Source organism: Leucobacter chromiireducens subsp. chromiireducens, from assembly GCF_016758255.1.
GTDB lineage: Bacteria > Actinomycetota > Actinomycetes > Actinomycetales > Microbacteriaceae > Leucobacter > Leucobacter chromiireducens.
Map to the genome: position 1 here is coordinate 572,843 of NZ_QYAD01000002.1, position 51,118 is coordinate 623,960.

Annotated in this window: 49 protein-coding genes and 4 tRNA genes (1 of these 53 only partly in view); 43 read left to right on the forward strand and 10 right to left on the reverse strand. The window is 67.0% G+C overall.

Annotation, left to right across the window (positions count from 1 at the left end; translation table 11 throughout):
* The 4 genes from D3226_RS08575 to D3226_RS08590 all read left to right on the forward strand — a co-directional run.
* A protein-coding gene (locus D3226_RS08575) for an amino acid permease (RefSeq protein WP_237462585.1) crosses the window boundary here: on the forward strand, positions 1-164 show its 3' portion. Its footprint begins 1,366 nt before the window's first position; 164 of the gene's 1,530 nt are visible here — the last part of the coding sequence; the start codon falls outside the window, past its left edge; its stop codon occupies positions 162-164.
* Entirely contained in the window at positions 161-1,099 is a 939-nt protein-coding gene (locus tag D3226_RS08580; RefSeq protein WP_202382100.1) for a universal stress protein, read from the forward strand. The genes D3226_RS08575 and D3226_RS08580 overlap by 4 nt, the downstream gene beginning before the upstream one ends.
* Before the next feature lie 127 nt (positions 1,100-1,226).
* Positions 1,227-1,301: transfer RNA gene (locus tag D3226_RS08585), tRNA-Gln, on the forward strand.
* Between the two features lie 96 nt (positions 1,302-1,397).
* Positions 1,398-2,300 carry an SDR family NAD(P)-dependent oxidoreductase gene (locus D3226_RS08590; protein ID WP_202382101.1) on the forward strand — a complete coding sequence of 301 codons (903 nt, stop codon included), beginning with the start codon at positions 1,398-1,400 and terminating at the stop codon, positions 2,298-2,300.
* Here the strand turns inward: D3226_RS08590 and D3226_RS08595 are convergent.
* Positions 2,297-2,749, reverse strand: coding sequence for a MarR family winged helix-turn-helix transcriptional regulator (locus D3226_RS08595; protein ID WP_202382102.1), 453 nt, complete (start codon positions 2,747-2,749; stop codon positions 2,297-2,299). The two genes, D3226_RS08590 and D3226_RS08595, sit on opposite strands and share 4 nt — an antisense overlap.
* Before the next feature lie 52 nt (positions 2,750-2,801).
* Here D3226_RS08595 and D3226_RS08600 point away from each other — a divergent pair, with 52 nt between their 5' ends.
* Positions 2,802-3,170, forward strand: a complete 369-nt coding sequence (locus D3226_RS08600) for a hypothetical protein (RefSeq protein ID WP_237462587.1) — start codon at positions 2,802-2,804, stop codon at positions 3,168-3,170.
* A gap of 149 nt (positions 3,171-3,319) precedes the next feature.
* The gene (locus tag D3226_RS08605; RefSeq protein WP_202382103.1) at positions 3,320-4,252 is read left to right on the forward strand and encodes a diacylglycerol kinase family protein; all 933 of its coding nucleotides are present in this window, start codon (positions 3,320-3,322) and stop codon (positions 4,250-4,252) included.
* 29 nt (positions 4,253-4,281) lie between these two features.
* Here D3226_RS08605 and D3226_RS15050 read toward each other — a convergent pair whose 3' ends face one another.
* A complete protein-coding gene (locus D3226_RS15050) occupies positions 4,282-5,040 on the reverse strand; it encodes a UTRA domain-containing protein (protein WP_202382104.1) in 759 nt (252 codons plus the stop codon).
* 154 nt (positions 5,041-5,194) lie between these two features.
* On the opposite strand from D3226_RS15050, the gene D3226_RS08615 reads away from it, so the two are divergent.
* The 5 genes from D3226_RS08615 (at position 5,195) to D3226_RS08635 (ending at position 10,031) form a co-directional block, all read left to right on the forward strand.
* A complete protein-coding gene (locus D3226_RS08615; RefSeq protein ID WP_202382105.1) occupies positions 5,195-5,911 on the forward strand; it encodes an HAD-IA family hydrolase in 717 nt (238 codons plus the stop codon).
* 90 nt (positions 5,912-6,001) lie between these two features.
* Positions 6,002-6,955 carry a phosphate/phosphite/phosphonate ABC transporter substrate-binding protein gene (locus D3226_RS08620; protein ID WP_202382106.1) on the forward strand — a complete coding sequence of 318 codons (954 nt, stop codon included), beginning with the start codon at positions 6,002-6,004 and terminating at the stop codon, positions 6,953-6,955.
* Positions 6,956-7,058: 103 nt separating this feature from the next.
* On the forward strand, positions 7,059-7,898 hold the full coding sequence (phnC, locus tag D3226_RS08625) for a phosphonate ABC transporter ATP-binding protein (RefSeq protein ID WP_202382107.1): 840 nt from the start codon (positions 7,059-7,061) through the stop codon (positions 7,896-7,898).
* Positions 7,895-9,646 carry a phosphonate ABC transporter, permease protein PhnE gene (gene phnE, locus D3226_RS15055; RefSeq protein ID WP_202382108.1) on the forward strand — a complete coding sequence of 584 codons (1,752 nt, stop codon included), beginning with the start codon at positions 7,895-7,897 and terminating at the stop codon, positions 9,644-9,646. Before phnC ends, phnE begins: the two co-directional genes overlap by 4 nt.
* A gap of 67 nt (positions 9,647-9,713) precedes the next feature.
* On the forward strand, positions 9,714-10,031 hold the full coding sequence (locus D3226_RS08635; protein ID WP_237462589.1) for a DUF7882 family protein: 318 nt from the start codon (positions 9,714-9,716) through the stop codon (positions 10,029-10,031).
* Positions 10,032-10,133: 102 nt separating this feature from the next.
* Here D3226_RS08635 and D3226_RS08640 read toward each other — a convergent pair whose 3' ends face one another.
* Together D3226_RS08640 and D3226_RS08645 are read right to left on the reverse strand one after the other, a co-directional pair.
* Positions 10,134-10,403 carry a GlsB/YeaQ/YmgE family stress response membrane protein gene (locus tag D3226_RS08640; RefSeq protein ID WP_202382110.1) on the reverse strand — a complete coding sequence of 90 codons (270 nt, stop codon included), beginning with the start codon at positions 10,401-10,403 and terminating at the stop codon, positions 10,134-10,136.
* Positions 10,404-10,544: 141 nt separating this feature from the next.
* Positions 10,545-11,324 carry a YggS family pyridoxal phosphate-dependent enzyme gene (locus D3226_RS08645; protein WP_202382111.1) on the reverse strand — a complete coding sequence of 260 codons (780 nt, stop codon included), beginning with the start codon at positions 11,322-11,324 and terminating at the stop codon, positions 10,545-10,547.
* Between the two features lie 88 nt (positions 11,325-11,412).
* On the opposite strand from D3226_RS08645, the gene D3226_RS08650 reads away from it, so the two are divergent.
* From D3226_RS08650 to D3226_RS08670, 5 genes are all read left to right on the forward strand, one after another.
* A complete protein-coding gene (locus D3226_RS08650; RefSeq protein ID WP_202382112.1) occupies positions 11,413-12,777 on the forward strand; it encodes an aminotransferase class I/II-fold pyridoxal phosphate-dependent enzyme in 1,365 nt (454 codons plus the stop codon).
* A 16-nt stretch (positions 12,778-12,793) separates the two neighbouring features.
* Positions 12,794-12,867 (forward strand) — tRNA-Cys (locus tag D3226_RS08655).
* A gap of 57 nt (positions 12,868-12,924) precedes the next feature.
* Positions 12,925-13,569 carry a TetR/AcrR family transcriptional regulator gene (locus D3226_RS08660; RefSeq protein WP_202382113.1) on the forward strand — a complete coding sequence of 215 codons (645 nt, stop codon included), beginning with the start codon at positions 12,925-12,927 and terminating at the stop codon, positions 13,567-13,569.
* A 203-nt stretch (positions 13,570-13,772) separates the two neighbouring features.
* Positions 13,773-14,723 (forward strand): alpha/beta fold hydrolase, encoded by a 951-nt coding sequence (locus tag D3226_RS08665; protein ID WP_337248942.1) that lies wholly within the window; start codon positions 13,773-13,775, stop codon positions 14,721-14,723.
* Complete coding sequence (locus tag D3226_RS08670; protein WP_202382114.1) at positions 14,720-15,343, forward strand: HEAT repeat domain-containing protein; 624 nt, start codon at positions 14,720-14,722, stop codon at positions 15,341-15,343. The genes D3226_RS08665 and D3226_RS08670 overlap by 4 nt, the downstream gene beginning before the upstream one ends.
* A gap of 16 nt (positions 15,344-15,359) precedes the next feature.
* On the opposite strand, the gene D3226_RS08675 is transcribed toward D3226_RS08670, so the two are convergent.
* Complete coding sequence (locus D3226_RS08675; protein ID WP_202382115.1) at positions 15,360-15,815, reverse strand: VOC family protein; 456 nt, start codon at positions 15,813-15,815, stop codon at positions 15,360-15,362.
* 145 nt (positions 15,816-15,960) lie between these two features.
* On the opposite strand from D3226_RS08675, the gene D3226_RS08680 reads away from it, so the two are divergent.
* Positions 15,961-16,320 (forward strand): META domain-containing protein, encoded by a 360-nt coding sequence (locus tag D3226_RS08680; RefSeq protein ID WP_202382116.1) that lies wholly within the window; start codon positions 15,961-15,963, stop codon positions 16,318-16,320.
* Between the two features lie 100 nt (positions 16,321-16,420).
* On the opposite strand, the gene D3226_RS08685 is transcribed toward D3226_RS08680, so the two are convergent.
* Positions 16,421-18,211, reverse strand: a complete 1,791-nt coding sequence (locus D3226_RS08685; protein ID WP_202382117.1) for a 2-isopropylmalate synthase — start codon at positions 18,209-18,211, stop codon at positions 16,421-16,423.
* 165 nt (positions 18,212-18,376) lie between these two features.
* Here D3226_RS08685 and D3226_RS08690 point away from each other — a divergent pair, with 165 nt between their 5' ends.
* Positions 18,377-19,084, forward strand: a complete 708-nt coding sequence (locus D3226_RS08690; RefSeq protein WP_202382118.1) for a FadR/GntR family transcriptional regulator — start codon at positions 18,377-18,379, stop codon at positions 19,082-19,084.
* Positions 19,081-19,890 carry an ABC transporter ATP-binding protein gene (locus tag D3226_RS08695; protein WP_202382119.1) on the forward strand — a complete coding sequence of 270 codons (810 nt, stop codon included), beginning with the start codon at positions 19,081-19,083 and terminating at the stop codon, positions 19,888-19,890. Before D3226_RS08690 ends, D3226_RS08695 begins: the two co-directional genes overlap by 4 nt.
* Here D3226_RS08695 and D3226_RS08700 read toward each other — a convergent pair.
* The gene (locus tag D3226_RS08700; protein ID WP_202382120.1) at positions 19,868-20,338 is read right to left on the reverse strand and encodes a YdeI/OmpD-associated family protein; all 471 of its coding nucleotides are present in this window, start codon (positions 20,336-20,338) and stop codon (positions 19,868-19,870) included. The genes D3226_RS08695 and D3226_RS08700 overlap by 23 nt on opposite strands.
* A 56-nt stretch (positions 20,339-20,394) precedes the next feature.
* Between D3226_RS08700 and D3226_RS08705 the strand changes: the two genes are divergently transcribed.
* Positions 20,395-21,027 carry an SOS response-associated peptidase family protein gene (locus tag D3226_RS08705; RefSeq protein ID WP_202382121.1) on the forward strand — a complete coding sequence of 211 codons (633 nt, stop codon included), beginning with the start codon at positions 20,395-20,397 and terminating at the stop codon, positions 21,025-21,027.
* A 104-nt stretch (positions 21,028-21,131) separates the two neighbouring features.
* The gene (locus D3226_RS08710) at positions 21,132-22,538 is read left to right on the forward strand and encodes a dipeptidase (RefSeq protein ID WP_202382122.1); all 1,407 of its coding nucleotides are present in this window, start codon (positions 21,132-21,134) and stop codon (positions 22,536-22,538) included.
* 163 nt (positions 22,539-22,701) lie between these two features.
* On the opposite strand, the gene mscL is transcribed toward D3226_RS08710, so the two are convergent.
* Positions 22,702-23,151 carry a large conductance mechanosensitive channel protein MscL gene (mscL, locus tag D3226_RS08715; protein WP_202382123.1) on the reverse strand — a complete coding sequence of 150 codons (450 nt, stop codon included), beginning with the start codon at positions 23,149-23,151 and terminating at the stop codon, positions 22,702-22,704.
* Between the two features lie 117 nt (positions 23,152-23,268).
* Positions 23,269-24,159: a DUF4190 domain-containing protein gene (locus D3226_RS08720; protein ID WP_202382124.1), complete on the reverse strand. Its 891-nt coding sequence runs from the start codon at positions 24,157-24,159 to the stop codon at positions 23,269-23,271.
* A 217-nt stretch (positions 24,160-24,376) separates the two neighbouring features.
* On the opposite strand from D3226_RS08720, the gene thrC reads away from it, so the two are divergent.
* The 22 genes from thrC to D3226_RS08830 all read left to right on the forward strand — a co-directional run bounded on the left by thrC (position 24,377) and on the right by D3226_RS08830 (position 49,285).
* Positions 24,377-25,807, forward strand: a complete 1,431-nt coding sequence (gene thrC, locus D3226_RS08725) for a threonine synthase (RefSeq protein ID WP_202382125.1) — start codon at positions 24,377-24,379, stop codon at positions 25,805-25,807.
* 35 nt (positions 25,808-25,842) lie between these two features.
* Positions 25,843-27,036: an AI-2E family transporter gene (locus D3226_RS08730; RefSeq protein WP_202382126.1), complete on the forward strand. Its 1,194-nt coding sequence runs from the start codon at positions 25,843-25,845 to the stop codon at positions 27,034-27,036.
* A gap of 55 nt (positions 27,037-27,091) precedes the next feature.
* Positions 27,092-27,499, forward strand: coding sequence for a phage holin family protein (locus D3226_RS08735; RefSeq protein ID WP_202382127.1), 408 nt, complete (start codon positions 27,092-27,094; stop codon positions 27,497-27,499).
* Positions 27,500-27,522: 23 nt separating this feature from the next.
* Positions 27,523-28,236 carry an ABC transporter ATP-binding protein gene (locus D3226_RS08740; protein ID WP_337248943.1) on the forward strand — a complete coding sequence of 238 codons (714 nt, stop codon included), beginning with the start codon at positions 27,523-27,525 and terminating at the stop codon, positions 28,234-28,236.
* Positions 28,233-29,864 carry a hypothetical protein gene (locus D3226_RS08745; protein ID WP_202382128.1) on the forward strand — a complete coding sequence of 544 codons (1,632 nt, stop codon included), beginning with the start codon at positions 28,233-28,235 and terminating at the stop codon, positions 29,862-29,864. The genes D3226_RS08740 and D3226_RS08745 overlap by 4 nt, the downstream gene beginning before the upstream one ends.
* 141 nt (positions 29,865-30,005) lie before the next feature.
* Positions 30,006-30,078, forward strand: a tRNA-Glu gene (locus D3226_RS08750).
* 226 nt (positions 30,079-30,304) lie between these two features.
* Positions 30,305-32,275 carry an HNH endonuclease signature motif containing protein gene (locus D3226_RS08755; protein ID WP_202382129.1) on the forward strand — a complete coding sequence of 657 codons (1,971 nt, stop codon included), beginning with the start codon at positions 30,305-30,307 and terminating at the stop codon, positions 32,273-32,275.
* 171 nt (positions 32,276-32,446) lie between these two features.
* Positions 32,447-32,519, forward strand: a tRNA-Glu gene (locus D3226_RS08760).
* A gap of 103 nt (positions 32,520-32,622) precedes the next feature.
* Positions 32,623-33,681, forward strand: coding sequence for a 3-isopropylmalate dehydrogenase (locus D3226_RS08765; protein ID WP_202382130.1), 1,059 nt, complete (start codon positions 32,623-32,625; stop codon positions 33,679-33,681).
* Between the two features lie 54 nt (positions 33,682-33,735).
* Positions 33,736-34,836: a branched-chain amino acid aminotransferase gene (locus tag D3226_RS08770; protein ID WP_202382131.1), complete on the forward strand. Its 1,101-nt coding sequence runs from the start codon at positions 33,736-33,738 to the stop codon at positions 34,834-34,836.
* Positions 34,833-35,639 carry a fumarylacetoacetate hydrolase family protein gene (locus D3226_RS08775; protein WP_202382132.1) on the forward strand — a complete coding sequence of 269 codons (807 nt, stop codon included), beginning with the start codon at positions 34,833-34,835 and terminating at the stop codon, positions 35,637-35,639. Before D3226_RS08770 ends, D3226_RS08775 begins: the two co-directional genes overlap by 4 nt.
* Before the next feature lie 8 nt (positions 35,640-35,647).
* Positions 35,648-37,546, forward strand: coding sequence for a hypothetical protein (locus D3226_RS08780; RefSeq protein WP_202382133.1), 1,899 nt, complete (start codon positions 35,648-35,650; stop codon positions 37,544-37,546).
* Between the two features lie 68 nt (positions 37,547-37,614).
* Complete coding sequence (locus D3226_RS08785) at positions 37,615-39,054, forward strand: helix-turn-helix domain-containing protein (protein ID WP_202382134.1); 1,440 nt, start codon at positions 37,615-37,617, stop codon at positions 39,052-39,054.
* 136 nt (positions 39,055-39,190) lie between these two features.
* The gene (gene exaC / locus D3226_RS08790) at positions 39,191-40,714 is read left to right on the forward strand and encodes an acetaldehyde dehydrogenase ExaC (RefSeq protein ID WP_202382135.1); all 1,524 of its coding nucleotides are present in this window, start codon (positions 39,191-39,193) and stop codon (positions 40,712-40,714) included.
* 79 nt (positions 40,715-40,793) lie between these two features.
* Positions 40,794-41,813, forward strand: coding sequence for an alcohol dehydrogenase AdhP (gene adhP / locus D3226_RS08795; RefSeq protein ID WP_202382186.1), 1,020 nt, complete (start codon positions 40,794-40,796; stop codon positions 41,811-41,813).
* A 76-nt stretch (positions 41,814-41,889) separates the two neighbouring features.
* A complete protein-coding gene (locus D3226_RS08800; RefSeq protein WP_202382136.1) occupies positions 41,890-42,303 on the forward strand; it encodes a DUF779 domain-containing protein in 414 nt (137 codons plus the stop codon).
* 42 nt (positions 42,304-42,345) lie between these two features.
* On the forward strand, positions 42,346-43,650 hold the full coding sequence (gene rlmN, locus D3226_RS08805) for a dual-specificity RNA methyltransferase RlmN (RefSeq protein WP_202382137.1): 1,305 nt from the start codon (positions 42,346-42,348) through the stop codon (positions 43,648-43,650).
* 101 nt (positions 43,651-43,751) lie between these two features.
* The gene (locus tag D3226_RS08810) at positions 43,752-44,702 is read left to right on the forward strand and encodes a LysR family transcriptional regulator (RefSeq protein WP_202382138.1); all 951 of its coding nucleotides are present in this window, start codon (positions 43,752-43,754) and stop codon (positions 44,700-44,702) included.
* Entirely contained in the window at positions 44,699-45,976 is a 1,278-nt protein-coding gene (locus tag D3226_RS08815) for an MFS transporter (RefSeq protein WP_337248944.1), read from the forward strand. The genes D3226_RS08810 and D3226_RS08815 overlap by 4 nt, the downstream gene beginning before the upstream one ends.
* 10 nt (positions 45,977-45,986) lie before the next feature.
* Positions 45,987-47,519, forward strand: a complete 1,533-nt coding sequence (gene gltX / locus D3226_RS08820; protein WP_202382139.1) for a glutamate--tRNA ligase — start codon at positions 45,987-45,989, stop codon at positions 47,517-47,519.
* Between the two features lie 10 nt (positions 47,520-47,529).
* The gene (locus tag D3226_RS08825; protein ID WP_337248945.1) at positions 47,530-48,522 is read left to right on the forward strand and encodes an NAD(P)/FAD-dependent oxidoreductase; all 993 of its coding nucleotides are present in this window, start codon (positions 47,530-47,532) and stop codon (positions 48,520-48,522) included.
* Positions 48,515-49,285: a queuosine precursor transporter gene (locus tag D3226_RS08830; protein WP_202382140.1), complete on the forward strand. Its 771-nt coding sequence runs from the start codon at positions 48,515-48,517 to the stop codon at positions 49,283-49,285. Before D3226_RS08825 ends, D3226_RS08830 begins: the two co-directional genes overlap by 8 nt.
* 62 nt (positions 49,286-49,347) lie before the next feature.
* On the opposite strand, the gene tgt is transcribed toward D3226_RS08830, so the two are convergent.
* Positions 49,348-50,685: a tRNA guanosine(34) transglycosylase Tgt gene (gene tgt / locus D3226_RS08835; protein ID WP_337248946.1), complete on the reverse strand. Its 1,338-nt coding sequence runs from the start codon at positions 50,683-50,685 to the stop codon at positions 49,348-49,350.
* Positions 50,686-51,118 lie beyond the last annotated feature (433 nt).

Below are 51,118 nucleotides of genomic sequence, written 5' to 3' on the forward strand. Positions count from 1 at the left end.
CCGGCCGCAAGAACTCAGTGCTCGGCCACCGTATCGACACGGGCATGATCGTGCTCACCGGCCCCGGGAAGTACCGCTACGCGGATTCCAGTGCGGATGAGCTCGCGGACGAGGACTTCGATCTCGAGAACGCACCCCTCGATCGGGATCGGGGCGAGCGATGACCGTTGTCGTCGGAATCGCCCCGGGGCACCCGTCCGTGGCCGCCGTGCACCTGGGTGCGCTGCTCGCTCGCTCGTATGCTCAGCCCCTCGTGCTTGCCGCGGTCACCCCTGCGGGCTGGACCCCGGGCGGTGGCGGTGTGGACGGAGAGTACCTGCGCTACCTCGAAGCCGCCGCGGCCGAGGCGATTGCGGGAGTGCGCGAGGAGTGCGCGAGCGCGCTCGACGACCTCGAAGTGCGCAGCGTCATCCGTTCTGCGTCCAGCGCCCGCCGTGGGCTCCTCGAAGTGTGCGAGGACGCGCGAGCCGTTCGCCTGGTGCTCGGCGAGGCGGGCGAGCCGGGCGACGGTGCTGACGATGGCATCGTGCTGGGATCTGTCGGGATCGGACTGCTCCAGAGCGCTGAGCTGCCGGTCGCAATCGCCCCGCACGGGTATGTGGCGGAGCCCGGGGCTCGCCTCGAGCGCATCACCGCCGCGTACAACGGATCCGACACCTCAGGGGAGCTCGTGCTCGCAGCGGCGGCCGTCGCCGCGGAAGCGGGGGCGAGCGTTCGCATCGCCTCGTTCCACCCCCGCCCACGGGGCCTCCTCGGTGCCGCGATCGGCTTTGCTGCGGAAGACGCGGTGATCGCTGAGTGGGAGTCCCTCATTCGAGAACGTGCGGCGACTCTTGAGTGCGAGATCGACGGGCGTGCCCCGCGGCCGAGCGCCGTGGAGCTGGTCGTCGGTGCTGGGAAGGACTGGCGTGCGGCGCTTCGCGCGATCCCGTGGGGTCCCGCAGAGGTGCTGCTGCTCGGCTCGAGTAGCGCGGGCGCGCTCGCACGGATCTCCCTCGGCTCGCACGCGGCAAAGATCGTGCGGCACGCGCCTGCCCCCGTGGTCTTTGTGCCGCGGCGTGCTGCCGACGGGTACGTCGAGCAGGGGAGCGGAAGCTAACCGCGGGATCCCGGGCCGCATGGCGCGCCCGGGATCCCGTTCCCGCGGGCCGGTTTGGTGTTCGGGGCCACGAGCGGGTAAAGTTAACTCTCGGTGCGGCGCTCCTCCGGAGAGCAGTTTCCAACATTGGGATATGGTGTAATTGGCAACACAACGGTTTCTGGTACCGTCATTCTAGGTTCGAGTCCTGGTATCCCAGCCACCAAAGCCCCTGACTTTCTGCGGAAAGCCAGGGGCTTTTTGTTTCCGCGGAACGGGAACTGTGCTCGGCAGGTGTTGCCGGGACTACGCTGGCCGCATGGCGAAGAAGCAAGCGGAACAGTCTGTAGTGCGTGGCGCAACGGTGCTCATCACGGGTGCTGCGCGGGGCATGGGGGAGCTCTATGCGCGTCGGGCCGCGCGGGAGGGCGCTGCCGCAATCGCCCTCTGGGACGTTGACCGGGATCGTGCCGAGGCGCTTGCCGCGGAACTCATGCGGGCAGCTGGGCGAGGGGCGCGATCCCAATCCGACGTTTCCACACTCACCGTTCGCGCGTATGCGATCGACATTGCGGATCGCGATGCGGTGTCTCGCGGGATGGCGCGGGTCCGCGAGGAGCTCGGTGCTCCCGATGTGCTGATCAACAATGCGGGGATCGTGCGGGGCGCGCTGTTCTGGGAGCACGACGCCGAACGCGACATCGAACTCACTATGCGCGTCAATGCGATTGCCCCGATGTGGTTGAGCCGGGAGGTGCTGCCCGCCATGCTCGATGATCGCTCGCGCCCCAAGCGAATCCTCAACATCGCGTCAGCCGCGGGCACGCTGCCGAACCCGCGCATGAGCGTGTATGCCGCGTCGAAGTGGGCAATGATCGGGTGGAGTGAGTCGCTGCGACTGGAGCTGGAGCGCACCGGCCACGCCCACGTCGCGGTCACCACGTTCTGCCCGAGCTACATCTCAACAGGAATGTTTGCGGGCGCGCGCGGGCCCCTCCTGACGCCGATCATGACACCGAAGCGGGCCGTCGCGGCAGCCTGGCGGGGCATGCTGCGGGGCACGCCGGTCGTGACGAAGCCGTGGACGGTGAAGCTTGCACTGGCGTTTCGCGGCGTGCTGCCGACGCGGGCCTGGGACTTCGTAGCGGGGCGCGTCTTCAAGGTCTACTCTTCGATGGATGAGTTCACCGGCCGGGGCGACAGCGGCCCCAACGAGAGTTAGGCGCCCGCGTCGACCGCCGCGATGATCGTAGTGAGTTCGTCGCGCAGCGCCTCGAGTCGTTCGATCGGCAGCCCGAGGCGGCTGATCACGGCGGGCGGAACGTCGAGGGCCTGCTCGCGAAGGGCTGCCCCCTCGGGGGTCGGCGCGAGGGCGAAGGTGCGATCATCGTCTGCGACCGGTTGGCGCGCGATCAGCCCGAGGCTTTCCAGTCGTTTCACGAGCGGTGAGAGCGTCGCGGGATCCAGGCGGAGCGAGTCCGCGAGGTCCCTGAAGCGCATCGGTGCGTTCTCCCAGAGCGCCAGCATGACGAGGTACTGCGGGTGGGTGAGGCCGAGTGGCTCAAGAATGGGGCGGTACACGCCGATGACGCTGCGGCTCGCCACGGCGAGGGCGAAGCACACCTGGCGATCCAGCTTCAGCAGATCCTCGGGAGTTGACTCGGTTGCCATGCTCAGATTCTAACTCATTTGTGCACAAACGTTCTGTGGTAACATTTTGTTTGTGCGCAAACAAAAACGAGAAAAGTACCATCTCTGGCACAAGACTCCCTACGACGGGGTGCCGGGGTTCTATGCTGCCGTGCAGCGCCTCTTCTACCAGTTCGAAGGGCCGGCGCAGCTCGGCGATCGTGGCGAGCCCGCGTACGTTCAGCCGGCAGATCCGAAGTGCCCGGTGTGCGGGCACTCGATGAAGCTGCATCGCATCGACCGCGGTGGCCCAGGAAAACCGACGCATCTGCGGTGCCCGAAGGAGCCCGTTGCTGAGGGCGACGGGGCCGACGAAAACGTAGCCGAGGAAGACGTAGCCGAGTCGAGCGAGGTGGACGCCCAGGCACCCGCCGCTGCGTCGGGGGAGTCGCCCTCACGCTGATCCCCAGCCGCGGGTGCTGCCCCGCCCCGCTGAACTGCCACCGATTGCTCAGCCTGACAGTCGAGCACGCCCTCTAGGCTCGAAGTAAGACGGGTGCCATCGCAGCGGACCCTCGCGCGGTGGGCCCGCCACTGTCGGAGGGATGAGCTGTGAACGCTGCGCGCGTAGGGATTGTGTGGAATCCGTCGAAGACGAGTCGGGAGGATCTCGAACAGGCGATCCCCTCCGACCGTTCGGATGACCTGAGCTGGCACGAAACGAGCCCGGACGATCCAGGGCGAGCAGCCACTCGAGCGGCGCTCGACGCCGGCGCCACCCTGGTGCTTGCCGCAGGCGGCGATGGCACGGTGCGCGTAGTGGCAGAGGAGCTTGCGGGCTCAGCGGAGGCCGATCTCGGGATCATTCCGCTCGGCACCGGCAACCTGCTTGCCCGAAACCTGGGGGTGCCGCTCAGCGACCCCGCCGCTGCGTGTGATCGGGCGTTTTCTGAGGAAGGCACCGAGATTGATCTGGGTTGGGTGGAGCTCACACGTGCCGACGGTGGGACGGAGCGCCACGCATTCGCGGTGATGGCCGGCTTCGGGATCGATGCGCACATGATCACGGAGACCGACGAAGATTTGAAGGCGCGTGCGGGCTGGCTTGCCTACGTCGAATCGCTCGGCCGCGCGGTCGCCGCGAGTGAAGTCATCGACCTGCAGCTCGCACGGGATGGGGGAGCCGCCATCGACGAGCACGCGCACACGCTGATCGTGGGAAACTGCGGCATGCTCCAGGGCGGCATCACGCTGCTGCCCGACGCAGACCCGAGCGACGGCAAGCTCGATCTCCTGCTCCTGCGTGCCGACGGCGTCGCCGGGTGGGCGGACACCCTGCGCAACATGGTCTGGGACAACGGGGTGAAGCGCATGCTCACCGGGGGTGACTCCGCGGAGAGCAGCGCGAGTGCCGCGCACGAGCGCTTCACCGCGCTCACCGTGGACCTCGCCGAACCGCGGGTGTTCGAGGTGGATGGCGACGAGCTGGGTGAGGTGAGCCGCATCGAGATCTCGGTGCAGCCGGGCGCGCTGCGCGTGCGTTGAGACCTCGGCACACATGGTGCGACCGCAGCTTACGCGTCAGAGAACTCGCTGCGGGTGAGCGTGTTGCTGACGCTTGACGCCTGCACCTGGAAGGTGACCGTGTCCGGGAGGTAGCGGTCCTCGCCGTACTCGATGGCCTGCCCGCTGGCCGTGTAGCTCGTGCGGCGTACACGAAGCAGAGGACTCGAGCGGCGCACTCCGAGGAGTGCCGAATCCGCGCTCGACGCCGGCACCGCATCGATCGCATGGTCCGCGTGCGCCGTGGTCACCCCAAACTGCGACTGCATCACGTCAACAACCGACGCCTCATCCGCGGGGATCGTCGCAATGCGCTCGGCAATCCACCCGGGGTATGTCGTGCGCTCCAACATCACGACCCGGCCGCCCAGGGTGCGCGTGCGCGTAACGCGCAGCACCGCGCTTCGCGACGCGACGCGCAGCTTGCGTGCCTCCGCCGAGCTTGCGTTCCCGCGCTCGGTCGCGTGCACGAGCCCACCAGGCGTCATCCCTTTGCTGCGCGCCCACTGCGCGAACGAACGCAGCTCAACAAAGCTCTGCGTGTGGAGCGTCGACTGCACGATCCAGCCCGCACCCTGCACGGGGGACACCATGCCCCGGTCCTCCAAACCCGCGAGCGCATTGCGCACCGTGCCGCGGGCAACGCCGTAGCGCTCGGCAAGCCGGGTCTCCGAGGGAAGCGCCGTGCCAGCGACGAACTCGCCGTCGACAATACGAGCGAGGAGGTCGCGGAGAACATCGCGGTGAGACGTGGGACGCGGGGAAGTCACGGGGCCAGGTTAGCGCCCGTCATCTCCCCAGGCGGCGAGGTTTTGAACAGCCGTGCGCAGTTGTCCGCGCCACCACAGGGGACGTCCGAAAACGTTCAGATCCCGTTCATCGCACGGTTCTCAACTGCTCATCCGCACGCGCCGTAATGAACGGGTGAACAGCATTCCCGCCTCCGAAGCACTTGTGCCGAGCGACACCACCTCGCTCGCCCCCTGTGTTGTGCTCTGCGACCTTGACGGCACCCTCCTCGACACCGAGCGCACCTGGCTCGAAACTGTTTGCGCGGTCGTCGCAGACCTGGGCGGGATCGCATCGGCGGAACTCATCTCCCGCCTCGAAGGCGCCACCGTTGCACAGGCGGGCGAGCTCATCCGCGCTGAGCTGCGCAGCCCGCTCAGCGAGCGCACGATCGGCGAGCTCCTTGAGGAAGCCTCGCTCACCGCGCTCGAGGGCACGATCGAGTGGTGCCCTGGCGCCGAAGAGATGCTCGCGGGGCTGCGCGCGGCCGGGATCCCGATGGCCCTCGTGACTAGCTCCTCCCGCCGCTGGCTCGAAACCGCCGCACGCCACGTCGACCTCAGCGCCTTCTCCTACTTCGTGACCGCAGACGACGTGCCCGCCACGAAGCCCGATCCCGCCCCCTACCGGATCGCTGCCAGCCTGCTGGGGCGGGAGAGCGCCGAGTGCGTGGTGTTTGAGGACTCCGAGGTGGGGCTTCGCGCCGCGCTCGCCGCAGGATGCACCGCAGTGCTCGTCCGAGCTGAAGACACCTCGTGGGCAGAGCACGCCGACGCCGTCGTCCCGGACCTTCGTGGCGCGACCCCCGTCTGGGTGCGCGCACTGGCTGCGCGGCGGCCCGCACGGCGCTGAGCCGATCACCTCGCCGCCCGCGAAACCTTCCAAACTTCACCTGAATCACCCACCCGCAGTACCCCACTCACAACCGAAAGGTCACACCCCGTGAACGCATCACTCCGCCGCGGACTCGCTCTCGTCGCCGGGCTCTCCCTCGTCGGCACGCTCGCCGCCTGCGCGCCCGCCGCTGAGCAGGCCGCTGACGGCGCCGAGACTTCGAACTCCGCCGAGGGCTTCGCGAAGGACGAGAACACGCTGGTCATGGGCATGGTCCCGGACCAGCAGTCGGTCGACAGCAACTTCCAGCCGCTCGTCGACTACATTGCGGCGAAGACCGGCAAAGAGGTCGAGCTCGTCCAGTCCACCGACTACGCCGCGCTCGTCGAGGCCTCGATCGCCGGCCGCATCGACATTGGCAACTTCTCCGGCTTCACCTACGTCGCGGCCACCAACGGCGGCGCCAAGCTCACCCCCCTCGGCGTGACCGTGACGACCGAGGGTGAGGAGCCCGGATACGAGTCGCTCACCGTCGTTCCGAAGGGGTCGGACATCACGAAGATTGAGGATCTGAAGGGCAAGAAGGTCTGCTTCGTCGATCCCGGCTCGACATCCGGATACCTCTACCCGAGCGCCGAGCTGCTCGCGGTTGGCCTCGAACCCGAGAAGGATGTCACCCCCGTGTTCGCAGGCGGGCACGACGCGTCGGCGCAGAAGACCGCGCAGGGCGTCGAGTGCGATGCAGGCTTCGCTGAGGACGCGGTCGTCGAGACCACCGGCATCGCGGATGGCCTCTTCGCCGAGGGCGATCTCACCGTGATCAACCGGGTGACCGTGCCCGGTGCGCCGCTCGTCATGTCGACGAACCTGCCGAGAGACGTGCAGCAGAGCCTCTCCGACGCGCTGCAGAACATCACGCTCGACGAGATCGCGGCTGAGGGGATCGAAGTGACCGACGCGTTCAAGGCGTTCTTCTACGAGCTCGTGCCGGTCGAGGACTCCTACTACGACAGCGTGCGCAAGGTCTGCGAGGAGACCGGCGCCGCGCAGTGCCAGCCGTAATCACGGCGTCCACCGGTTCTGGGGCTCGGCGCGTTGCGTCGGGCCCCGTGCCCGGATCTTCCCTCCCACACACTTCCGCCTCCCGCCCGAAGGAGCCCCGCACATGCCACCCACCCCGGTGATCCAGCTCGCAGACGTCAGCAAGCAATTCGGCCCCACGACCGCACTTGATGCCGTCTCCCTCAACGTCGCTGCCGGCGAGGTTGTGGTGCTGCTCGGCCTTTCAGGCTCGGGCAAGTCCACCCTGCTGCGCCATCTGAACGGCCTTGAGACCGCGTCCTCCGGTGAGGTGCGTGTGCTCGGCTCCGAGGTGTCGGCCCTGCGCGGTCGGTCACTCCGCGAGCTGCGCAGCCGCGTCGGCTTCATCTTTCAGCAGTTTGAGCTGGTCGGCCCGGTCACCGTGCTCGAGAACGTGCTCACGGGAGCACTCGCCACGCTCCGGGGTCCGCGCCTCGGCTTGCTGAGCTACCCCCGCGCGCTCCGGGTGCGCGCACTCGACCTGCTCGCCGAGGTAGGGCTTGAAGCGCACGCCTTCCAGCGCGCGGACACGCTTTCGGGCGGGCAGCAGCAGCGCGTCGCAATCGCTCGGGCGCTCATGCAAGATCCCGAGATCCTCCTTGCAGATGAGCCCGTCGCCTCCCTCGACCCGGAGTCGTCCCAGCAGGTCATGCGCCTCATCCGCGAGATCGCGGTGCGGCGCGAACTGACCGTCTTGTGCACGCTCCACCAGGTGGATCTCGCCCTGTCGTGGGCAGACCGCATCGTCGGGCTGCGGCACGGGGCCACCGTGCTCGATACCCCGGCCGCCGGGCTCGACCGTGAGACCGTCATGCGCGTGTATCGCCAGGTTGCGCCCGCGAACGTCGCCGAGCTTCCGCTCTCGGATTTCGATCGGGATCCCGAAGCTCACCCCGTCCCCGCGCTCTCCGGGGTGACGGCGTGAGCGGCAGCACGACCCTCGAGCGCACTCCCCAGCGCACTCCACAGCGCACTCCGCGCGGCTCGGGCAACGCGCGCCGCGTCACGCTCCCGGCGCCGAGCCGGAACGGCGTCATCGCAACGACACTCCTCCTCGCGCTGCTCGCTGCGGCGCTGTGGTCGTTCCGTGGCGTCGGCCTCTCGTTCGAGCAGATGGTGCGCGGCACCGAGTACGCGGGGTCGTTCCTCGCGCGCACCGTGCCGTTTGTCTGGCCAACCGTGGGCGAAACCCTTTGGCTGTGCGCCCTCACACTCGCGATCGTCTTTTGCGGCACCGCCCTTGCGGCAGCCATTTCGATCCCCGTTGCGTACCTTGCGGCGCGCAACACCGCGCCGAGCCGTGCGAGTGGTGTGCTCGGCCGCTTCCTCGGGGTGACGACTCGTGCCGCACCCGACGCGATCATGGCGATGATCTTCGCGCTGATCATTGGTCAGGGCGCACTCGCGGGCGTGCTTGCGCTCGGTATTCACTCAATCGGCATGATCAGCAAGCTCACGGCTGACGCGATCGAGCAGATCGATGACGGGCCCGTGCGGGCGCTTCGCGCGACGGGGGCCGGCAAGTCGCAGCAGTTCTGGGGCGCCGTCTGGCCGCAGATCCTCCCCGCGTACATTGCAATCGTGCTGCATCGCGCGGATATCAACCTGCGTGTCTCAGTGATCCTCGGCTTCGTGGGGGTGGCCGGGCTGGGCCAGGAGCTGAGCATCGCCATGCAGACGCTCAACTATCGCGCGGCGATGCCGTTCGCGATCATCATCTTTGTGCTGTGCGTGGCCTTCGAGATCGCGTCCGCGCTGATTCGCCGCTCCCTGCTCGGGGCGCAGCCCGCGGGTCGGAGCATCGCGCATCGCTTGGTGCGCCGGTGGACCCCGGATCCCGCGTATCGTGCTGCTGACTCGCGTCGTGCCGATGCACAGCTCCGGCTGGGCCGCGCGGGTCGCGTGCCGTGGACGCCAGATCGGGTGCGACTGGCGGCGCTGATCTGGGGCGCAGCCGCGGTCCTTGCCGCCTCGATCGTTATCGCGGGCACACAGGGGAGCAGCTTCGCCAACTTCTGGCAGAACCTCGGCATCGCGGTGGGGCGGCTCTGGCCACCCGCGCTCGCGCAGGAGAAGTGGGGCGAGGTGGCCGTCGCGCTGCTCGAAACCGTGCAGATCGCGTTTGCGGCAACGCTCTTCGCAGTGGTGTTCTCGCTGCTCATTGGCACGCTCGCGGCACGAAATGTGGCCCCGAACCCCGCCGTGCGCGGTACCGCGCGGTTCCTGCTCGTCGTGATCCGAGGTCTGCCCGAACTACTCCTGGCGCTCTTCTTCATCATCCTCACCGGGCTGGGCCCTGGCGCCGCGGTACTGGCACTCGGCATCGGCGGGGTGGGGCTGCTCGGCAAGCTCGTGGCCGACTCGCTCGAGGAGGTGAACCCGGGCCCGGAGCGCGCGCTCACGGCGGTGGGGGCAGGCCGCACGCAGGTCTTCGCCGGCGCTACATTCCCGCAGGCGGTGCCCGCGTTCATTGGGCACACGCTCTACCTGCTTGACACGAACATCCGCTCTGCAACAGTGCTCGGTATCGTCGGCGGCGGAGGCATCGGCTACATGCTCTCGGCGGCCGCACGCATCAACCAGCACGAGCTGCTGTTCCTGCTCCTGTGCGTGCTCGTGATCGTCTTCGCGGTTGAGGGGCTTTCTTCCTGGCTGCGCCGCCTGCTCTCGTAAGCGGAAGGCATGCGAAAGCTACCCGAACAGGGAAAAGGCATGCAAAGATCAGCTCATGGGCTATCTGATGCACGGAACGCATGAGTACGAGTTTGACGATCGCCTGCTCGCGCATCTGAAGGTCGTGATCGGCCAGAAGCTGCGCACGCAGGAGAGCTGCTACCTGAGCTGGAGCAAGACTCCGGAGCAGGGGAGCGGTCGCGTGTCGCTGTGGCTGTCGCCACACGTCGCGCTCGGCTTCCGCTTTGCGGGGAGCCGCGCACCCGAGCTGAATCCGGTGTGGCTGCGCGTGCTCACCGCCCGCTCACACACCGCGCAGGGTCTCGTCGTGGTGAGCGAGGAAGAAGCGGAAACGTTCGCGCGCCAGCACCCGGAGCTGAGCTAGCCGCTCCAGCCAAACGACGCGCTCGCACGCGCGGGCGGGGCGCCGGGGACATGCAGCCCCGGCGCCCCGTGAACCACCGCGGGTATGTGCGGTGCCCGCGTGCTAGTGCGCGCCCTCCTTCCTGCCTGCGAAGAGGCCGAAGAGCAGCAGCACGACAATCGAGCCGCCGATTGCGAGGAGCCAGGACTGCAGCGACCAGAAGGCACCCATGTCCGCGCCAAAGATCAACCCGCCCAGCCAGCCGCCGAGCATGGCGCCCACCACGCCGAGGATCAGTGTTGTGAACCAGCCTCCGCCGTGTTCACCTGGCATGATCGCTTTCGCTATTGCTCCGGCGATCAAGCCGAGGATCAGAAAAGCCAGGAAACTCATGATTTCAGCCCCTTTCCGGCCAAGCGAGTCTCGCTCGGTACGGGGCCGAAGCTACCCCGTGTCGAGGTGAGAAGACAGGGGCTTGCGTTCTCCGCGTGAGAGGAGTATCTGTGTCACTCCGGTCACACCGGTCGTGGCGGCCTAGAGCCCCGGCCAGTAGTGGCTGTCTGGCACCTGGCGCGCCCCGAAGATTGCCTGACCGACGCGCACGCAGGTCGCGCCCTCTTCAATCGCGATCTCATAGTCGCCCGACATGCCCATGGATAAGCCGGCGTCCCCCAGCAGATCGGGATCGCTGTCGCGCAGACGGTCGCGCAGTGTGCGGAGCCGGCTGAAGCAGGCGCGCACGCGCTCGGTGTCCGAACTGAACACGGCGAGCGTCATGAGGCCGCGCACGCGGAGCGCCGAATAGTGGGGAAGCGTCTTGAGGAACGCCGCGACGTCTTCCGGTGGCAAGCCGTACTTTTGCGGCTCCGCGGAGGTGTTCACCTGTACGAATACATCGAGCGACCGGCCTGCGGCCTGAAGCCTGCGATCGAGCGCCGCTGCAGCGCGTTCGCTGTCGAGGGCCTGGAACTCGCTCGCAAACGCGGCCACATCGCGGGCCTTGTTTGTCTGGAGGTGTCCGATCACCGACCACCGGACGTCGAGATCAGCGAGCGCCGCGGACTTTCGCGCAGCCTCCTGCACCTTGTTCTCTCCGAGCTCGCGGCAGCCCGCCTGGACCGCAAGGCGAATGCGGTCTTCGGGTACCGTCTTGCTGACGGGGAGCAGGCGCACCTCCCGCGGCTCACGCCCCACGCGTTCAGCGGCTTTGGCGATCTTGCCGCGCACGGCGGCGATGTTGTGCACGAAGTCCGTCACCCCGGTTGCGGTGGGGAAGTCGTGGATGGGCAGTTCAGCATCCGATTGACTTGTCATAGGTCAAACCGTAGCATGGGTGCTGTCAGACAGAGATGGCGGGGATTCGGTGCGTTGGGGTCGCCGAACCCCGCCGCGAGGAGAACGTATGCAGCAGGCGCGACGCACCGCAGGGGCGGGGGCAACCGCACTCTTTGGCGCAACCGCCGAGGAGATCGCGGCGAGTGTTCGTGCGCAGTTGGATGCGGGGAGCCTCGTGCCGGGCGACGCTCTGCCGCCCGTGCGTGCACTCGCGGAGCAGCTGGGAGTCAACCGGAACACGGCGCTCGCCGCGTACCGATTGCTCGTGAGCGCAGGCATCGCCGTGACGAGGCGCGGCGGCGGCACGATCCTGCTCGATCCGCTCGCGGTGCTCCCGGAGGAGGGGCGAGCGGTCAAGGACGCGCGTGATCGGGGAGCACTGCTCCGGGATGTGGGGCACGGGAACCCGGATCCTGCGCTCCTGCCGGATCCGCTCTCGGTTCGCCTCGCGCCCGCGCCCCCACGGGTCTATGGCGAGGCGACCAGTGATCCCGGGCTTGCTGAGTGGGCGACGAAGTGGATCGCGCGGGATCAGTCGCGTCCCTTTGCGCTGACGGTCACCTCCGGGGCGGTCGACGGCGTCGAACGGCTGCTCGCACAAGCCCTGGCTCCGGGTGACGCTGTGGCGCTTGAAGACCCCTGCTTTCTCACGAGCATCAGCACCGTGAAGCAGGCGGGCTATCGCCCACTTGCCGTGACTGTCGATGAGGCGGGGATGCGGCCGGACGAGCTGCGCAGTGCACTCGAAGCGGGTGCGCGTGCGGTCGTGTGTACGCCGCGCGCGCACAACCCCACGGGGGTGAGTCTCACTGAAGAGCGCGCGGCGGAGCTGCGCGCGGTGCTCGCCGACTTCCCGCATGTTCTGATCATCGAGGATGATCACTTCGCACTCCTTTCCACTGCGCGCTACGCGACGATCGTGCCAAGTACGCATCGGCGCTGGGCGCTCGTGCGATCGCTGTCGAAAGTGCTGGGCCCAGATCTTCGCGTGGCGCTGGTCGCCAGTGATCCGCTCACGGCGGAGCAGCTGGCACTGAGGATCAGCGGAGGCATCACGTGGGTGAGTCACCTGCTGCAGCGGGTGAGCCTCGCGCTGCTGACGGCACCCGGGAGCGACGAGCGCACGGCGCGCGCGTCTGCGCATTACGCGGAGCGGGCGTCGTCGTTTGTGGCACAGCTCGCACGCGTCGGGCTTACGGGAAGCGGGAGGGACGGGCTCAATGTGTGGGTGCGCACCGGTGCTCCCGCCGTTGACATGCTGCCGCGCTTGCGTGAGCGGGGATGGCTCGCCCGCGGGGGGCACGAATTCGCCCTCGGCGCGACGTTCGCTGCGTGGGTGCGGCTGACTGTGCACGCGCTTGATGACGCCGAGCAGGCTCGGCTCGCCGACGATCTTGCGTGGGCGGCAATGGGAGGGGTGGAATTCGACTGAGCTGAGCAGTACTTCCGGTGGGGTGACCGAGTGGAGAGGTCGCGGCTCGCAAAGCCGTGCACGCAGGTTCGAATCCTGCCCCCACCTCCAGCGCGAAAGCGCCGCGGTTTCGTAGACACGTGTCCATGAGCGTGTTGCCGTGTCAGCATGTCGAGCCATTCGGGCGCACCCCGCATGGGGCAGACGCGGGCGCAGGAACGGTCCGTGCGGCAGGTCGTGCACAGCACTGACCCGCGCAGCGTGGCCGTGCGCGAGCGCTTGTGCGCGGCTGCTGAGGAGCTGGGGCGCGAGCACGCCGACATTTCGGTGACCTCACTTGTGCGGCGCGCGGGCGTGAGTTGCTCCGTGTTCTACAAGCACTTCGAGGGTCTGGGCGATTTTGCGCTCTACCTGCAGCGCACGCGGCTCGTAGCGATCGCAGTCTTGGCGGAAGCCGATGTCGCGGGAGGTGGCCTTGAGTTCGGAGTTCGCCGGGCGAACCGCCAGTTGGTCGCGCACTTTGAAGAGAACTGGGCGTTCTACCGCGCGGTGATCGCGATGTCTCCGCCAGGCGTGAGCGAGCGAGGTCTCGCGGATGTGCTCGCGGGGGCGCTTGAGTATCACCTTGCCAGGCTCCACCCCATCCCAGACCAGGTCAGCGTGAGCATTGCGTCGAACTTTGCGTCTTCCGGTGTGGCAAGTGTGCTCATGAGCTGGCTTCTCGGTGATCTCGAGCTCGAGCCTGGGGCTCTCGCTCAACACATCACTGACCTCGTGCCACCGTGGATGCGCGGTGCTCAGGCGGTGAACTAGCGTTCCAGTCCTGAGTGGGCCGGGTGCGACCGCGGAGCGGCACGAGTACGGTGGGGTCTCGTGTCGCTCCGCGACTATTGTGCGGAACTAGGGTGCAGCACTGGCGCAGCCGATGATGCGGGAATTGCCAGCTTCGCGGGTCGCGCGATTGCCAGACTGGTGGGGCATTTGTTTGCCCACAAACGATTGGTTCCAGCAGCACCGTGAAGAAGCCCCTCAAGATCACGCTCATCAGCATGGGAACGGTGGTCGGCGTGTTCGCCGCCGCCCTCGCGACAACTTCGGTGGTGAACCTCGTGCAAACGGAGCGCGAGGTGGCCGCGCTCGCGCCGTACGGCACGCTGGTGGAGGTCGACGGGAAACAGATGAACGTTGCGGAGTTTGGTTCGGGGGAGACGACGATCGTGCTGACGCCGGGCGCGGGCACCTCGTCGCCGGTCGCTGACTTCGCTCCCGTGATCCGCGGCCTGGAAGACGAGTACCGCATCCTCGCGGTTGAGCCCTTCGGCTACGGCCTGAGCGATCAGGCCGATACCCCGCGGACAACCGAGAACATTGTTCGTGAGATCCACGCCGCGGTGCAGCACTTCGACGTTGCGGAGTATGTGCTCATGGGGCACTCGATCACGGGGCTCTACGCGCTGGAGTACGTAGCGAATTACCCGGACGAGGTGACCGCCTTCGTTGGAATTGATACCTCGGTGCCCGAGCAGCCCGGCATGGACCAGGTTCCCGCAATCATTCAGGCTGCCCCGGCGATCCGCGGGCTGGGGCTCTTGCGGGTGATGACCGCGCTCGGTGGTGATCCGCTCGCGGAGAACCCCGCGTACACGGACACGGACCGCGAACGTATTCACGTGACCACGATGAAGAACTCGATGGCTCCCACGTATCTCGACGAGGTGCATCTGCTCGGCCGCAACTTCGCCCGAGCGGAGGGCCAGACCTTCCCGAGCTCGCTGCCGGTTCTCCTCATGTACCAGGCGAACAACCCGGCGTTCCCCACCTGGACTGCGATGCACGAGGCGCAGGCGGCAACGGTGGATCATGCGGTGACGCTCGAGATTGACGCGGATCACTACCTGCACCACACACAGAGCGAAGAAGCGGTGGCTGCAACGGAGGAGTTCCTCGCTGCTACGCTGCAGAAATGAACCAGAACCCTGAGCCCGTTGCATCGGCATCGTCGCGCGCCCGCGCGCTGGCGCACGGTGACGCGCAGGTGCGACTGAACGCCACGCTCGCAGCCGGCACCACTCCTGTTCCGGTTGAGCTGCCCATTCTGGTGGCGCGCTGCGCTGTGGAGGACGACTTCCAGGTGCGTGAGATGCTCACCTGGGCGATTGTGCGGCACCCCGCGGCTGACGCGCTCCCGCTGATCACCGCTGAACTCGACTCATCGACTCCGCAGGCGCGGAGCCAGGCGCTGCACACGCTCTCGAAGATCGGCGACCCCGCGAGCTGGTCGCACATCACGGCCGCGCACCTGCACGACCCCGACGACGAGGTGGCCCGCGCCGCCTGGCGCACCTCGGTTCAGCTTGCCCCGCCCGGTGCGGAGCGAGCGCTTGCTGATGCGCTCGCGGGCGAGCTCGGGCGCGGAGACATCGATGTGCAGCGCAGCCTCGCACGAGCGTTCGTTGCGCTGGGGGAAGACGCCGACCCGGTGCTCGATGCGGCGACGCGCAGTAGTGACCCCGCGGTGCGCAGTCACGCTGTGGCGACGCAGCGCATCGTTCACGATCCAGAGAGCACGTTCTACCTCGACGGCTAGTGCGGCGGGCGTGGGGTCAGGCCGCGGCGCAGAACTCGTTGCCCTCCGGGTCACCCATCACCCACCAGCGGCCCGCGGGCCCCTCGTCCACGTACTCAATGCGGCGGGCGCCAAACGCCTCAAGGCGGGTCACGAGTGACTCGATGTCGCCGCCATCGTCGTGCAGATCGAGGTGCACGCGATTCTTCCCTTGCTTCGGCTCGGGCACGCGCTGAAAGAGAATGCGACGGCCGGCGCCGACGCCGGTGAACGCGTTGAACGGATCTTCGGGGTGGCGGATCGCGGCGTAGCCGACGAAGCGGGGGCTCCCCAGATGCGTGAGGACCTCGCCTGCCGGAATCTTTCCGCCCTCCTGCAACTCGGAGACGAGCTGCCCGGGATCCTCCACGGTGTACTCGAGCGCTGCCGCCCAGAAGTCTGCGAGGGCGTGCGGATCCGCGCAGTCGATGACGATCTTCCAGTTGAGTGCCATGCTCTCAGAGTACGCAGCTCCGCAGAGAAGGGGAAGCCGTCCTCGCGTGAGGAGAATTCGCTCCGACAATGTCGAAGGCGGTCGATACACTATTCATAGGCGTCACATACCGCGCCAGAGAGCATCCCGAGAGAAGAGTCTGCCCATGCGTCGAGCCCTCCTGACCGCCGCTACCGTGTCCGCTGCAGCCGTGCTTGCACTGAGTGGCTGCGCCGCTGGACCGTCGTTCACGGGCTCGTGGAAGGGCTCGGGGGAGCACGCGCCAACGTTGGAGATCACGGAGGACGGTGCGTTCAACGGCTCCGACGGCTGCAACACCATGGTGGGCGCCGGCACCGTGGACGCGGGCACTTTTGACTTTGGCCGCTACGCGACGACGCGGAAGTTCTGCGAGGGTGTCGACACCTGGCTCTCGCTCGCTGGCACGGCAACTGTCGATGGGAACACCCTCACCGTGCTCGACCGCGATGGTGGCGAGCTCGGCACCCTGACCCGCGCGAAGTAGCTGCGGAGGGGGTTCGGGGCAGCCGCGCGGCTGCCCCAAACCTCGCTCAGCGGCATTGCTGCCGTGAAACCCGCTGAGCGATGTGCCTCGACGTGAGGTGCTACCTCGCGTGCCGGCTGTTTGCTGCGCGGATCACCGCGGCGAGGCTTGCCTCGAGGACGGAAGAAGAGCTCCCCGCGGCCCACGCCGGGTATCCCTCGGCGTCGCGGTACTCGAGCAGCGTGAGCGCGGCGCTGTTGCTCCCCATGCCCACACTCGTCTGGTGCAGCGACAGCACTTCGAGCGGTGCCCCGTGTGTGGCAAGCGCCTCGGCGAGCGCCGCGACGGGGCCATCCTCGCCGTGGGCGCCGCTCGCGTCGTGCGTGTAGTCGTCGCCCCCAATATGCAGGGTGAAGCGACTCCGTGACGCAGCGCCATCACCCGAGGTTTCGTGTGTGCGCAGCTCGATCCCCGATGGGGTCGCCGCGAGGTACTCTCGCTGGAACAAATCCCAGAGTTCCGACGCGCGCACCTCGGCGCCGCTCGCGTCCGTGTGCTGCTGCACGCGTCGTGCAAACTCGATCTGGAAACGGCGCGGCAGCTCGATGCCCAGTTCGGCTTCGAGCAGGTACGCGATACCGCCCTTGCCTGACTGCGAGTTCACTCGGATCACTGCGTCATAGCTGCGCCCGAGATCCGCCGGGTCAACCGGCAAATAGGGGACGTGCCACTCGAGCTCACGCTCCGCGATCCCGGTGGCGATGGCTCGCTCCCGGTGCTCCGCGAAGCCCTTCTTGATCGCGTCCTGGTGAGTGCCGCTGAACGCCGTGTGGACGAGATCACCGACGTACGGGTGGCGCGGATGCACTTCAATGCGATTTGCGTGCTCGACCGTGCGGCGAATCTCATCGATGTCGGAGAAATCGATCATCGGGTCGATGCCCTGCGCGTGCAGATTGAGGGCGAGGGTCGCGATGTCCACGTTGCCGGTGCGTTCGCCGTTGCCGAAGATGCACCCCTCCACCCTTTGCGCCCCCGCGAGCACCGCGAGTTCGGCGCACGCGATCCCCGTGCCGCGATCGTTGTGAGGGTGAACAGACAGGATCACGCTGTCGCGGCGTGCGAGGTTGCGGTGCATGTACTCGATCTGGTCCGCGTACACGTTGGGGCTCGCGATCTCCACCGTGGCTGGCAGGTTCAGGATCACGGGCCGCTCCGGGGTTGCGTCCCAGAGCGTGGTCATGGCGTCGCAGACGTCGAGCGCGAAGTCGGGCTCGGTGAGGTTGAACACCTCCGGCGAGAACTCGAACCGCACGTTCGGCAGCCCGCCCGCGGCGCGCAGTACCTCACGCCCGCCGTCGAGAATGAGCTCGGTGAGGGTCTGGCGATCCTTCCCGAGAACGGTATCGCGCCAGGTGGGAGCGGTTGCCGTGTACATGTGGATGACCACCGGATTGCGAATTCCCCGGATTGATTCGACCGTGCGCTCGATGAGGTCGCGGCGTGCCGGGGTGAACACGACGATAGTGACGTGCTCGGGCGCGATTTCGTTCTCCGCGATGAGTCGAACGAAATCGTAGTCCGTTTGCGAAGCCGAGGGGTAGCCGACTTCAATCTCGGTGTACCCCATCGCCACCATCAGCTCGAAGAAGCGACGCTTCCGCGCGGGGTCCATGGGCTCGGCGAGCGCCTGGTTCCCGTCGCGCAGGTCCACCGGCACCCAGAGCGGCGCCTGCGTGAGCTGGGCGCTCGGCCAGCTGCGCTCGGTGAGGGGAATCTCGACGCGGTCATAGGCCGAGCGATAGCGGTGGCTCGGCATCTGCGAACCGCGCTGTCGGTTCCATGCGGGCGCTCCGCTCGGGCGGGGGCCTGCTGGTGTGTTGATCGTGGGGAAGGGGCGTGCGTGTGACATAGGAAACTCCTCGCGTCGTGTCTGGGGAGACCGGCACGATCGACACCACGACGGGGAGCCGGTCGGTCAGGCCCCGTCGTGGCGACGAAGGAGGAGGGTGCGCGTTCGCATGGCAACACAGTAACACAACTCCTCAGACAAGTTGAGGAGTGCTACGCTACGTGCATGTCTTCCTCTGATTCCGCCGCGTCGGGGCGCATCGCTGCGCCCGCCCTCAGCCGCGCACCGCTCGCCGAGCAGGCCGCGGAGCTGCTGCTGTCGCGCATCCGTGCGGGCGAGTGGGAGCTCGGGGCGAAGCTGCCCGGTGAGACCACGCTCGCACCACAACTGGGCGTCGGACGCTCCACCGTGCGCGAGGCGATCCGCCAGCTCGCCGGCCGTGGGGTGCTCGCCTCTCGGCAGGGCGCCGGGGTGTTCGTCACCGCACTCGACGCTCGCGAAGATTGGGATGCGGTGCTCGCCCGCGCCGGGATCATCTCCGTGATTGAGGCGCGCGCAGCAATCGAGACTGAGGCCGCGTCACTCGCCGCGGAACGCCGGACTCCTACCGATTTGCGCGCGATTCGGCGCACCCTCGATCACCGCTCGGTGCAGCGCGCCGAGATTCCCGAGCACGTGGACGCCGACACCGCGTTCCATCGCGCAATCGTGGCAGCCGCGCACAACCCAATCCTGCTCGAGCTCTTTGACGGATTTACGCCCCGGGTGCGCCAGGCCATGATCGAGATGCTGCGCATCCGCGTCGCCTTCGGGAGCGAGGCGGATCATGGAGTGCACGTCGAACTCGCGGATGCGGTGGCGGATCGTGATCCCGCTCGAGCCGCGCAGCTCAGCCGCAACCATTTGAGCTCCCTGAAGGAAGGCCTCGCATGACCGACGCAGTACTCGAACTCGACGATGTGGTGTTCCGCCGACGCGGAAACGACATTCTGCGCGGGATCACACTCACCGTTCGCGCGGGGGAGCGCTGGGCGCTGCTCGGCCCGAACGGTGCGGGCAAGAGCACCATTCTTGGGTTCTGCGGTGCGCAGACCCATCCCACCTCAGGCACCGCGCACGTGCTCGGACACCGCCTCGGCAGGGTCGACCTGCAGGCACTGCGCCACGAGATTGGGCATGTGAACCCGCGGCACCCGCTGAGCACGCCGCTGACCATGCTTGAGGTGGTGCTCACCGGCCTCACCGCAACCATCGAGCTGCCGATGCGCTGGGCTCCGAGCGACGGTGACATTGTGCGGGCGGACGCGGCGATCGCGCGCGTGGGGCTCGCGCACCGGCGGGATGCACGCTGGCCTACACTGTCGCAGGGTGAGCGCGGTCGCGCGCTCATTGCCCGCGCGCTCGTCGCTGAGCCGCGGCTCCTGCTGCTCGACGAGCCGACGACAGGGCTTGATGTTGCCGCGCGCGAGCAGTTCCTTGAGACGCTCGACGAGCTCGCGATCGCGGCGCCTGAACTGACCTCGATCCTCGTGACGCACCACCTCGAGGAGCTCCCCGAGAGCACCACCCACGCCGTGGTGATTGCGCACGGAGAGATTGTCGCGGCAGGCGCCGTCGACGACGTGGTCACCACCGAAGTGATCTCGCGTGCGTTCGAACACCCGATTCGGGTGACGAAGGAAGACGGGCGCTGGGCCGCGCGGGCCGGCCGGGTGGCTACGCCTCTGCAGCCGGCGTAGCGTCCAGCTCGGCGAGCGTGGCCGCAAGCACCGCGGCGATGCGGCGCTCGCGTGTCTCCGCCCGCTTTGCGCTCGCAACACCGAGCGCGAGCTCCTTGCGGCGCGTGTAGGAGAACGCGTCGAACGCTGCACGTGCGCCGGCGTGCGCGTCGAGCGCGGCGCTCAGCTCCCCGGGAACGGACACCGTGCGTTCCTCAGTATCGAGTTCGATCTCGGCGATCACTGCGTCCCCGATCTCGACGCCAAGCTCTGAGCGGGCGGCCTTCGAAAGGCCGATCATATTCTGGCCGCCCATGCGCGCGAGCCGGAGCCGGGCCGTGCGGCCCGCGATGGTGACGCGCACCGCCGCGCGAGCTCCGCCGCCCAGTTCGGCGCTCTGCTCGTCGCTCAAAATCAGCGCAGTTGCCGGGCCGTGCGGCGCAAGCGTGGTGGAGATCTTCAGCGTCATGTCGGTATCGTACTCCGCAGTGTCGCGTGGCGCGCAGCGCGACTAGAGTGAGCGCCATGTGCGCAAGTTATGGGCTCGGCGGTGGGCCGCACGATCTGGGGCTGAGCTTTGACCTGCCGCCCATGCACGAGCCCGAGAGTCGTGCCCGCATCGCCGAGTGGGCGAGGGAGCAGCGCTCCACTGCGCGGATCACCGGGCGCAACGCGCGAAATCTCAACCCGCTGATCCACGAGGGCTTTGGCGAACGACGGGTGGACCTCGGCTGGTGGTGGCTGCACGTTGGGGGAGCCCCGGCAAAGTTTTCCGCGTTCAACGCGCGCTCAGACGCACTCGCTCGAAAATGGCACGACCCACTGCAGCGCCGGGCGATCCTCCCCGCGCACTGGTACATCGAGAAGAGTCACACGTTCGCGCTGCCAGACGATGAACTGTTTGGCATCGCAGCGATCGTCACACCCGTGCCGCAGCCGGACGGTGCGCCGCTGCTGAGCTACGCGCTCGTCACCCGCGACGCGGTCGGCGCCGCCACCGAGGTGCACCCACGCATGCCCCTCATCCTGGCGCGGGAAACGCACGACGCGTGGCTTGATCCCACGCGAGTCGGTGATGCGAACTTCGTTGACGAAGTTGTTGCAGCAGGCACGCCGCTTGCTGAGCGCGCCGCGGTGATCGCCCGTCCCGCTGCATGACGGGTGCGACTCCCGGCGATAGTCTGAATTCGTATGGTGAACAGGGAGCGCTGCCGGCCCACGCGTGTGCGATGCGGCCGACGCGCCTGGGAGAAAGAAGTCTCATGACTCAGGAACAGAGCGCGCTCGAGGCGGGCATCCGCTCGGTCGTCGACGCGCAGTTTGGCCAGACGATGGAGGATCTGTCGGCGCTGGTGCGTATTCCCTCCGTGTCGTGGCCCGCGTTCGACACGGCGCACGTTGCGCAGAGCGCTGAGGCGATTGCCGCGCTGCTGCGGGAGACCGGCGTGTTCGATGTTGTGGATATTCGCCGCGCGCCGGTGGAGGGTGGCACCGAGCTGGGGCAGCCCGCGGTGGTGGCTCGGCGGGAGCCAAAGAACGGCAAGCCGACAGTGCTGCTCTACGCGCACCACGACGTGCAGCCGCCCGGCAAGGACGAGGACTGGGAGACGCCGCCGTTCGAGCCGACCGAGCGGAACGGTCGCCTGTACGGGCGCGGAGCCGCGGACGACAAGGCCGGCGTGATGGCGCACTTGGGGGCGATCCGCGCGTTCGCCGCGGCGGCCGAGGCTGAGGGGCGCGAGCTCGAACTCGGCATCGCGCTCTTCATTGAGGGCGAGGAAGAGTGGGCGTCGCAGTCCTTCGGGAACTTCCTGCGCGAGAACAAGGAACTGCTCGCGGCAGACGCGATCATCGTCGCAGACTCCAGCAACTGGGATATCGAGACCCCTGCGCTCACGGTGGCGCTGCGCGGCGCAGTGGCGTTCAACCTGCGCATCGACACGCTGGATCACGCCTCGCACTCCGGCATGTTCGGCGGAGCCGTGCCGGACGGCATGCTTGCGGCCGTCCGCGTGCTCGACTCGCTGTGGGACGCAGACGGCGCAGTGGCCGTGCCCGGCCTCGTCACGGCCGACCTCGACCTCCCGGCATACGGCGAGGATCGCCTCCGCGAGGAGGCCGGCCTGCTCGACGGCGTAACGCCGATCGGTCGCGGCGAGATCCTCTCGCGGCTCTGGGCGCAGCCGGCCGTCACGATCACGGGGATCGATGCACCCGACGTTGCGAACGCGTCGAACACGCTGATTCCCGGGGTGCGCGTGCGCGTGAGCGCGCGGATCGCCCCCGGCCAGGATCCTGCCGCCGCCTACGCAGCGATCCAACAGCATCTCGAGACGAACGCGCCGTTCGGGGCGCAGCTGAGCTTCGAGGACCCCGACTTTGGCCAGGCCTTCCTTGTCGACACGAGCGGGTGGGCCGTGACCGAGGTCCGTGGCGCAATGGCCGACGCGTGGGAGCGCGAGCCCGTCGATATCGGGGTGGGCGGCTCGATTCCGTTCATCGCTGAGCTCGTCGAGGAGTTCCCGGGCGCACAGATCCTGGTGACGGGCGTGGAGGATCCCGATGGTCGGGCGCACAGCCCGAACGAGTCGTTGCACATCGAGTCGTTCCGCAAGTCGCTCCTCACCGAGGCGCTGTTCCTCGCACGGCTGAACGCCCGCACCGCGTAAACGCGCACGCCGGGCTACCTCACGCAGCAGACACATCCAAAACAGAGCACGACCCGGAGAACGCAGATATCTCGGATCCCGCGAGGGAATTCTCACCGAGACTCTGGATTTCTCCGAGTCGTGCTCTGTTGTAGGTGTGCTGCCTGCGCAGCCCGCAGCGAGCCTACTCGCGGTGCGCGCCCGGTGCCTCCGGTGCTGCGGGTGCTGCGGGCACCTGGCCCGACGCGGTCGCCTGCGCACGCAGCAGGTCGCGGATCTCGACGAGCAGCTCCTGCTCGGTCTCGGCGGCAACCTCCTCGTCCGCATCCTTCTTGCTCATATCGCGAAGCTTGTTCATCGGCATGACGAACACGAAGTACACGACTGCCGCGACAATCAGGAAGTTGAGGATCGCGCCGATGAGCGCGCCAAACGCGATCGAACCACCGCCGGGCAGCTCAACGAGGAGCGCACCGTCAAGTGAATCGGCCTTGAACACCATCCCGATGATCGGGTTGATCAGCGAATCGACGACCTTCTGCACGACGGCGTTGAAGGCCGCGCCAATGACAACGGCAACAGCCAGATCGACGACGTTGCCGCGCAGCAGAAACTCTTTGAACCCCTTGAACATTCGTTCTCCCTCCTGGAAAGTACCTGTCACTAACGTTAGTGGTGCAGCGGGTCAGACGACCAGAGCCCCACGCGGGAAGTCCGCGCAGGGCTCTGATTCGTCGGTCATGCGAGAAACCTACATGCAGGCGACGTAGTCCTCGGTGATCGCGGTCATGGCGTCCTCGGAGATCTGCACAGCGTCATCGGTCGTGGCAATCTTCGCGGGGTCGGCGATCAGTTCGGCGAACTTCGCGTACAGCTCCTTGTTGGGGCTCTCGACCTCGCCGAGCTTCGTGTAGCGGGCGACCTCGTCGGCCGAGTACTCGGTGGTGTTCGGGTCCGTCTTGTCGATCGCATCTTCAAGCGCGGCGCAGAACTCCGCGGAGCGGTCTGCGTCACCGGCGGTGGCATCGAGATCGCTCGAGTTGCCCTCGAGTGCGTCCTCGAGCTCGGCGGTTGCGTCTTCGTACTGGCTGAGCGAAGACTCGGCGGCGGTGTTCGCTGCCTGGACTGCGAAGCCAGCGAAGATGAAGAAGAAGATCATGCCAATGATCGAGAGGCCGAGGCTCACATAGCCGATGATCGTTCCCGCAAGGGCCATGCCGCGGCCGCGCTCACCCGTGCGCTTGATCTGCGAGAGCGCAATGTGGCCGCAGATGATGCCTACGACGTTCATCAAGATGCCGGTGACGAGCGCCACGATCGCGAGCGCGTTCATGGGCGGCTGCTGCTGCGGCTGGCCCGGGTACGGCGCACCGGCGGGCATCGCGCCCGGTCCGGCGGGCGGGGCGGGCGGAGCCGCTGCGTAGGCCGGGGGCTGCGTGTACTCGGGCTGCGTGTACGTGGGCGGCGCGATGGCGGGCTCAGTGGGAGCAGCAGGCTCAGCGGGAGCAGCAGGCTCAGCGGGCACAGCCTCTGCGGGAGCCTCGGGGCCCTGAGGTGCTGCGGGGGCCTGCGGTGCCGCGGGAACAGCGTTGGGATCGACGGGCTGCGGGTTCTCCGAGCCGGGGGTGGTGGGGTGAGACATGGCGGATGAAGCTCCTGGTGGGGGCGGAGGACGGGCGGAACTCAGCGCAGCGGGGGAGTGCCAGCGGCTCCGCGCACGCATCGAATGCGACGCGCACTCTTCCATTGTAATAACGGGCTTCCCGACACCTCCAACCAAGTGGTCGAGGCGAGCGAAACCACGGCCGGTATGCATAGCTGAATAGAATGGGGGAGGTCACCAACGACGAGGAGCAAAGTTGAAGTACATCTCGACCCGCGGCGGCATGGCCCCGGCACCGTACAGCGCGATCCTGCTGGAAGGTCTCGCCACCGATGGCGGCCTCGTGGTTCCGGAGACCGTTCCGCAGCTCACCGCCGAGCGCATCGAAGCGCTGCGCGGACTCTCGTACGCTGAGCTCGCAACAGAGATCCTGAGCCTGTATGCGACGGATATTCCGCGTGCGGACCTTGCGCAGATGTGCGCCGCAGCGTACAGCTCGGAGAACTTCGTTGCTGAGGAGATTGTGCCGCTCACGGCGATCGACGAGCAGATCTCGTTGGTTGGCCTGTCCGAGGGGCCGACGCTCGCTTTCAAGGACATGGCGATGCAGTTTCTCGGCCAGTCGCTCGAGTACGTCCTCGCCCGCAGCGACCGCGCGTTGAACATCATCGGCGCCACCTCGGGCGACACCGGCTCGGCAGCCGAGTACGCGCTCCGCGGCAAGGAGGGCATCGCGGTATTCATGCTCTCGCCGCAGGGTCGAATGAGCGACTTCCAGCGCGCACAGATGTACTCGCTCACCGATGCGAACATCCACAACATCGCCGTTGCTGGCGTGTTCGACGACTGCCAGAACCTCGTGAAGGAGCTCTCGGGAGACCTCGAGTTCAAGCGCGCGCACGAGCTCGGCACCGTCAACTCGATCAACCTCGGCCGCATTAGTGCGCAGATGGTCTACTACTTCTGGGCCTGGCTCCGTGCGACGGATGCGGTTGCCGCGGACGAACGAGCAGCCTTCGAGGTCTCGTTCACTGTTCCTTCCGGCAACTTCGGCAACATCCTCTCGGGGCACATGGCCCGCGCAATGGGGCTGCCCATCCGCCGCCTCGTGCTCGCCGCGAACGAGAACAACGTGCTCGATCAGTTCTTCCGCACGGGCATCTACGAGCCGCGCGGCGCCGCGGAGACCTACGCGACTTCGAGTCCCTCGATGGACATCTCAAAGGCATCGAACATCGAGCGCTTCATCTTCGACTTGTTGGGCCGCGACACCGCGCGCCTCGCCGCCGCCTGGGAGGAACTCGCCGAGACTGGCCGCATCGATCTCACGCAGGAACTGCCGCGCCTGGACACCGAGTTCGGGTTCCAGAGTGGCACGAGCACGCACGCGGATCGTGTCGCGACCATTCGTGACGTGCATGCCTCGAGCGGAATCATCATCGACCCGCACACCGCCGATGGCGTGAAGGTCGCGCGCGAGCACGTCGAGCCCGGTATTCCGATGCTGGTGCTCGAGACCGCGAAGCCCGAGAAGTTCCCCGACATCGTTCGGGAGGCGACCGGGATCGAGCTAGGCATGCCCGAGCACCTCGCGGACCTGCTCGAGCTGCCGCAGCACGTCACCGAGATGGGCAACGACGCGGCGGCGCTTCGCGCATTCATCGCGGAGCGCGCCGTCCAGGCGTAGACTCCGAAAACCACATCGGGATCGGGGAGGTCATCGTGTTCGGAGGACAGCGACAGAGGCAGCTTGCGCGTCGGGTTGCCGAGCTTGAACGCCGCACTGGTGGCGCCCCGGATCCCGCACAGGGACTCGTCCCCGAGGCACCTGCGGGACGTGCGGGCCGCGCATGGGGCGATGGCTTTGGTCTTGTCGCGACTCGCTCGCTGCAGGTCATTATCGTGCTGGCCCTCACCACCGTGGTGGTGCTGGGCCTACGCTCGCTCAGCACCGTGGTGATCCCGATCCTCTTGGCGCTCATCTTGGCGAGCACGTTCTCGCCGGTGATGCGGTGGCTGCGCGCGCGAAACGTGCCGCCGGCGCTCGCGACGGTACTCGTGCTGCTCGCGATCGCGCTCATCCTCACCGGGGTGGGGTGGCTCATCGTGTGGGCCGTGCAAGACGAGTGGGACGAGCTTGCGGAGCAGGCCCACGATGGCTTCACGCAGGTGCTCGACTGGGTGCAGACGCTCCCCATCGCACCGAGCAGCGAGCAACTCGCCGAGTGGCAGAAGACCGTTGTTGATTTCGTGACCAGCGCCCAGTTTGGCTCGGGCGCGATCGCAGGCGTGGGCGCGGTCACCGGATTTGTGACCAGCCTGGTGCTCATGATCGTCGTGTTGTTCTTCTTCCTGAAGGATGGTCCGCAGATCTGGCAGTTCCTGCTGCGCCCGTTCACCGGCGCCGGCCTCGCGCGGGCAGAGCGCGCCGGCCAGAAGACTGTGGCGACGCTCGGCTCGTATGTGCGCGGTACGGCGGCGGTTGCCGCGGTCGACGCGATCGGCATCTGGATCGGCCTCGTGATCCTGCAGGTGCCGCTTGCGCTGCCGCTCGCCGTGCTCGTGTTTGTGCTTGCCTTCATCCCGATTGTCGGTGCGACGCTCGCCGGCATCTTGGCTGCGCTTGTGGCTCTGGTGGCGAATGGGCCAGTCAACGCGATCTTGGTGGTGGGCGTTGTCGTGCTCGTCAACCAGCTCGAGGGGAACTTCCTCCAGCCGGTGCTCATGGGTCGTGCGTTGAAACTTCACTCTCTGGTGATTCTGCTTGCCTTGACCATCGGTACCGTTCTCAGCGGGGTCCTGGGTGCGGTGCTCGCGGTGCCGATCGCGGCGGTGGCCTGGGGGATCATCCAAGTGTGGGATGGGCCGAATACGCCCGCGAAGTGGTTCCGGCCGCGCGAGCGACGCGATGCCTAGCACTGCGCTACGCTGATCGGCAGAGCGGCGCCCGTCGCACGAGCGAAGGAGTGTCATGCGGTTCCTCTACCAAATCGTCGCGCAGATCGTGCTGGGCGCGATCGCCCTCATCGTCATCCACTTTGCGCTCCCCGGCGTGACGCTGCACCTTGCTGGCTTCTTCATCGCGCTCGGCGTCTTCACCCTCGCGCACGCGCTCTTCGGGCCGTTCGTGCTGAACATTGCGCAGCGCTACGCAGCGCCTCTTGCGGGTGGCGTCGGGCTCGTAGCGACCGTGCTCGCGCTGTGGGTCGCGACCCTCTTCACCGGCGGCATCGAAATCCACGGCGTGAGTTCCTGGGTGCTCGCGCCGATCATCGTGTGGCTCATCACCGCTCTTGGCGGGTGGCTGTTCATGGCGTTCTACGTGGACAAAAAGCTGAAGCGTCGGGCCGCCGCGAAGACGCTGCGAGCGGCGCGCTGATTCCTGCAGATCGGGATCCGGAAGTGCGGTCCGCGAGCGACGCCGCGCCGGTGCTCCGGGCCGACCGGACGAGCGTCGACATCGACGGTGCGCAGCTGCTGCCCGCCACGTCGATCGCGCTGCAGGAGGGGCGTGCAGTCGCCGTCCGCGGGCCGAATGGCGCGGGCAAGACCACGTTGCTCCGCGTGCTGACGGGCAGGCTTCGCCCCAGCGCGGGGGAGTGCACGCTGTTTGGTGAGCGAATCGACGATCGCGATCGTGCCGTGCGACGGCACATCGCCGCGCTCATCGAGCCGCCCACGCTCTATCCCGACCTCACGCTTCGCGACCACATCGCGCTCATTTCGGCCGCATGGTCAGGCGAGACGACTGGGGGAGAGCGCGCCCGTGACCCGCGCGGTGCCGGCCCCGCGGCGCCCCCGCGCTGGAGCGGGCTCGGCGACGCCGCGCTCGAGGCGTTCGGCATCGGGGCACTCGCGGATCGCTTCCCGAACGAGCTCTCGAGTGGGCAGCGGCAGCTCGTCTCGCTCGCCGTGACCCTCGCGCGGCCCTGCTCGGTGTTGTTGCTCGATGAGCCGGAGCAGCGGCTTGATCCGGATCGCCGCGGCATCGTTGCCGAGGTGCTGTGCGCCGCACGGGCCGCTGGGGTGGCGCTCGCGTTCGCATCGCACGATCCCGAGCTGGTTGCGCGGGTTGCTGACGCTGAGGTGCTCGTCGGAGCTGCGAGCGGGCAATGAAGCTCTCCCAGGGCAGCTTCCGCGCAGACGCCGCCGCGCTCCGGGCGGTTCGTGCCGTCCGCCGTGCGCGTGGCGACACGCTGAGCGCGGGCGATGTCTCGTACCGGATCTACCTCGCGATCATGCTGACCATCATCGTGGTGGCGCCCGCGGTTCGCACGTCGGTGCTGGGGGCCGCGCCCGTGCTGCCTGATCTCGTTCAGCAGCCGGGCGCACTCGCGGCACTGCTCACTGCCACAACGGCCGGGGTCGTGTTCCTTGGCGGTCGCGGCGGACCCGCACGCGCGGGACTCCCGCAGCTTGATCTGCTGTTCCCAACGCCTATTGCGCGGTGGCGTCTGCTCGCTCCGCCCGTGGTGCGATGGCTGCTTGCCGGAGCTGCGCTGGGTGCAGTGCTCGGCGGAGTATGGGCTATCGCGGCGCTGCTTCGCGGGCCGCTTCCCTGGGCGGTGCTGGTCTCGGTTGTCGTGGCAGGAATGTGTGTCGGGGTGGTGCTCGTCGGCGCGTTGCTTGTTGGGCAGGTGGGCCTTCGGACGCGTGCGGTGCTCGCCGCCGTGTTGGCAGTGCTCGCCGCAGCCCAGCTCATTTGGGGGCCACTGGGTGACCCGTGGTCCGGGGCTAGCCGAGTGCTCGAACTGAGCGTGCCCGCTGGTACTGCCTCCGGCGCTGCGGGGGGAGTCGTTGAGGTGTCAGCCGTACACATGCCCAGTCTGCTCCGCGCACTCGTCATGCCTGTCGCCGCGGCGCTGGTTGTGGTGTGCGGGGCGGTTCCGCTCGCCGCTCGCCTGCCCCGCGAACTCCTGCGCGAACAGGCGGTCAACTGGGACGCTGCGAGTGCGCTCGCCTTGACCGGTGATCCGACGGCTGCGCTCGCTCGTTTCGGGGCGCCGGTGACCATGGGCCGGCGGCTTCGGCTGCGACCGAGCGCTCGGCTCTGGGGCATGCTGCTCCGGCGTGATCTGTTGGGCCTCGTCCGCGCGCCGGGGCGAAGCCTCGCAGCCGCCATCGGGGTGGCCAGTGCGGGAGTGCTGTGGGCGGTCGCGGTGCAGTCAGGGGCGGGACTCGGCGGTGCGGCACTCATGGGTGCAGTGGCGGTTGCGGTGGGTTCGTTCTCGGTGCAACCGTGGTGTCGCGGAATGGTGACCGCGGCGGGCGGGGCTGGATCGCCCGCCCTGCTTCCGCTGAGCCCTGGCGCGCTGATCGCGGCGCACGCGCTGACCCCGCTGCTTGCGAGCACTCTGGCTGTGGCGGGTGGCGCTGCGGCCGCGATCTCTTTCGCGACGCTCGGCTTGGGTGGGTGGCAGACAACGCCGGACGGATTCCTCGCGGTGTGGAGCGCGCCGGGGTTTGCGGCGGTGCTGGTGCTGTTACGCGCTGCGGCTGCGCTGAAGGGCACGATCCCGCTCCGGTTGCTCGCGCCGGTGCCGACCCCGATGGGTGACGTCTCGGCCATGAACGTTTTCATCTGGACGATCGACGGTCCGGTCGTTGCGTTGCTGGTCGGGGGAGCGCTGGGGGCGGCGTGGTCTGCGGGCTCGCCGGTCGCCGCGGCGGTGACGACCGGTGTGGCGCTCGTCTGCCTCGGGGCGTGGGCATACTCGCGTCTTCGGCCCAGCCTCACGCAGTAGCTCGAGCGGTGAAAAATGCCGGAATTCCGCGGTGACACGCGCGGGCCGCTGGCCCGAGTTTGCTGTTGCCCCGGACCCATGGCAAACTAAATGAGTTGCCAGCGCGGCGGGGGAAACCTCGAAGCTCAGGGAACAGCGTCCGGCCCCATCGTATAGCGGCCTAGTACGCCGCCCTCTCACGGCGGTAACGCGGGTTCGAATCCCGCTGGGGTCACCGGATCGAAAGCCTCACCTTCGGGTGGGGCTTTCGTTGTTTCTGCGGCTTTCCCCGGGCCCTCCCGATTCACGGTTTATTTGCCACGCCTCACTTTCACCCTCTTCTTGAGGGTGAACTGACTTTCCAGAGTGGGATCAGGGGTTCCTCGCGGTGTCCTGTTTTGCCGCGTGTTTCCGCGGTTTTCTGGGGTCTGAATGTCAGTGGTCACTGCTTGAATGAGCACATGACCACCACCCGAGGTTCTCCCGCTACTGGCTCGCCGCTCGCGCCGCGCCGGGCTTCCCGGGTGCGTTTCCAGAAGACCTCCGCGGCTCACACTTCTGCTCCACCCCAGCCACCGGAGTTCGATCCCACCGAGCTCTTCGCCAAAGCGTTCGCGTCCGCCGCCCCCGGTGTCATCCCACCCGTGTTCTCTGTGCGGGTGGTGGATGACGTGGTCGGCATGCTGGAACAGTTTGACCGCTTCCAGAACATTCTCACCGCCGCACGCTTGAACGTTCTTTCGTTCGCGATGGAGACCGCGGTGCACCGCGCCCCTTCCGGCAGTGGCGACATCCCGTACCGTTCCCTGCGTGCCGAAATCGCTACCGCCCTCCACCAGAGCGAACACATCGTGGAGCGCGATCTGAACCTTGCGAGCGCACTCACGATGCGTTTCCCGGCGACTCTGCCACGCATGCTCACCGGAAAGGTCTCTCCCGAGCATGTGCGCGCACTCGTGGAATCCGCGGACGCGCTGGGGCTTGGACAGGATCCAGATTCGGTGCGTGTGCGGGGCAGGTACGAGGCGGAAGTGTTGCGGCGTGCTGAGTCCCAGACGCCGCAGCGTTTGCGGCCGATCGCGCGGAAGCTTGCGCGTGAGCTCGCGAGATCCCTTCCGAAGCCGGCCCCGTTCCCGGGCGTTGACTCCACGATCGATGGCTCTGCTGGTCCGGACACGGCTTCCCCGGATCCGTCCAGCACCGACCCGAGTGCCTCTGACCCGGTGAGCACCGACCCGAACGACACAGCTCCAACAAGCACCGATCCCAGTGCCACTGAACCAAACACCGGCGCTCCTGCACCTTCGCCGGAGTGTGAGCGAAAAGTGTGGGTGCGTGATCATGAGAACGGGATGGCGGAGCTTGTGGCGTTCATGCCGACTCCTGTGGCGTATGCGATTCATGATCGCTTGACGCGGCTTGCGAAGTCCGCGGAGGTCACCGAGCACCAACTCGCCCGCACCCTCACAGATCGCGGCACCGGTCTCGCAGACACGGGCACGAGCACGAGCACGGGCACGGGCACGGGTGAAGCGTCACCCGCACACACCACGCGCAAGCCCCGGGGCGTGAGAGCACAGAGCGTCGCAGAACGCCGGCGCCTCCTCCGGGAACTCCGTCCGGGCATGAATGGCGGGCGTCCCGGGGTGCGAGAAATCCGGGCCGGGCTCCCCAAGCGCAGCCGCGCGCAGACTCGCACGGATGTGCTCCGGGACCTGCTCCTTGCTGGGGATCCGATGCGGCTGGTTGCGGGGTCCCCGGAAGAGGCGGTGCGGGCGCACATCCAGGTCGTGGTGACCACCACAGCACCCCCGGGCACCAACTCACCGACCGGCCCTGACCCCACTGCGTCCTCGCCGCCGGAGTTCACGGACGCCGAACTCATCGGATCCGGACCCGTCGACCCTGAACAGATTCGTGGCTACGCAGGTCACGCGGACTTCTGGGAGAAGGTCACCGTGTCGGGTGAGAGTGGGGATGTGCTGAGTGTGGACCGGTATCGGCCCAGTGCACAGATGCGCCGCTTCCTCGGGGCCCGCGATCTACACTGCAGGTTCCCCGGCTGCCGGGTGCCGGTGAACCGATGCGATATCGACCACACGATCCCCGCAGCAGATGGCGGCACCACGTCAACAGACAACCTTGCCCATCTCTGCCGAGGCCACCACACCATGAAGCACAACTCTGACTGGGACCACCGTTTGTTGCCGGACGGGACAATGCGCTGGCGATCCCCGACCGGACGCGTGTACGACGACGAACCACCAAGCCGGGTGAGGTTCCTAAAACACGACAACACCGGAACACCACCACCGAGGCCATCAGTGACGAGGTCAACGGCCCCGCCGCCGACACCGCCGGTTCGCACAGCACGACCGCTTGTTCCTCCACGGCCCGTCGTTGACGACGATCCCGACGACCACCCATTCTGAGCGACTGCATTCTGGGTGGCTGCAGGCTGGCCGTGCGTAGTGATGAGACCGCAGCTGTGAAGCGACGCGCCAACTCAGGTGGGCAGATTTTGCGCCCAGCCGCGAGCTGTGCCAAGATAGTCAGGTTGCCAGCGCAACGGGGGAGACCTCGGAGTTCAGGGAACAGCGTCCGGCCCCATCGTATAGCGGCCTAGTACGCCGCCCTCTCACGGCGGTAACGCGGGTTCGAATCCCGCTGGGGTCACCGGATCGAAAGCCTCACCTTCGGGTGGGGCTTTCGTTGTTTCTCGGGTCGCTCGCGCGGATATGCTGGGAGGGTTCTGTCCACGCACATAGAGGAGCGCTCAGTGACCCGCACCATCAAGCTCGCAGTACTTCCCGGCGACGGTATTGGCCCGGAGGTGATCGAGCAGGCGAATCGCGTCCTCGACGCGGTTCTCGTGGGCGGTGACGTGGAACTCGCGCGTACCGAATTCAAGCTCGGTGCCGAACGGTTCCTCGAGACCGGAGAAACCCTGCCCGAGGAAGAGCAGCAGGCAATCGCCGAGCACGACGCGATCCTCTTCGGTGCGGTCGGCGGTGTCCCTGGAGACGCGCGACTCAAGCACGCGAACATCGAACGCGGGCTGCTGCTCAAGCTGCGCTTCGACTTCGACCACTACGCGAACGTGAGGCCGTGCACACTCTTCCCCGGCGTCGAGTCGACGCTTCGAGCTCCGGGCGAAGTCGACTTCGTCGTGGTGCGCGAGGGCACCGAAGGCCCCTACGTTGGGAACGGCGGCACGCTGCGCGCCGGCACGCCGCATGAGGTCGCCACGGAAGTATCGGTGAACACCGCGATGGGCGTGGAGCGCGTGGTCCGCTACGCGTTCGAGACGGCTCAGTCGCGCCCCCGCAAGAAGCTGACCTGGGTGCACAAGACAAACGTGCTCGTACACGCGGGAGCGATCTGGCAGCGCGTCGTCGCCGCGGTCTCTGCGGAGTACCCCGAAATCGCGGTCGACTACATGCACGTCGATGCCGCCACGATTTTCATGGTGCAGGATCCCGCGCGCTTCGACGTGATCGTCACTGATAACCTGTTCGGAGACATCCTCACGGACCTGGCCGGCGCTATCGGCGGCGGCATCGGGCTCGCGGCGTCCGGCAACATCAATCCCGACGGCACCTTCCCGAGCATGTTCGAGCCCGTACACGGCTCTGCGCCCGACATCGCTGGGCAGCAGAAGGCGGACCCGACCGCGGCGATCCTCTCCGCGGCTCTCCTCCTCGATCACCTGGACCTCGGCGCAGAGGCGGACCGCGTCCGCGAAGCGGTCCGCGCCGACCTAGCTGTTCGCGGCGACGCCGCCCGCGCGACCGCGGCAGTTGGCGACGCAATCATCGCGGCTCTGCCCTCGCGCTAACGACGCACCAGGCTCGACCCTCCCGCACCCGCTCTTCTTCAGAAGGAACACCTCATGACTGACCTGGTATTCACCCACACCGAGGCCCAGCGCCGCTCCGCCGCCGAGCGCGAGGCGCTGCTCGTTGATCCCGGCTTCGGCAACGTCTTCACTGACCACATGGTGTCCGTGGCCTGGACCAAGGACGCGGGGTGGCATGACGCTGAGGTCATTCCGTACGGTCCGATTCCGCTCGACCCTGCCTCCTCCGTGCTGCACTACGGGCAGGAGATTTTCGAAGGGCTGAAGGCCTACCGCCGCGCCGATGGCTCGATCGTTACCTTCCGCCCGGAAGCGAACGCGCGCCGACTCAACGAGTCGGCTGTGCGCCTCGCTCTGCCCGAAATCCCCGAAGAAATCTTCGTGCAGGGCGTACGCGAGCTCGTGCGAATCGACGCGGACTGGGTGCCGAGTGGCGCCGACCAGAGCCTGTACCTGCGCCCGTTCATGATCGCCGATGAGAGCTTCCTCGGGGTGCGGGCCGCGGAGCGCGCACGCTTCCTCATCATCGCTAGCCCGGCGGGCCCCTACTTCTCGGGTGGGGTGAAGCCGGTGTCGATCTGGCTCTCGCAGGATCTGGCCCGTGCGGGGCGCGGCGGCACGGGGGCCGCGAAGTGCGGCGGCAACTACGCTGCCTCGCTCCTCCCGCAGCAGGTGGCCGCAGAGAACGGCTGCCAGCAGGTGCTCTTCACTGACTCGGCGACGACGGACACGATCGACGAGCTCGGCGGCATGAACCTGTTCCTAGTGCGCGCCGACGGCACGGTGCTCACCCCGCAGCTGAACGGCAACATCCTCGATGGGATCACGCGCCGCAGCCTCATCCAGCTTGCGAAGGATCGCGGGCATACCGTTGAAGAACGCGAGATCACGGTCACCGAGTGGCGCGAGGGGGTCGCCGATGGCACGATCACGGAGGCTTTCGCCTGCGGCACCGCCGCAGTGATCACGCCGATCCAGCAGCTCAAGTCCGAAGACTTCGCGATCGATTTCGGGGCGAACGCGCCGGGTGAGCTCACGATGTCGCTCCGCGAAGAGCTCACGGGGATCCAGTTCGGCACGCGTGAGGATCGTCACGGCTGGCTTGAGGTCATCGTCCCGGCGGACGCACGATGAAGGTCGCGCGCTTCCAGATCGATGGCGAGATTTCCTTTGGGATTCTCGACCGGGCGGAGAACGGTGAGGGCGTCGAGCTCGTCGAGCTGATGGCCGATCCCATCGTGGCGGGCTACGACACGACGGGGCGACGGCTCAAGCTTGAAGAGGTGCGCCTGCTTGCCCCCGTGATCCCACGCTCGAAGGTCGTGTGTGTCGGAAAGAACTACGCCGACCACATCGCGGAGATGGCGGGCGTGACGGGTGGTGAGACCCCCGCGGAGCCCGTGCTGTTCCTGAAGCCCAACACCTCGGTGATCGGGCCCGGGGACGTCATTGTTCGGCCCGAGATCTCTGAACGGGTTGAGCACGAGGGCGAGCTCGCGATGGTCATTGGTGCCGTTGCGAAGAACGTGTCCGAGGAGGAAGCGCTCAGCTACGTGTTCGGCTTCACGTGCGCAAACGATGTGACCGCGCGTGACCTGCAGATCGCGGATGGTCAGTGGACCCGGGGGAAGGGGTTTGACACGTTCTGCCCGCTCGGCCCGGTCATCGAGACCGATCCCGATCTCTCGGATGCGCGCATTGTCACCCGGGTCAACGGTGAGGTGCGCCAGGAGGGCAGCACCGCGCAGCTGATCCACTCGCTCGCGAAGATTGTCGCGTTCGCCTCGCAGGCATTCACGCTGCTGCCGGGCGACGTGATTCTCACGGGGACGCCCGCGGGTGTCGGACTGCTCGAGGCGGGCGACACCGTTGAGGTAGAGATCGAGGGGATCGGGATCCTCCGCAACCCGGTCCGCGACGCCGCTGCGGCCGAGTAAGTAGACGCATGAACGACTGGAACGGTCCCGAATTCGCGGGCTCCGCCGCTCCCCGGCGCGAGCCCCTGAGCTACCCCGGGGCCGTTCCAGCCGCGTCGGTACTGATTACCCAGGACCGTGTGTGGCGCATTCTTGACCGCTGGAGCGACCCGCTCACGTGGGAAGTGCCGACAGAACAGCGCTTGGGCAGCTGCCGGGTTGCGATCGATGAGGAGTCTGCGCGCGAGCTCGGGCTCTCTCACCGCGTCTCGCCGACACTGAACAGCGTGTTGGAAGAGCTCACCGGCGCGATCGCGGACGGCCTCGTCCCCGTGATCGCGATCGGCTCAAACGCTGCGCCGTCCCAGCTGCGCAATAAGTTCGAGGCCGAGTCCACGCAACTGGTGGTCCCGTCGATTCGTGCGCGAATCACTGGGTATCGCGTGGGCTTTACCTCCTTCCTCGCCCCCGCCGGGTATCTCCCTGCGACGATTTTCCCGGAGGTGGGCGCAACGACCGCGACGACCGTGCAGTTTGTCAGCCGGGCACAGCTGCGCGCGATCGACGCCACTGAATCGCCCTGGTACCGGCGCGTGTGGGTAGACGACGCGCAGATTCTGCTCGAAACGGGCGAGCGCATTCCCGGCGCCTACGCGTACGTCGCGCATCACGGCGTGATCGGCGATGCGCGCGGCCCCTTCATCTTCGGTACAGCGGACGCTGGGCTGATCGAGCCAGAGGACATCACCGCGCGCCGGCTGCCGACGCAAGAGCGTGCCCTGCGAGCGCTGCTCGAGGATGAGGTGTGCAGGGAGGCCTGGGGGAGCACACCCGCGGAACTGTTCGCCGCAGTGCCGGGAGCGCAAGGATCCCTCGAAACCCTGCAGCGAAGCAACCACGTTCTGCATCGAAACATGCTCGCCGAGCGCACCGATTGCATGGGGAGCGAAGCGGCTCGATACGGGTTTCCATTCCCGCAGCGGCCCGCAGCCCCGCTCCCGGGGCTCGCGGGGCGTGACGGATTGAGCGTGACCGTTGGGCGAACCCACGATCTCCTCGAGCGCCGAGGAAACTCTGTGGTGCGCCTCGGCGAACGTGTCCGCTCGGCGCTCGGCAATCCCACGCACGTCGAGATTGTTTCTGAGGCACTGCACGGTGGAGTCGCTGCGCGTGCGCCCCGTGTGATCGCATCGGTGTACACATCGAACGGAGATGGCGCTCCGCCCGCGGATCCCGATCTGATCGAGGTTGACCACATGATGCGGATGGGCGCGGGGCTTGAAGTGGGGGAGCGGGCGATCCTGCGGCCCGTGACCGTGGAGCGGCGCGACTCGTTTGATGCGCTGCTCGGGGCGCCCAACTATGTTTCGTTCCGAGTCACGCTCGCGGATCCTTCGAGCACCGAGCGCGAGGTGTGTCTCATGAGTGAGCTGTCGCTGCAGCTGCTGGGCATCTCGAGCGGTGACTACGTGGTCCTCGAAGGCGCCGCTGGAGACGACGGGCAGGTGCGCACCCTTGTCGTCAAGGCGTTTCAGGTGCCCGAGGACGTGTGGCAGGAGCGCGTCCGCGTCTCGACCGGGAGCTGGGACGATCGCTTCCCCGGAGCGCGCAGCACCCTGGGCATTCATCCCGACATTCCGACCCTGTTCATCGACGCCGCCACACGGACTCGGCTTGGGCTTGCTGCACAGCAGCTTGCGGTGGTCCGCGCCAGACCAGCGAGGCTGCAGCAGTTCGGCAATGAGGTGCGTGAGATGCTGCTGCTCCTCGCCATCGCATTCATCGGCATCGTTGGGATCATCCCGAATTTGTGGGTGGGCGCCGGGCTCTTCGGGCTGCTGCTCGTCGGCTCGTTCTGCCTGATGATTGTGAAGCTGCGGCGACGCCTCTCGCACCGGGCGGCGGGACGGCGCAGAAGCCCCGGATAATCGCAGCCACGGCGGGGGCCACATGGGCTACGCTCGGGAGGCAACAAGGGCCGCAACGAGGAGGTCGAGTGCCGAGCTCATGGCAGGCGCTGCAGCGCGGAGAGTCCGTCCGAGAACGTCGGCGGGCGCTTGAACGTGCGCACGAGCGGTTTGTGAGTTCGGCTGCGAGCGCAGCCCTGCACGATCCGAATGCGGAGCTCGAGCTGCGCGAGCGTTTCGCGGCGACGCCCGGTGTGCGTCCGTTCGTACTCGACTCCTGGCTCCGCTCACAGCGCGGCACGATCCATCCCGACCGGGTGCTTGAACGCCCCGCGCTTGACGGTGCTGCGTTGGACGAGCTGCGGAGGATCCACCCGCTGTCGAGCGTGCTTCCCGTGATCCGCAAGCTGCTGTTTGATGAGGCGCGTGAGTCCGGGCTCATCGTCGCCGTGGGAGACTCAGCCGGTCGCCTGCTCTGGGTGGACGGCGACGCCCGCCTGCGTACCCGTGCCGCCGAGATGGGGTTTCGGGCGGGCATGGACTGGTCCGAGCACTCGGTGGGCACGAGCGCTCCCGGCAGTGCGATTGAGCTTGACCAGGCGCTGCAGGTGTTGGGGGCCGAGCACTTCAGTCGCGCAGTGCACGAGTGGAGTTGCACTGCGGCGCCCGTGCACGACCCGCTAAGCGGTGAGATCTTGGGCGTGGTTGATGTGACGGGCGGCGACAGCGCCGCCTCACCGCACCTGTTGCCCCTCCTGCAGGCGACACTCGCAGCGATTGAGGCGGAGTTGCAGCTTGCCCGGCTCCGCGAACTCTTGAACCCGGCCCGCGCGAGTGCCGCAGCGGCGGCGAGCGGATTCGCGCACGCGCAGGTGGGCCCCGCGGCGGGACAGGGCGCTGATCCCGATCCGGATCTCGAGCTCGATCCCGATCCCGGCCCTTCCGCGCCTCGACTGTGCGTGCTCGGGCGTGAGGAAGCCGCCCTGGAGTGGGAAGCCGGATCCGCCCCGCTGACGGGGCGCCACGCGGAGATTCTGCTCGCGCTCGCGGCCTCGCCGGCCGGGTGCTCAGCCGAGCAGCTCGCAGAGGAGGTGTACGGGCGGGCCGACGCAGAGCAGACGCTCCGCGCTGAACTTGTGCGCCTGCGCCGGTGGTTCGCCGCGGAGGCCGTGCCGCTCCGCCTGCAGTCCCGGCCGTACGCGCTCGACGGACCGCTGCGGGTGGACGCCTCAGACGCGTTGGCGCAGCTGGACGCTGGGGAGCACACCGCGGCGCTCGCAGGCTATGCCGGCCCAGTGCTGCCCACCTCCGTGTCGCCCGTGGCTGAGCGCTTGCGTGCCGAACTCGACGCGACATTGCGGGAGACGATGCTTGAGCGCGCTGATCCCGATCAGCTGTTTGCGTACGCGCAGCAGTGGGCCTGGGCGGACGCGCACATCTGGGAGACCTTGCTCCAGGTGCTTCCCGCGCGCTCACCCCGGCGCGCCCACGTGGTGGCCAAGCTCGAAGCGTTGCGCGGCGAGCAGTAACCAGCCGAACCGGGCGACTGTTGCGCGCCCGAAACCACGCTGCAACGTCGATGCAACGTGAACGCAACGTTCCCAGCGATACGTTCGGAGGACCGGGAAATCCCGGCACCCGCAACGATGTCAAAGGAGACACGTCATGACTGTGTACGCAGCCCCCGGCCAGCCGGATTCGCTGGTCAATTTCAAGAGCCGCTACGAGCACTACATCGGCGGCGAGTGGGTGCGCCCCGTGAAGGGCCAGTATTTCGAGAACGTCACCCCCGTCACAGGCAAGGCCTTCTGCGAGATCGCCCGCGGCACCGCTGAAGACATTGAGGCGGCGCTCGACGCGGCCCACGCGGCGGCACCGGCGTGGGGCCAAACAAGCCCCGCCGAGCGCGCGCTGATCCTGAACAAGATCGCGGATCGCATGGAGCAGAACCTTGAGCTCCTCGCAGTGGCGGAGACCTGGGACAACGGCAAGGCGGTGCGCGAGACGCTCAACGCCGACATTCCGCTCGCGATCGATCACTTCCGCTACTTCGCTGGTGCGATCCGCGCGCAGGAGGGTGGACTTTCCCAGATCAACGAGGACATGGTCGCGTATCACTTCCACGAGCCGCTCGGGGTGGTGGGCCAGATCATCCCCTGGAACTTCCCGATCCTCATGGCGACGTGGAAGCTTGCGCCGGCGCTCGCAGCGGGCAACGCCATCGTGCTGAAGCCGGCCGAGCAAACGCCGGCCTCGATCCTGGTGCTGTTCGAACTGATCGGTGATCTGCTTCCCGCCGGGGTCGTCAACATTGTGAACGGCTTTGGCGCTGAGGCCGGGAAGCCCCTCGCGACCAACAAGCGCATCCGCAAGATTGCCTTCACGGGTGAGACAACCACCGGACGCCTCATCATGCAGTACGCCTCCGAGAACATCATCCCCGTGACGCTCGAGCTCGGCGGGAAGAGCCCGAATCTCTTCTTCGAGGACGTGATGGCGCAGGACGATGCGTACTTCGATAAGGCGAAGGAAGGGTTCACGATGTTCGCCCTCAACCAGGGTGAAGTGTGCACGTGCCCCTCGCGTGCGCTGATTCAGGCCTCGATCGCGGATGACTTCCTCGACGCGGTGGCAGAGCGCACCGAGCGCATCACGCGCGGCAACCCGCTCGACACCGACACGATGATGGGTGCGCAGGCCTCGAACGATCAGTTCGAAAAGATCAAGTCGTACCTTGATATCGGCAAGCAGGAGGGGGCGCAGGTGCTCACGGGAGGCGGCGTCGCCGACCTCGGAGGTGAGTTCGCGGACGGCTTCTACATCCAGCCGACGATCTTCCGCGGCGACAACTCGATGCGGATCTTCCAGGAGGAGATCTTCGGGCCCGTCGTTGCCGCAACCACGTTCACGGACTTCGATGACGCGGTGCGGATCGCGAACGACACCCTGTACGGGCTGGGCGCCGGCGTGTGGAGTCGCAACGGCAACACCGCGTATCGCGCGGGTCGCGCCATTCAGGCGGGCCGCGTCTGGGTGAACAACTACCACGCCTACCCGGCACACGCGGCCTTCGGTGGCTACAAGTCGAGCGGCATCGGGCGCGAAAACCACCTCATGATGCTTGATCACTACCAGCAGACCAAGAACCTGCTCGTCAGCTACAAGGAGACCGCAGACGGCTTCTTCTAAGCCGACGCGTTCTTGCCCCTTCCCACTCACGTAGTACTCCATTCACCGTCGAAAGGAATCTCCCATGACCACTTCAACGATGCGCGCCGCATCCGTGCCGAGCTTTGGTGCCCGCTTGGACGTCGCCGATCAGTCCGTTCCGACCCCGGGTGCCGGCCAGGCGCTGGTGCGCGTGCTGACCACCGGCGTCTGCCACACCGACCTGCACGCCGTTGAAGGCGACTGGCCTGTGAAGCCGAGCCCGCCGTTCATCCCCGGACACGAGGGCGTTGGCCTCGTCGAAGCCGTCGGCGAGGGAGTCACGAACGTTGCCGTGGGTGATCTCGTGGGGAATGCGTGGCTGTGGTCCGCGTGTGGCCACTGCGAGCACTGTCGCACCGGCTGGGAGACGCTGTGCGAACAGCAGCAGAATGGTGGCTACTCGGTTGACGGCTCGTTTGCGGAGTACATGCTCGTGGACGCGGAGTACGCGGCAGTCGTGCCCGCGGGCTCGGATCCCGTCGAGGTGGCGCCGGTGCTCTGCGCTGGCGTGACGGTCTACAAGGGCCTGAAGGTCACGGGCGTGCGCCCTGGCCAGTGGGTCGTGATCTCGGGCATTGGCGGCCTCGGTCACATCGCGGTGCAGTATGCCGTGGCGATGGGCATGCGTGTCGCGGCGGTGGACATTGCCGACGACAAACTTGCGCTCGCGAAGAAGCACGGCGCTGAGGTGACCGTCAATGCGCTGAACGAGGATCCGGTCGAGGCGATCCAGCGCCAGACCGGTGGGAGCCACGGGGTGCTCGTCACCGCTGTGCACCCCTCGGCGTTTGGGCAGGCGATCGGTATGACCCGCCGCGGCGGCACCATCGTGTTCAACGGCTTGCCGCCCGGGGACTTCCCTGCTCCCATCTTCGACATCGTGCTCAAGGGGTTGACGATTCGTGGCTCGATCGTGGGGACGCGCCAGGACATGATCGAGGCTCTCGATTTCTACGCCCGCGGGCTGATCCACCCGACCGTTGCCGAGCGCCCGCTCGATGACGTAAACGAGGTGCTCGACGAGATGCGCGCCGGCAAGATCGACGGCCGCGTGGTGCTTCGCCTGGCGAGCGCGTAGCGACACCCCAGTGTGGGCCCGGGGCTGTGAGCTGAGCCCCGGGCCCACACGCCCACGACGACCCAAGGAGAGAACCATGGCAGATCAGGATCGCACCCGAGCCGCCCGTCCAGAGGTCGAGGGCGAGACCGAGAGCCGTCTGGCGTTTACGCCCGCGGCGCTCGCGCTCATCGAGCGGCTCTGGGAGATGCACGGGCCACTTATGTTTCACCAGTCGGGCGGCTGCTGCGACGGCAGCGCGCCCATGTGTTACCAGGCGGGGGAGTTTCGCACCGGAGGGCAAGACGTGCTGCTCGGAACGCTTGAGCTCGATCCCGCTCGAGAGTCTGATGCCGATGCACGCGAGATTCCGTTCTGGATGTCCCGTGAGCAGTTTGCGCTCTGGGCCCACACACACCTGACGGTTGACGCGGTGCCCGGTCGGGGGAGTGGCTTCTCGCTCGAGGCCCCGGAGGGTGAGCGCTTCCTGATCCGCTCCCGCTTGCTGTGAGCCGGTGACCACCCACGCAGTTTGACCTGCGACAATAGAGCAGTGGATCCCAACAAGCTGAATCACGAACGCGGCGCTGAGGAAGCGAAGTTCATCAAGACGCGACCCAACACGGGCGGTCTCGCGCGGCGCCCTCAGGTGCGCCCGAAGACGGAGGGCTGGACGCAGCTCACGAGCCCAGACGGGCGGCCGACGCTGCAGTTCGCCTCGCCGCGCGTCAAGCAGCCGGCCACGCACCTCGCCGACCTGACGCTCGCGGAACGCGAAGCGAAGATCGTGGAACTCGGCCTGCCGAAGTTCCGAGCGAAGCAGATTTCAAAGCAGTACTTCGACAACTACGTCACCGATCCCGAGCAGATGACCGATCTTCCGAAGGATCGTCGCGCGGAGGTTGCCGAGGCGCTCTTCCCGCCGCTGCTCACCGAGGTGAAGCGACTCGTGACTGATGATGGATCGACGATCAAGTTCCTCTGGCGGCTCTTCGACGGTGCACTCGTCGAGTCCGTGCTGATGCGCTACCCAGGCCGCATCACGCTCTGCGTGTCGAGCCAGTGCGGTTGCGGTATGAACTGCCCATTCTGTGCCACCGGTCAGGCGGGCCTCACCCGGAACATGTCGACCGCCGAGATCCTCGACCAGGTCGTCCAAGCGAATCGCGTCATTGCCGAGGGCGGGCTGGGCCGCGCGCGTGAGGAAGGCAACGGCGCCGAGGCCGAGCGCGTGAACAACATCGTGTTCATGGGCATGGGGGAGCCGCTCGCCAACTACAAGCGCGTCATGAACGCGGTGCACCGCATGGTGGCGCCCGCTCCTGAGGGGCTCGGGATGTCGGCCCGCGGTATCACCGTGTCGACCGTGGGGCTTGCGCCCGCGATCCGGAAGCTCGCGGACGAAGACCTCGCCATTACGTTTGCGCTCTCGCTGCACGCGCCGGACGATCAGCTGCGCGACGAGCTGATCCCGGTCAATAGCCGTTGGAAGGTCGACGAGGTGCTCGACGCCGCGTACGGCTACTACGAGAAGACCGGGCGTCGCGTATCGATCGAGTACGCGCTGATCAAGGACATGAACGACCACGCCTGGCGCGCGGACCTGCTCGCGGAGCGGCTCAACCAGCGTGGCCGCGGCTGGGTGCACGTGAACCCGATTCCGCTGAACCCCACGCCGGGTTCGATCTGGACCTCGTCGACCCGTGAGGTGACCCGGGAATTCGTGGATCGGCTGAACGCTGCGGGCATCCCGACGACGCTGCGCGATACGCGCGGCAAGGAGATCGACGGCGCCTGCGGCCAGCTGGTGGCAACAGAGCAGGATCGAGCTGAAGCGGCGGCGTTCGCAGAAGCGTAATTGGGGCGGGTCGAGGACGCACCCGCGGGCAGTCATAATGAAACAGAATCATTCTGTTCATTTGCTTCGCCTGAGGTTATGTCCCGGGTAGACTCGATCCCATGACCACTCAGCGAACAGCCGATCCGATCGGCTCAATCGACTCTACTGAGCTGCGCATTCTCCACGCGCTCGCAACGACTGGCTCGCTGACGGCGGCTGCGGGGAGCCTCGGGCTCAGCCAGCCCGCAGTGAGCCAGCGCATCAAGCGGGTGGAGACCCGGCTCGCGGTGCCGCTCATTGAGCGCAGCGGGCGGGGGATCCGGTTGACCACGGCGGGGCAGATCCTCGCGGACCACGGCCGTACCGTTGTCGCGGAGATCGATGCCGCTCTCGCGGCGATCGACGATCTCAGAGGTGAGCGCGCGGGGACCCTCCGCATGGTCGGCTTTCCGTCTGCCTCAGCGACGCTCGTGCCCGATCTCATGCGCCGACTCGCGGCGGAGGCGCCCGACGTTGCGCTGCAGTATCGCGAGGCGGAGCCGCCGGCGGCTGCCGGGATGCTCCGCGACGGCGAGGTCGACTGCGCGCTGATCTTTGACTATGAGGGAGCCGCCGAGCTTCCCGCTGGGAGTGCGTACCTGCCGCTCTGGCGCGAAGAGGTGAAACTTGTCGTGTCGGACGACCGTCAGGTGGAAGGGGAGTCCGCAAAGTTGGGCGACTTCTCTCACGAGCACTGGATCGCGGGTTGCGAGAAGTGCCGCGGTCACCTGCTGAGCGCTGCCGGGGAGGCCGGATTCGAACCTGACATCATTCAGGAAACGGACAATGTGCCGGCCATGCTCGCGATGGCTGCCGCGGGTGGAGCCGTCGCGCTCGTTCCCGGTCTCGCGCTGGCTGCCGCTCGCACGCTTCCCGATGACGCGCGAGCGCTGCCGCTTGATCCACCGCGCTACCGCACGATTGGCATTGTCTCGATGGCCACCGCGAACGAGAGCCCACAGGTGCGCCTCGCGAAGCGGTTGCTCGCCGGCGTCGATGGAGCGCGGTGGGGACTCGAGGTGATCGCGTGAGCGTTGGTACCGTCGTGCATCGTGCGCCGGCGAGTGTGCAACGCCGCATGGTCGGCGTCCTCGCGCTCGCTACGATTCTGGGCGGCCTGGGCGTCGGTGCCTCGCTCTCCGCGGGCGCGCTGCTGATTGCAGACATCACGGGGAATCCCGCCCTCTCCGGTTTCGGCTCGACCATGAACGCCGTGGGTGCGGCGATCGCGGGGATGCCGCTTGCTCGGCTTGCCGCGCGGCGAGGACGTCGCGTGGCACTCGCCACGGGAAACGCGATCGCCGTGCTCGGCGCCGTCCTCGTGGTCGTCGCCTCGGCCGAGCGGTGGTCGGTGCTGCTCTTCGTGGGTCTGGCGGTGCTCGGCATTGCGGTGGCCGTCCAACTGCAGTCGCGCTTTGCCGCAGCTGACCTCGCCCTTCCCGAGAATCGCGCGCGCGACCTCTCGCTCGTCGTGTGGTCGATCACTATCGGTGCCGTCACGGGCCCGAACCTCATCGGCCCGGGCGAGCGCCTGGGTGAGGCGCTCGGTTTGCCCGGGCTTGCTGGCATCTTCTTCTTCACGATCGCTGCGCAGATTGCGGCCGGCCTCGTCGTGTGGATCGGGCTCCGCCCAGACCCGCTGCTCGAGGCACGTCGGCTGGCAGCGCTGGAGTCGGACACGCCCGCGCCGAGTGCGGTCGCTGACGCAGCGGAGCGCCCCGCGCTGCTCGAAGATGCGAAGCGCCGCGCCTCGCGCTCTTCCCAGTTCCTCGCGATCGCGCTCATCGCGATCGCCCACGCCGTCATGGTGGGGCTCATGGCCATGACTCCGCTGCATCTCACCCACCACGGCGGCAGTATCACCCTTGTGGGCCTGACGATCAGCCTGCACATCGCTGGCATGTACGCGCTTTCTCCGGTGTTTGGTGCGTTGACGAGCAAGCTAGGACCGATCCCGGTTGTGCTTGGTGGCTTCGGCGTGCTCGGCATCGCCTCGCTCGGCACGGGCTTCGGTGGCGAGTCGGTTCCCATCATTCAGACGGCGTTGATTTTGCTGGGGATCGGGTGGTGCATGGTTACCGTTGCGGGTGCGGTGCTGGTCACGGATCTCACCCCGAGCGCTGACCGACCCGCCCGGCAGGGCCAGTCGGACACCGCGATGAACGCTGCGGGCGCACTCTTCGGCGCCGCATCGGGTGCGCTCTTCGCAGCCGGTGGCTTCCCGCTCGTCTCGATTGTCGCCGGTGTGTTCATTGTGCTCGGCGCGGCGCTCGCCATTCGCCTCACGACCGTTTCCCGAGGGTAGGATAGATCTGATGTCACACACCGAGACCCCCAAGTTTTCCAGCGCGACCGGCTCCGACGTTCGCGTCCGTTTCTGCCCTTCGCCGACCGGCACCCCGCACGTCGGCATGGTGCGCACTGCCCTCTTCAACTGGGCATACGCGCGTCACACCGGAGGCACCTTCGTGTTCCGCATCGAGGACACCGATGCCGCGCGTGACAGCGAGGAGAGCTACGGCCAGATCCTCGATTCACTGCGCTGGCTCGGCCTTGACTGGGACGAGGGCATCGACGCGGGGGGCGAGCACGGCCCCTACCGACAGTCGCAGCGCGGTGAAATCTACCAGGGGATCATTGCCCGCCTGCGCGAGGCCGGGCACCTCTACGAGAGCTACTCGACCGCCGAAGAGATCGATGCGCGCAACGAGGCTGCAGGTCGCCCGAAGCAGCTCGGCTACGACAACTTCGACCGTGACCTGACTGACGAGCAGCGCGCGGCCTTCCGCGCCGAGGGACGCGAGCCCGCACTGCGCTTCCGCGTCCCCGACGTTGACCTCTCGTTCACCGACCTCGTGCGTGGCGACATTACGTTCCCCGCCGGCTCGACGATCGACTTCGTCGTCGTGCGCCCGAACGGTGCGCCGCTCTACACCCTGGTGAACCCGGTGGACGACGCGCTGATGGGCATCACCCATGTGCTGCGCGGCGAGGACCTGTTGTCCTCCACCCCGCGTCAGATCGCGCTGCACAGCGCGCTCGTGGAGCTGGGCATCGAGGCTGCGATCCCGCAGTTCGGTCATCTGCCGTACGTGCTCGGTGAGGGAAACAAGAAGCTGTCGAAGCGCGACCCCGAGTCGAACCTCCTGCATCATCGTGAGCGCGGGTTCATCCCCGAGGGGCTGCTGAACTACCTGTCGCTGCTCGGCTGGTCGCTTTCCGCCGATCGTGACGTCTTCACGAGCGATGAGATGATCGCGGCGTTCGACGTGCGCGATGTGAACCCGAACCCGGCCCGCTTCGACCAGAAGAAGGCCGACTCGATCAACGCCGACCACATTCGACTCCTCACGGAGGAAGATTTTGGTTCGCGGATCCTGCCCTATCTGATCGCTGGTGGTGCGCTGCCGGTCGAGCCGAATGCAGAGCAGCTTGAGATTGTGCGTCGCGCTGTGCCGCTCGTGCAGAGCCGGGTCACGGTGCTCTCCGAGGTCACCCCGATGATGGGCTTCCTCTTCACCACGGCTGATGCACTCAGCTACGAGGAGGACGCGCTGAAGTCTCTGAAGGCTGATGCGCCGCAGGTCCTTGAAGCTGGCCTTGCCGCGCTCGAGGGACTCGGCGATGCCGAGTGGAACACCGAGGCGATCCAGAACGCGCTGCAGACCGCCCTCATCGAGGGGCTTGAGCTGAAGCCGCGCGTGGCGTTTGGGGCGCTCCGTGTTGCCGCTTCGGGGCGTCGCGTCTCGCCGCCGCTCTTTGAGTCCTTTGAATTGATTGGCCGTGCAGACACCCTCGCGCGTCTGCGGAAGCTTGCCGCGCACCTCGCGGACACGGCGGGCGAGTAGGGGAGGAACCGTGACTGAGCGTGTGCCCGAGGCGCCGATCGGCGTTGCGATCATTGGTGGTGGCCCCGCAGGGTTGTCGGCCGGGCTTCAGCTAGTTCGCGCGAACCGCCGGATTGCCATCCTGGATAGCAACCGCCCTCGGCACTCGGCCACGCTCCAGTCGCACGGCTTCCTGACCCGTGACGGGGCCTCGCCGCTCGAGCTGCGTCGGCTCGGCCGCGAAGAGTTTGAGGGCTATCCCTCCGCGATCTTCGCTCAGGCCATGACCCGCGAGGTGACCCCGCTCACGGCGGACGAGGCCCGTGCTGCGGGCTTCCCCGACGGGATCGGATTCCGCGTGCGCGGCACGGGGATCCGGGGTGCCGCCGACGTGGAGTACATCGCGCGTCGCGTGCTGATTGCCGCGGGTCTCACCGAAGAACTGCCGCCGCTCCCGATGATCCGCGCGTACTACGGTACGGCGTTGCACAGTTGTGTTGAGTGCGACGGATTCGAGAAGACGGACAAGCCACTCGTGCTGATTGGTGAGACCGCAGATCTTTTTGCGCGTGCGCTGCTGATTAGTCGGTTTAGTTCGGACCTCATCGTGTTCACCAACGGGGCCGACACCATCCGGGCGGAGCAGGAAGCTCAGCTCTCGGCGATTGGCATTCGTGTGGAGCGCCGTGCCATTGATGACATCGTCGGCGAGAAGGCCGACATGACCGGGGTTCGACTCGCGGATGGCGAGGTGATTCCGCGTGTGGGTGGCTTCGTGCGCCCACGCTGGAACGCGCCGGTTGAGTTCATGGGCGAGCTGCCCATCGAACGCGACGACTGGGGCTTGGTGGTCACCGACGAGCGCGGCGAGACCGCGGTGCGCGGAGTCTACGCGGTGGGCGACATCGTGCCGCCCGGGCCGCAGCAGCTCATTATTGCTGCCGGCAATGGTGCGCGCGTTGCGGCGAAGCTCAACATGGACATGATCCGCGGTGCCCTCGGCGTCGGGCTGATTGATGAGTGAGCGAGAACTGCTCGTGAGCGACACTGATTCAAGCGGGCTCTCCGAGTCCGAATACTCACCTGCGACTGCGGGTACCCGAGCCGCTGCGGCTGGGGCTCGCTACGCGGTGGTGGTCGCGAGTTTTGTGGGGCTGCTCCTCATCTCGAACATCGTCGCGGTGAAGCTCATCGCGTTTGGCCCGGTGCAGTTGGGGGAGCTTTCGCTCGGCCCATTCATCGTGGACGGTGGCGTATTCCTCTTCCCGCTTGTGTACATCGTGGGCGACGTGCTTGCGGAGGTGTACGGTCTGAAGGCCGCGCGCCGTGCAATCTTCACCGCGTTCGCGCTCTCGCTTCTCACATCGCTGACGATCTGGGTGACGCAGCTTTCGCCTGCCGCCCCCGGATGGGAGAACCAAGCAGCGTTTGAGTCGGTGCTGGGTTTCGTGCCGCGAATCGTCGCCGCAAGCCTCGGTGCATTCCTCGCTGGTCAGTTGATCAACGCGTGGGTGCTGGTCTGGCTGCGTCGCCGGACCTCAGGGCGCTTCCTGCGGACCCGCCTGATTGCTTCTACAGTGGTGGGGCAGGTCGTGGACACGGTGGTGTTTTGCACGATTGCGTTCTGGGGCGTGCTCGAGGGGTGGGACTTCCTCGGATACACCGCCCTGGGCTACGGCATCAAGGTATTGGCCGAGGTCGTACTGCTCCCCGTCACCACACGAGTCATTTCACGCGTTCGGGCCGCCGAGCAGCGAGCTGCGGCAACAACCGCCCACTCTGCCTAGGCGATACACCCGAACCACGCAGCTGGCCCGGCCCCGAGTACTCGGAGCCGGGCCAGCTGCGGTTACCGCTCCGCGTGCTGCGGCTGTGCCGCCGCCGCGGCACGGGCGAACTCCGGGCCATAGATCCGACCCAAGACCTCGTCGCGGAGCTCAACAAAGGTGCCGTCAAGGATGCTCGCGCGAATGCGGTCGACCAGGCGCACAATGAATCGCTCGTTGTGAATGGTGGCGAGTGTCGATCCGAGCATTTCCTTTGCCTTGAACAGGTGGTGCAGGTACGCCGCGGTGTAGTTCTCGCAGGTGTAGCAGTCGCAGCCCTCCTCAAGCGGTTCAAAGCGTCGGCGCTGTGTCGCGGCCTTCGCATTGATGCGCCCGTTCGCCGAATACATGCTCCCGCCGCGTGCCTGGCGGGAGGGTGCCACGCAATCGAAGGTGTCGGCCCCCGCGGCGATCGCGGCGAAGAGGTCGTCGGGCTCCGAGATCCCGAGAAGGTGGCGGGGCCTTTCTTCGGGGAGCTCATCGGTCACCCACGAAACAATGGTGCCGAGCTCGCTCTTCTCGAGGGCGCCGCCGATTCCAAACCCATCGAACCGCTGATCGCCCGCATCTGCGCCGGTCATTCCAGCGAGACCGCGAGCGGCTTCACGACGTAGGTCTTCGTACTGCGCCCCCTGCACGACTCCGAAGAGCGCCTGGTACGGGCGGTGCCCGCGATCAGCGGTCTGGCGCGCATGCTCGTCGAGGCAACGAACAGCCCAGCGCGCAGTCCGCGCAACGGAGTCCTCCTGGTAGGCGCGAGTGTTGAGCAGCGTGGTGCACTCATCGAACGCAAAAATGATGTCAGCGCCAAGCTGATGCTGGATCTGCATCGACACCTCGGGGGTGAAACGATGCTTGTCGCCGTTGATGAATGACTTGAAGGTGACCCCGTCCTCGTCCACGTGTGCGAGGCGTTCCTTGTTCTTCGCGATCACCTCAGCATCGGAGTGCGCGGTCTCTGTCATCGAGATGACCTTCTTGAACCCAACACCCAGTGACATCACCTGGAACCCGCCGGAGTCCGTAAAGGTCGGACCGTCCCAGTTCATGAACCGACCGAGGCCGCCGGCTTCGTCCACGAGATCCGAGCCCGGCTGGAGGAAGAGATGGTAGGCGTTCGCCAGGACAGCCTGGCCGCCGAGCTGTGTCACGGTCTCAGGGAGCACTGCCTTGACCGTCGCCTTCGTACCGACCGGGATGAACGCAGGGGTCTGGATCTCCCCGTGCGGGGTGCGGATGGTGCCCGCACGGCCGAGTGGAACGCCGGCGCTCCCGACTACGCCCTGCTCAAGATGGTGCTCGACTGAGAAGCCGAAGTCGTCGGGGGAGGGCGGGGGAGTCAGGGGTGTTTGCTCGTTCACCTGTCCATCTAAGCACTCACTCTCTCCGAATCTCGGGAGGACGGGCGCAGGCGCGCGTCAGGCAGGACGCGCCCGGGAACGCGTGTCGGTTTGCGGTGTGGTGCGGAACTGCGTAAAGTAATCCCTTGTCAGCGCAACCGGGCAGGCAGCGAAAGCCGCTCAGCCGGAAGCCAGACGGATCTTCCAATTGATGATCTGCAGCGAGTTTGAAATTCTCGCGCCGGTCGTGTAAAGTAAGATTCTCGTTGAGTCGAGTGGTGAACGTTGTTCCCAGCCTCAGCCCTCACGGTTTGTGAGGTGTGTTGAGAGTCGACACGAGACAGTTGCTGTTCGGAAGGGTTCCTTCGGGGGATTCTACGGGTGGTGTCTGGTCTTTGAGAACTCAATAGTGTGCACTTGATTGTCAAATGCCAATTATTTATCCCGTCGCTAA

Coding starts and splice junctions, on each gene's coding strand:
- D3226_RS08705 (WP_202382121.1), top strand. CDS start 20,395: ATGTGCGCAAGTTATGGGCTCGGCGGTGGGCCGCACGATCTGGGGCTG.
- adhP (WP_202382186.1), top strand. CDS start 40,794: ATGCGCGCCGCATCCGTGCCGAGCTTTGGTGCCCGCTTGGACGTCGCC.
- D3226_RS08675 (WP_202382115.1), bottom strand. CDS start 15,815: ATGGCACTCAACTGGAAGATCGTCATCGACTGCGCGGATCCGCACGCC.
- D3226_RS08640 (WP_202382110.1), bottom strand. CDS start 10,403: ATGAGTTTCCTGGCTTTTCTGATCCTCGGCTTGATCGCCGGAGCAATA.
- D3226_RS08720 (WP_202382124.1), bottom strand. CDS start 24,159: ATGTCTCACCCCACCACCCCCGGCTCGGAGAACCCGCAGCCCGTCGAT.
- D3226_RS08680 (WP_202382116.1), top strand. CDS start 15,961: ATGCGTCGAGCCCTCCTGACCGCCGCTACCGTGTCCGCTGCAGCCGTG.
- D3226_RS08695 (WP_202382119.1), top strand. CDS start 19,081: ATGACCGACGCAGTACTCGAACTCGACGATGTGGTGTTCCGCCGACGC.
- D3226_RS08595 (WP_202382102.1), bottom strand. CDS start 2,749: ATGGCAACCGAGTCAACTCCCGAGGATCTGCTGAAGCTGGATCGCCAG.
- D3226_RS08710 (WP_202382122.1), top strand. CDS start 21,132: ATGACTCAGGAACAGAGCGCGCTCGAGGCGGGCATCCGCTCGGTCGTC.
- D3226_RS08700 (WP_202382120.1), bottom strand. CDS start 20,338: ATGACGCTGAAGATCTCCACCACGCTTGCGCCGCACGGCCCGGCAACT.
- D3226_RS08800 (WP_202382136.1), top strand. CDS start 41,890: ATGGCAGATCAGGATCGCACCCGAGCCGCCCGTCCAGAGGTCGAGGGC.
- D3226_RS08690 (WP_202382118.1), top strand. CDS start 18,377: ATGTCTTCCTCTGATTCCGCCGCGTCGGGGCGCATCGCTGCGCCCGCC.
- D3226_RS08670 (WP_202382114.1), top strand. CDS start 14,720: ATGAACCAGAACCCTGAGCCCGTTGCATCGGCATCGTCGCGCGCCCGC.
- D3226_RS08780 (WP_202382133.1), top strand. CDS start 35,648: ATGAACGACTGGAACGGTCCCGAATTCGCGGGCTCCGCCGCTCCCCGG.
- D3226_RS08745 (WP_202382128.1), top strand. CDS start 28,233: ATGAAGCTCTCCCAGGGCAGCTTCCGCGCAGACGCCGCCGCGCTCCGG.
- D3226_RS08775 (WP_202382132.1), top strand. CDS start 34,833: ATGAAGGTCGCGCGCTTCCAGATCGATGGCGAGATTTCCTTTGGGATT.
- D3226_RS08755 (WP_202382129.1), top strand. CDS start 30,305: ATGACCACCACCCGAGGTTCTCCCGCTACTGGCTCGCCGCTCGCGCCG.
- D3226_RS08635 (WP_237462589.1), top strand. CDS start 9,714: ATGCACGGAACGCATGAGTACGAGTTTGACGATCGCCTGCTCGCGCAT.
- D3226_RS08735 (WP_202382127.1), top strand. CDS start 27,092: ATGCGGTTCCTCTACCAAATCGTCGCGCAGATCGTGCTGGGCGCGATC.
- gltX (WP_202382139.1), top strand. CDS start 45,987: ATGTCACACACCGAGACCCCCAAGTTTTCCAGCGCGACCGGCTCCGAC.
- D3226_RS08685 (WP_202382117.1), bottom strand. CDS start 18,211: ATGTCACACGCACGCCCCTTCCCCACGATCAACACACCAGCAGGCCCC.
- D3226_RS08660 (WP_202382113.1), top strand. CDS start 12,925: ATGTCGAGCCATTCGGGCGCACCCCGCATGGGGCAGACGCGGGCGCAG.
- phnC (WP_202382107.1), top strand. CDS start 7,059: ATGCCACCCACCCCGGTGATCCAGCTCGCAGACGTCAGCAAGCAATTC.
- exaC (WP_202382135.1), top strand. CDS start 39,191: ATGACTGTGTACGCAGCCCCCGGCCAGCCGGATTCGCTGGTCAATTTC.
- D3226_RS08645 (WP_202382111.1), bottom strand. CDS start 11,324: ATGACAAGTCAATCGGATGCTGAACTGCCCATCCACGACTTCCCCACC.
- D3226_RS08650 (WP_202382112.1), top strand. CDS start 11,413: ATGCAGCAGGCGCGACGCACCGCAGGGGCGGGGGCAACCGCACTCTTT.
- D3226_RS08830 (WP_202382140.1), top strand. CDS start 48,515: ATGAGTGAGCGAGAACTGCTCGTGAGCGACACTGATTCAAGCGGGCTC.
- D3226_RS08590 (WP_202382101.1), top strand. CDS start 1,398: ATGGCGAAGAAGCAAGCGGAACAGTCTGTAGTGCGTGGCGCAACGGTG.
- D3226_RS08580 (WP_202382100.1), top strand. CDS start 161: ATGACCGTTGTCGTCGGAATCGCCCCGGGGCACCCGTCCGTGGCCGCC.
- D3226_RS08810 (WP_202382138.1), top strand. CDS start 43,752: ATGACCACTCAGCGAACAGCCGATCCGATCGGCTCAATCGACTCTACT.
- mscL (WP_202382123.1), bottom strand. CDS start 23,151: ATGTTCAAGGGGTTCAAAGAGTTTCTGCTGCGCGGCAACGTCGTCGAT.
- D3226_RS08770 (WP_202382131.1), top strand. CDS start 33,736: ATGACTGACCTGGTATTCACCCACACCGAGGCCCAGCGCCGCTCCGCC.